Source organism: Pseudorhodoferax soli (assembly GCF_003337555.1).
Classification (GTDB): Bacteria; Pseudomonadota; Gammaproteobacteria; order Burkholderiales; family Burkholderiaceae_C; genus Pseudorhodoferax; species Pseudorhodoferax soli.
Map to the genome: position 1 here is coordinate 1 of NZ_QPJK01000010.1, position 54,059 is coordinate 54,059.

Genomic DNA, 54,059 nt, shown 5'->3' on the forward strand with positions numbered 1-54,059 from the left:
AGTGCAGTGCACTCGTTCCGAAGAACTTGGCAACTTGGCACCAAACGCCCACGCTTATCGGCTGTATATTTTTAAAGACCCAAACTCATCAACCTTCCGGTTGACTTGTCTTGCAACGCTGTGATCAGCGAAGCCTTTCATTATGACACGTTTTTTAAAGGCCGGTCAACTTTTTTCGCTTCTTTTTCAACCTGCCGGGCCGCTTGGCCTGACTGGTAGATCGCTGCGCTGGGCGCCGTGATCAGCGAAGCCCACGACTATACAACACTTCTGGCGACCGGATAGGGGCTGTAAAAGATTTCGCTGCCGATGCTTCGAAGGGCGGCAGCTGACAAAAGATGCAGCAGGTCACAGCCGCATCCGCAGGCGTATTGGTGGTGCGATGGAGCTCCTCTCGTTGCAACACCCCCCGGTCAATCAGGCGGCACATCTCTGCCCGGGCGCCAATCAAAGAGCGATACCGCAGTTGCAGGGCACAACCCCTCGCCTCGTTGTCCGAGCGCGCCCCCGGCCGGCGGGCTCTCCGGGATTTCCCTCGATCGGGGCACAGTGTCACTTTCTGCCAATGCCGGAGCGACATGCGGCCATTGGGCGTGGCCTTGACCTGCCCCAGACTGCCGGCTCCGGGGCGCCAGCCCTTTCGACCAGGAGACAAGAGCATGGGCCACGGTCCGCAGATTTCCCGCCGCCAGGTCCTCGGCGGCCTCACCGCCGCAGGCCTTGGCCTCGCCGCACCGCAGGCCTTTGCACAGGGGCCTGGCAACTACCCCCACCAGACCGTCCGCATCGTCGTTCCCTATCCTGCCGGCGGCGCCACCGATACCCTGGCGCGCATGATGGCCAGCCATCTGCAGACGGCCTGGAACCAGACCGTGATCGTGGAGAACAAACCAGGCGCATCCGGCGCGATCGGCAACGACATGGTGGCCAAGGCGGCACCGGACGGCTACACCGTGCTGATGGCGATCACCGCCATCGTGCAGATCCCGCCGCTGATGCCCAACCTGCCCTATGACGTGATGAAGGATCTGCAGCCGCTGGCGCAGGTGGCCAACACGAACTCGCTGCTGGCAGTGCCCAAGGCGGCGCCGTTCAAGGACCTCAAGGACTTCGTCACCCAGGTCAAGGCCAATCCACGCAAGTTCAACTACGGCAGCTACGGCGTGGGAACCTCTTCCCACATCCAGGGCTCGTTGCTGAACATGCAGGCAGGGCTGGACCTCGTGCACGTGCCCTACAAGGGCGCTGCACCGCTGCTGCAGGACCTGCGCGGCAACCAGCTGACCGCCGCCTTCATCGACATGGCCACGGCACGCCCGCACCTGGACGCGATGAAGGTGTTGGCCGTCACCGGCAGCAAGCGCAACCCCACCTTGCCGGAAGTGCCGACCTTCGCCGAGCTGGGCTACCAGTCGTTCGAGCCGATCGGCTGGTTCGGCCTGTTCATGCCGGCCAAAGTGCCGGCCGCCATCGCCACCAGGTTCGCCGAGGAAAGCAACCGCATCCTGCGCCTGCCCGAAGTGATTCAACGCATCGAGGCTCTGGGCATGATGCCGGGCGGCATGCCGACGGCAGAGTTCGCCAAGGTGGTGCGCGACGACGCGGCGGTCTACGCCAGGATCATCAAGGACGCGAACATCCGGTTGGAGTGATCCCTGCGCCTCAGCGCTCCACGCGCCGGACGCCTGTCGCCATCGGTGGCCGCCACGACGAAGGATGGCCCTTCAGGCCCGGCCCAGCTGCGCCTGCCGGTAGGCGCCTGGCGCCATGCCGGTCCAGTGCTTGAACGCGCGGTGGAAGGTGCTGGCTTCCGAGAAACCAAGCAGGCCGGCAATCTCGGGCAGCGCCATCTCGCTGCGCGCGAGGTACTCCACCGCCACGTCGCGGCGCAGGTCGTCCTTGATCGCGCGGAAACCGGTCTGGCCTTCCTCGCGCAGTCGCCGCCGCAAGGTCTGCGGCGTGAGTTCCAGCTGGCGCGCGACCTGGGCCAGCGAAGGCAACTCGGCGGCCAGTTGATGCCGCAGCAGGCGGCGGATGCGCTCGGTCACGCTCGCGTGGTCGCGGTACTTCACAAGCAGGCTGGACGGTGCCTGGCGCAGGAAGGCGCGCAGGCTCGATGCGTCCTGCACCACTGGCAACTCCAGGCAGCCGGCACCGAAGTACCAGGCCATGCACTGGCCGCCGTACTGGATCGGTGCCTGGAACACCAGCGCCGCCTCGCTGACGGGCCCCGGCGTGGTTGCCGGGTAGTTCACGGCCAAGAGCGGAATGCGCCGGCCCACCAGCCAGGAGGCCAGGCCATAGGCGAGAAAGCAGAACACGCGCTGCGCGTAGGCCAGCACGGGGTCGAAGGGCCGCCGCGGTGCCACGCTCACGCCGGCCAGATCGCCCAGGCGCTGCAGCCGCGGCGTGAAATCGTCGATCAGCAGCCGGTACTGGCGCAGGCCGATTTCCAGCGCCTCTCCCAGGGTGCGGCAGCCCACCAACAGCCGGCAGGTCTGCGCGAAGGCGCCGGGCGGCACGGGCCGGCGGCACAGGCCCCAGAGCTCGTCGCGCAGCCGGTGCCGCAGCAAGTGCGTGAGGTGCGCGTACTGCGCCTGCGTCACGCGCGAGAGCGGCGTGGCCAGCAGCGCGGGGGCAATGCCGGCGCTTTCGAGCAGGCGGTCCACCTCAAGGCCACGGCCGCGCGCACCGAGCAAGATGCGCTCGACCTGGGCGATGGCGATGGTGTGTCTGGCGCGGGGAGGGTTGGCGGTCACGAAACGGGGAACTCAGCAACCCGAAAGGGCCGCCTTTTTACCCCAGCGACTTGGCGCGCCTCCAGCGCTGCAGGCGCTCAGGCGACAGCGCCGCTCGCGCGCAGAGCCACCAGCTGCTCGGCCGAGTAGCCTGCCTCGGCCAGCAGTTCGTCGCTGTGCTCACCCGGCCGCGGTGCGGGCCGGCGCACCTCGAAGGCATGGCCGCTCATCTGCACGGGGCTGGCCAGCGCGGTACCGCCCGGTGCGTCCAGCACCATGCGGCGCGCGCGGAACTGCGGGTCCTTCAGCGCTTCGTCCAGGCGCAGCACGGGCGTCACGCAGCAGTCGTTGCCTGCGAAGACCTCCTGCCAGTGCGCCAGAGGCCTGGAGGCGATGAGCTCGGCCACGTCGGCGCGCACGGCCTCGGCTTCGGCCGCGCTGGCCGGCAGGTGGCGGGCTTTGAGGTCGGGCCGCGCAATGGTCTCGCAGAAGCCTTCCCAGAACTTGCGCTCCAGCGCGCCCACGGCCAGGTGGCGGCCATCGCGTGTCTGGTACAGGCCATAACAAGGCAGCGCGCCCGACAGCTTGTCGGCGCCGGCCGGCTTGGTGGCGCCATGGCCGTTGAGCGTGACCATGGCCACGAGGTTGTGGGCCAGCGCCGCATCGGCCATGGCGATGTCCACGTGCCGGCCGCGGCCCGTGCGGCCTGCGTCGAACAAAGCGGCCAGAACGCCCATGGCCGAGGTCAGCGCGCCACCCATGAGGTCGGCGATCGGCAGGTTGGACAGCGCGGGCTCGCCGGCGCGGCCGATCTGCTCGCTGACGCCTGCCAGCGCGCAGTAGTTGAGGTCGTGGCCTGGCGCGTCGCGCATCGGGCCGTTCTGGCCGTAGCCCGTGATGCTGCAGAACACCAGCTTGGGATTGATCTCGGCCAGCGCGGCATAGCCCACGCCCAGGCGGTCCATCACGCCGGGGCGAAAACCCTCGACCAACACGTCGGCCGTGCGCGCGAGCGCCTGGAGCGCCGCGACGCCGGCAGGCTGCTTCAGGTCCAGCCGCAGCGCGCGCTTGTTGCGGTGGACCAGCGCGCGCAGCGGCGGCGCGGCGTAGTCGCCAGCGCCGGTGTCTTCGATCTTGACCACGTCGGCGCCGAGGTCGGCCAGGTGCAGCGTGCAGACCGGGCCCGGCAGCAGCCGCGTGAGGTCGAGCACGCGGACGCCGGCCAGCGGCGCGCGGGAAGGTGCGGTGTCGTTCGTCATGACGGCGCAGTCTAGGCAGCGCCCGCGTGGCTGGCGATGGCCGTTTGCATGCTTTGGATTGGCCCGAACGATCAACGTGCAGCGCCGGCAGCCAGCAGGGCCTGGATGGCCGCTTCGTCGTAACCCATTTCGGCCAGGAGTTCATGCGTGTGCTGACCCCGGTGCGCTCCGGGGCCAGGCGGCTGCGGCGCACCATGGCCGAAGCGTGCCGCACCGGCCGGCAGGCGCACGCGGCCGGCGTCGCCGTTGGCCACGGCGCACAGGCTCGCGTTGTGCACGACCTGCGGATCGCGCAGCACCTCGGCACGGCTGTTCACGCGGCCCACGGGCACGCCGTGGGCCATGAGCCGGCGCACGGCTTCGTCGGTGGAGAGGTCGGCCAGCACCGGGCCGAGTTCGTCCCGTAGCGCCTGGCCATGCCGCTGCAACGCGGGCACGCTGGAGAACCTCGGATCGTCGGCCAGCTCTGGCCGGCCCAGGGCCGTGCACAGGCCCACCAGCTCGCTGCGCTGCGGCGTGTTGGTCGTCAGCGCGCCGTCGCGCGTCTTCCAGGGCCGGTGGCTGATGCCGAACTCGGGCGCAGGCGGCGGCGCATCGTCCAGGAAGACGTGGTTGTACATGGCGTCGGGCCACTGGAAGGCAACGGCGGCGTCGAGCATCGAGAGCTGCACGTGCTGTCCGCCGGCACCGCGCTCGCGCGCAACCAGCGCCGAAGAGATGGCCTGCGCCGCAGTCAGTGCGGTGAGCTTGTCGCACAGCGTGGTGGTGACGAGCAGCGGGTCGCCGCCGGCCGGCTGGGCGTGCACGGCACACATGCCGGACAGGGCCTGGATCACGGCGTCGTAGGCGCGGCCTTCGGCATACGGTCCGTCGGGGCCGAAGCCCGTGATGGAGGCATGCACCAGGCCGGGGTTGAGTTCTTGCAGCGCCGCGCGGCCGAAGCCCAGTCGCTCCAGCACCTGGGGCCGCATGTTCTCCACCAGCACATCGGCGCTGCGCAGCAGGGCACGCAGCACCTTGCGGCCGGCCTCGGCCTTCAGGTCCAGCGTGATGCAGCGCTTGCCGCGGTTGGCCGCGATGAACATGGCCGACAGGTCGCCCTTGGCCGGGCCGATGCGCCGGCTCGTGTCACCCTCGGGCGCCTCGACCTTGACCACATCGGCGCCCTGGTCGGCCAGCATGCTGACGGCCAGCGGCCCGGCCAGCATGGTCGAGAGGTCGACCACGCGGATGCCGCGCAGCGGCACCTTCGGGTCCGCCTTGTTGTTCGTCTCCATCACCATCCTCCTCGTTCCAGCCAGTGTTCGAGCATGGGCATGCGGTCCACGCCCCAGAAGACTTCGCCGTCGGCGACGAAAGTCGGCGCGCCCCAGACGCCTGCCGCCATGGCCGCCTCGGTGGCCTGGCGCAGCCGGTCCTTGCAGGCCTGGCCTTGCAGCAGCGTGGGCAAGTCCACCACGTCGGATCGCGTGGCAACCGCAATGGCCATCAGCGCCTGCTCGTCGCGCGGCGAATCGCCGAGCGCGTGGTGGCGGCGGAACACCTCGACGGCGAAGCGCTTGGCGGCCTCGGCGTCGACATCGTGGATGAGCCAGAAGGCGCGGTCGGCAGCCACGTTGGCGAAGGCCGCCGCGTCGCCGGGCGCATAGGGCACGTCGAGCCAGCGCGCGACGCGGCGAATGTCCTTGCGGATGTAGTCGCCCTTGAGCGGCAGCGCCGTGAGCGGTTGGACCAGCCCCAGCACGTCCTTCATGACGCTGCGCATGTGGAAGGCATGCCAGCGCACCTGGCGGCCATGGCGCGCGGCCAGCGCCTCGATGCGCGTGGAGCCGAAGTAGCCGTACGGCGAGAAGAAGTCGAAGTAGAAATCCAGCATGGGAGCCGGAGCATGCGCCGCGGGGGCACCGCGCTCAATGGCGGCTTCGCCCAGCGGCGATGGCCCGTTCGACCAACACGGGCGGCGATTGGCCGATGGCGCCATGCCCGCTGAGCGAAACGGCCATGGCCGCGCGGGCGTGCCGCTGCTCAGGCCCGTGCGATGTGCGCCTGCCGGTACTCGCCCGGCGCCACGCCGGTCCACTGCTTGAAGGCACGCTGGAAGGTGCTGGACTCGGAGAAGCCCAGCCGCTCGGCGATCTCGGGCAGCGTGAGCTCGGGCCGGGCGAGGTATTCGATCGCGGCATCGCGCCGCAGGCCCTCCTTGATGCCGCGGTAGCCCTGGCCCTCCTCGCGCAGGCGCCGGCGCAGGGTCTGCGGCGTCATCGCGAGTGCGCGGCCGATGTCTTCCAGCGAGGGCATCTCGCCCGCCAGGTGGCCACGCAAGATGCGGCGGATGCGCTCGGTGGTGCTGGACGATTCGCGGTAGCGCACCAGCAGGTTGGCCGGCGCGTGCTGCAGGAATTCGGCCAGCGATTCCTCGGTCTGCACCACCGGCAGTTCGAGCCAGCGCGCGTCCACATACCAGCCCGCACCGCCTGGCGTGCCGCGCACGGGGGCGCGCATCACCTCGCCGGCGTCGGGAAACTCGGCCGCCACCACGGCCGGATACTCCAGGCCCAGCAGCGGAAGCCGCCGCGCCACGAGCCAGGAGGCCAGCCCGTAGGTGAAGAAGATGAAGGTGCGTTGCGCGTAGGCCAGCGCCAGATCGACCGGCACGCGCGGCGCCACACTGAGGTGTGCCACGCCAGCCTGCACGGTCAGCCGCGGCACCAGGTCGCGCAGCAACAGCCGGTAGTGGCGCAGTCCCAGCCCCAGCGCACCGCCCAGTGTGCGGCCACCCAGCATCAGCCGGCAGCCCTGCGTGAAGCTGCCCACCGGCAGCGGCGTGGGGCACAGGCCCCAGAGTTCGTCGCGCAGCCGGTGGCGCAGGCCGGCCAGGAGGCGCGCGTATTGGTCGCGCGTCACGCGGGACAAGGGCGAGCCCAGCAACGCGGGCGAAATGCCGGCACGCGCCAGCAGGCCGTCCACGTCGACGGCACGGCGCCGCGCACCCAGCAGCACGCGGTGCACGTGCACGATGGAGATGGTGTGCTGGGTGAAGCCCGGCTGTGCGGCCATGCGGTTCAGTCGCCGGTGAACTGCGGCGCGCGCTTGGCTGCCCAGGCCGCACGGCCTTCCTGCAGATCTGCCGACTGCGCGGCGCGGGCGATGTCGTGCCGCAGTTCGGCGCGGTCGAGCGTGCCGCGGGCGATGCGGTTCAGGTGCTTCTTCATGCCCAGCATGGCGAGCGGCGCCATGGCCGCCAGGCGCTGCGTCAGCGCATCGGCTTCGGCGGCCAGGGCTTCGGGCGCAACCAGTTGGGTCAGGAAGCCGATGGCACGCATCTCGTCGGCACAGATGCGCTCGGCCGTCAGGAACAGGCGCTTGGCCTGGTCCAGGCCGAGCCGGCTCACATAACGGTCGAGCCCGCGCGGATAGAAGTGCAGGCCCAGCCGCGCGGCCGGCATGAACATGTCGATGCCCTGCGCGCCGAGCCGGAAGTCACAGGCCAGCGCGAGGTCGGTGGCTCCGCCGTAGACGCCGCCTTGCAGCAGCGCCAGCGTCACGGGGCGCGCATCTTCGAGCGCATTGGCGAGTTCCTCGAAGGCCTGGGGCTTCTTCTCGTCCATCTGGCCGATGTCGAAGCCGCTGCAGAAGTAGCGGCCCGTGGAGGCCAGGCGCAGCACCAGCACCTCGGGCCGCGCGTTGACGGTGGCGATGTGCGTGGCCAGCATGTCCAGATCCTGCGGCTCCAGCCGGTTGGCCTGCTCGGGGCGGCGCAGGGTGATGGTGGCGCTGGCGCCGGTGATCTCCAGAAGGGGCGTGTCCATGGGGCGGGGATGTTCGCACAGCAGATGGCACAGGGCTGCCCCGCGGACGCCTGTGCGACAGCCGCGGTTCGCCGCGTCGGCGCCCGAGGCTTCAGCCTCCCGCCCGGCCAGGCTGGCCAGCCCGGCCTTCGGTCCCCGTCGGCCTCATGCCCCCTCCGGCTTGATCTGCGCCCGCGCGATCACGGGCTTCCACCGCGCCTGCTCGGTCTTGATGAAGGCGCCGAACTCGGCCGCACTGCTGCCCACGGCCAGCGCGGTGTCGGCCGAGAGCTTGTCGCGCACGATGCTGCCCTTGGCCGCGCGGATGGCCTCGGCCTCCAGCTTGGCGATGTTGGCGCGCGGCCACTTGGCCGGCGCCAGCAGGCCGTACCACTGCGTCATCTCGAAGCCCGGGTAGCCCTGGGCGGCAACGGTGGGCACGTCGGGCAGCTGCGGCAGCCGCTCTGTGGTGCCGGTGGCGATGCAGCGCAGCCGGCCCGCCTTGATGAAGGGCAGCAGCGCCGGCGCGCCGACCGATGCCGCCTGCAGCCGGCCCGACATCAGGTCGGTCAGCATGGGCCCGGTGCCGCGGTAGGGCACGTGCACCACGAACATGCCGCTGGCCATCTTCAGGTACTCGAAGGCCAGGTGGCCGGCACTGCCGTTGCCGGCCGAGCCGTAGTTGAGCTGGCCCGGCTTGCTCTTGGCGTAGGCGACGAACTCCTTCAGGTCCTTGACGGGCAGGTCAGGGTGGACCACGTAGAGGCTGGGCACCTTGGACAGCAACGTCACGGGCACGAAGTCGCGCTCGGCGTCGTAGGGCAGCTTGCTGAAGATGTAGGGGTTCACGGCCAGCGTGCCGATGTGGCCCAGGATCAGTGTGTGGCCATCGTCGCTGGCGGCGACCTCCTGCATCGCGATGTTGCCGGCCGCGCCGGGCTTGTTGTCCACGAAGACGTTCTGGCCGATGGTCTTGGCCATCTCGCCGGCGACCGAGCGCGCGACGATCTCCGAGCTGCCGCCCGGCGCGAACGGCACGACCAGGCGCAGCGGTTTGCTGGGCCAAGCCGGCTGCGCCCGCGCGGCCCAGGGCAGGGTGGCGCCGAGCGCGAGCAGTTGGCGGCGGGAGGGATGGACGGCGTGGGGCATGGCGGGATCGCAAGAAAGAGTGGAGCGCCATGGTCGTGCGCCTGCCGGCCCGGCGCTTCGGGGTTTTCCTGGCTATGGCCGCTTTAGGCCAAATCGATTGGCGTTGAGAATCTCTCGCATTTACGATACGTGCATCGTCGCTTTGATTCCCAGGACTCCCCCATGGCCGCCTTTGCCCGCAACAACCTCCCGACCTTGAAGAAGACCGGCAGCTACTACGTGATGCACATCCTGGTGGCCGCCGCCGTGGCTTACGCCGTGACCGGCAACTTGCTGATGTCGCTCACGCTGAGCCTGCTGGAGCCGACCGTGCAGGCCTTCGCGTTCTTCTTCCACGAGAAGGCCTGGCAGCGCCTTGCGCTCAGGAAAGCTGCTCCCGCAGCATCCGCTTGAGCAGCTTGCCGCCGGCGTTGCGCGGCAGCGGGGTGTCGGACCAGGTGATGGTCTCGGGCACCTTGTAGTCGGTCAGGCGCGCGCGGCAGTGCGCGCGCACGGCCTCGTCGTCGCGCGCGAGATCGGGCGCGTACAGGAAGGCGTGCACGCGCTCGCCGAGCACAGGGCAGGGCCGGCCGACGATGGCGGCCTCGACGACGCCAGGCAGCGCCACCAGGCAGTGCTCCACCTCCACCGAATAGATCTTGAAGCCGCCGCGGTTGAGCATGTCCTTCTTGCGGTCGAACAGGCGCACGAAGCCTTCGGCATCCACGCTGCCCAGGTCGCCCGAATGCCAGTAGCCGGCCGTGAAGTTGGCGGCCGTGGCTTCGGGGTTGTCCCAGTAGCCCGGCACGACCATGGGGCCGCCGATCCACAGCTCGCCGCTCTCGCCGGGCGGCAGGTCGCGGCCCTCGTCGTCCACCACGCGCACATCGGCGCAGGGCAGCGCGATGCCCACGCTGTCGGCATGCGCACGCGTGAGGCCAGCCGGCATCATGGTGGTGGGCGAGGTGGTCTCGGTCGCGCCGTAGGCGTTGATCAGCGTGAGGCCGGGCAGGCGTTCGGCCATGGCGTCGATGGCCGACACGGGCATGGGCGCGCCGCCGTAGCCGCCGATGCGCCAGCTGGCCAGCCGAGCGCGGTCGAAGGCGGGCTGCAGCAGGCACAGCTGGTACATGGCCGGCACCATGAGCGTGTGGGTCACGCGCTCGTCCTCGAGCAGCTGCAGGAAGGCTGGCGCCTTGAACTCGGACAGCATCACCACCGCGCCGCCGATGTGCACCATGGCAGCGATGATGGCGATGAGGCCCGTGACATGGCTGGCCGGCACCGCCAGCGCCGAGCGGTCGCCCGGGCGCAGGCCCATGCACAGCTCGTAGTGGCGCACCGAGTGCGCGACGTTGAGGTGCGTGAGCATGGCGCCCTTGGGGCGGCCGGTGGTGCCCGAGGTGTAGAGGATCAGCGCGGTGTCTTCCTCGCGGACCGGGGCAGCGTCTTTGGCTTCTCCGCGCAGGTCGGCCAGTGGCAGCGCACCGGGCGCATGGCCCACCACCAGGCGCAGCCGCACGCCGGGAACCTCGTCGTGCGAGGGAATGCGCTCGGCGAGCGCTTCATCGAACACGATGGCGCAGGCGCCGCACTGCTGCAGCATGTAGGCCAGCCCGGGCCGCTGTTCGCGTTCGCCGATCGGCACAGCAATGGCGCCCAGGCGCTGCACCGCGAACAGCACCGCCATGAACTCGGGTCGGTTGCCCATGAACAGCACGACGCGTTCCCCGGCCTGCACGCCGTGCGCGGCCAGGCCGCCCGCGATGTGCGCGACCTCGGCATCGAGCTGGCGGTAGCTCCAGCGCTGGCCGTTGTGGACGACCGCATCCTGCTCGGGGTACCGCGCCACAGCGCGCTCCAGCAGCGCGTGCAGGCTGGGGGGCCGCTCGACAAAGCAGCGCACGACGCGGTCGCCATAGACCGCCTCCTCGCGCATGGCCGGCATCTCGGTGGTGTGCCAGCGTGTCATCCCGCAGCCTCCACCACCGCGTTGGCACCGCGCTCGATGACCACCTCCGCATCCACCAGCTTGCGCGAATGGTTGAGGTCGGACTGCGCGATCAGCACCGACAGCGCACCGCCGCGCAGGCCGGCGATCACGTCGGCGAGCCGCATCGACAAGGCCGGCGCCACGCCTTCGAAGGGCTCGTCGAGCAGCAGCAGCCGCGTGCCCACGCCCAGCGCGCGCGCCAGCGCCACCAGCTTCTGCTGGCCGCCCGACAGCAGCAGCGCACGGCGCGCACGCATCTCGGCCAGTTCGGGCAGCACGCCGTAGATGAAGTCGAGCCGCGCGCGCGTACTGCGCATGCCGGTGGCCCACAGCGGGACCAGGATGTTCTCTTCCACGCTGAGTTCGGGCACCAAGCCACGGTCTTCGGGCATGTAGCCGATGCCCAGCGCGGCGCGCGCATGGCGCGGCACGCTGGCCAGGTCCTGGCCCTCAAAGCTGATGCGGCCCTGCGAGGGCGTGAGGTGGCCCATGACCGTGCGCAGCAGCGTGGTCTTGCCCGCGCCGTTGCGGCCGATCAGGCCGACCATGGATTGCGCGGGCACGGCCAGGCTCAGGCCGCGCAGCACCTGCACCGAGCCGATGGCGACGTGGGCGGATTCGACATTGAGCATGCGGGCCTCCTAGTGCAGGGTGCCGGTGACGTAACGGCGCACGTCGTCGGCAGCGAGTGCCACGGCCGGCACATCGTCGGCAATGATGCGGCCGGCGTAGAACGCCACCACGCGGTCGGCGTAGCGCTCGACGATGTCCATGTCGTGCTCGACAAACAGCACGGTCATCGCCTCCTGGCCCAGCGCGGTCATGATGATGTCCATCATCGGGAACTTCTCCTCGGCGGCCACGCCGCTGGTGGGCTCGTCCAGCAGCAAGAGGCGCGGCTGGCCCGTCAGCGCCATGGCGATGTCGAGCAGCTTGCGCACGCCGCCCGGCAGCTCGGCCACGCGGCGTTCGCGGTGTTCGGCGAGCTGGAAGCGCTGCAGCAGCGCGTCGGCGCGGTCCACCGCATCGCCGCGTCGGGCCGGCTGCCAGAACGACAGCCGCTGGCCATGGCAGGCATTGGCCACCAGCATGTTCTCGAGCACCGTGAGTTCGGCGAACAGCTGCGGGATCTGGAACGAGCGCGCCACGCCCAGGTGCGTGATGGCGCGCGGCGCCAGCCGCGTGATGTCGCGCCCGCCCAGTTCGATGCTGCCGGTGTCGGGCTTGAGGTAGCCCGTCACCATGTTGACGAAGGTGGTCTTGCCGGCGCCATTGCTGCCGATCAGGCTCACGCGCTGGCCGGCGAGGATGTCGATGTTGAGGCTGCTCGCCGCGACCACGGCGCCGAAGCGCTTCTCGATGGCGCGGGCGCGCAGCAGGATGTTCTCGCTCATTTTTTCTTCATCCACAGGGAGCCGATGCCGCCCGGCAGGAAGCGGATCATCAGCAGCAGGAACAGGCCCAGCGAGAGCTGCCAGGTGTTGGGGAAGTACAGGCTGGAGAACGAGCGCACCACCTCCAGCAGCGTGGAGGCCACGAACACCGCCAGCACGCTCTGGGAGCCGGCCAGGATGGCGACGAACACGAATTCGCCGGAGGTCGTCCAGTAGCTGAAGTTGGGGTCGATGTGGCCCAGCGACATGACGGTCAGCGCGCCGCCGCAGCCACCCGCGAAAGCGGCCATGCCGAAGTTGAGCGCCACGGCCTGGCGCACCGAGCCGCCCAGGTATTCCACGCGCAGTTCGTTCTCGCGCACGGCCTGCGCGATCAGGCCGCGCGTGGAATCGAAGTACACGCGCGCCAGCAGTGCCAGCACGCCGGACACGGCAACGGTGACGCCGTACAGCACGTAGGCCACGCGCTCGTCCGACAGCGTCTGGCCCAGCAGCGTGGCCCGGCCCATGTTGAAGCCGTCGGAGCCGCCCAGGCTGTTGGTCTTGACCAGCACGCCGTAGCAGACCATCGAGAGCGCCAGCGTCAGCATGGCGAAGAAGATGCCGCGGTAGCGCGCCAGCAGCGGCGCGAAGGGCAGCGCCACCAGCACCGCGGCCAGGCCACCCGCCAGCGTCAGCAACAGCGCGTCGGTGATGCCCAGTTGGTTGAAGCACAGCGCGCCGGCATAGCCGCCGATGGCGAACACCAGGCCCTGGCCGAACGAGACGACGCCGCTGCGCATGAGCAGCACGATGCCCAGCGACACCAGGCCGTGCGATGCGGCCATCGTGAGCAGGAACACCAGCCAGCGCGGCAGGAAGGCGCCGATGGCGATGAGCGCCACCAGCAGGCCGAGGCCGCCCCAGAGCACGGTGCGGCCGCGCAGCCCGGTGGCCGGGCGTGCAGCGGCGGGGACGGGAGAGGAAAGAGCAGCGGTCTTCATCAGATCTTCCTCGCCTGGATGCGCTGGAACAGGCCTTCGGGCCGGAACACCAGCACCAGCGCCATGACCACGTAGATGGCGAACAGCTCGACCTGGGGCGCCAGATGGACGGCGCACGAACGCGCCAGACCGACGATCAGCGCACCGATGGCCGCGCCCTCGATGCTGCCCAGGCCGCCGATGATCACGACGGCGAACGAGACGATGATCACGCCCACCGAGATGCCGGGCTGCACCGAGATGAGCGGCGCCGTGAAGGCCCCGCCGATGCAGGCCAGGAAGATGCCCACCGCGAAGGCCAGCATGTACACGCGCGAGACGTTCACGCCCATGCTGGAGGCCACCTCCTCGCTGTGGATCACGGCCAGCACGATCTTGCCCTGGCGCGTGCGGTTCAGGCCCCACCAGACCGCCACGCCGACCACGATGGCCAGCAGCATCAGCATGAAGTCGTAGCCCACGTAGATCTGCTCGCCGATCTCGATGTTGCCGAACATGGCATAGGGCTCGGACACGTAGTACGGGTTGGCGCCCCAGATCAGCTTGGTGATGTCTTCCAGCATCAGGAACAGCGCGTAGGTGACGAGCACCAGCAGCACCTCGTCGCGGCCGTAGAAGAAGCGCAGCAGGCCGCGTTCGGTCAGCGGCGCGACCAGCGCGGCCACGGCCACGGCGGCCAGCAGCATGGCGACCAGCGACCATTCGGGCGCCAGCTTGAGCGTGGCGAACCAGCCGACGAAGCTGGCGGCCGCGTAGGCGCCCAGCGCGTAGAAGCTGCCGTGCGCGATGTTGAGGATCTTCAGCACGCCGAACACGAGCGTGAGCCCGAGCGCGACGATGAACAGCCAGGAGGCATAGCTCAGGCCGTCGACGAGGATGGTGATGGCGGTGGACATGGCCGGATCGGTGAAAGAGGGGCGGGCCCCGGCCGGCCGCGTGGTGCGGGCCGGCCGGGCGTGGCAGCGGCTCGCGCCGCCGGTCAATCACTCACACTTCGCGCCCTGCATGCCGCCCTTGATCCAGTCCTCGGACTTCATGCCGGCCGGCGGGTTCACGCACTCGGCCGGGAAGCGCTGGATGTCGTCCAGCAGCACCATCTTCTTCGCGGCGTCGTAGCGTGTCTTGCCGATGGCGGTGGGCTGCGTGGCCTGGTGGCCGTCGCCCAGCGTCATGCGGATGCGGCCGCCGGGGGCGTCCCACTCGCTGCCCTTGAGTGCGGCGGCAAGTTGCTCGTGCGTGGGCTTCTTGCCGCCGTTGGCGGCCATGGCTTTTTCGGCCGCAAGCTTGAGGCCCAGCAGCGCCTGCGCCATGCGGTACGGGGCCTGGGCCGGGTAGGTGTTGTAGCCGGTCTCGTAGAGCTTCCACCACCAGTCGTTGAGCGGGCTCTTGGGCGCCAGCAGGCCGTAGGCGCCACGCGCACCGAGGATGGTGCCGTCGGGCATCTTGTCGCCCAGCGGGGTCAGCACGTGGTCGGCCGCGGACAGCACCACCTGCGAACGCTTGAACAGGCCGCGCGGGCCGGACTGCAGCACGAAGGCCTGCAGGTCGCCGCCCCACAGGCTGGAGTGCGTGATGTCGGCGCGCTTGGAGGTGAGGGCGGAGATCTCGGTGCCGTACTGGCCGGCGCCGAACTTGGGCAGCAGGTCTTCGCCGACCTTGGCCTGCGGGTACAGCTGGGTCATCGCGGCCTTGAAGTCGGCGCGCGAATCGTGGCCCCAGGCGTAGTCCTGGTTGATGAGGTTGTAGCTCTCGGCCTTGATGTTGCGCGCCTTGAGGTAGCGCGCCAGCGCCACGTTGTCCATGGTGCCGTGCGAGGCGGTGCGGAACACGTAGTTGTACTTCGCGTCCTCGAACACGCGCGGCGTGCCGCAGTCGTACAGGATCAGGAACTTCTTGAGCTCCTCGGCCACGGGCGCCACGGCCAGGCAATCGCCCGAACTCACGTAGCCGACCACGGCGTCGACCTTCTCGCGGTCGTAGAGGTTGCGCAGCTCCTGCACCTGCTTGGTGGCGCCGCCGTTCTCGTCGACGTAGATGGCCTCGATCTTCATGCCGCCGATGCCGGCCTTGTTGTAGGGCGCCGGGCCCTCGCCCTTGTTGAAGGCCTCGACCAGCACCTTGGCGCCGTTGACGGCCGGGATGCCGAAGCTCTCGGCCGCCTGGCCCGAGAGGAAGCTGACGATGCCAATCTTGAACGTCTCCTGGGCCTGCGCGGCAGCGGCCAGGGCCGTCAGGACAAAGGCGCCGGCGAGGCGGGCGGTGCGTGATGCCATCTTCTGTCTTTGCATTGCTTGTCTCCTGCTTGTGGTGATGGAACGGGAACGACGGGAACCGGCTAGGGCGGCGGTGCGATGGGGGCGGCCATGTCCAGGCCGGTCATCTCGAAGCCCTTCTTGAAATCGACCATGTGCTTGCGCGTCCATTCGGCGGCGGCGGCGCCGTCGCGGCGCTGCAGCGCATCCAGGATGCCGCGGTGCGCGGCCAGGTTGCGCGCCTTGGACTGCGGCAGCCGCTGGTGGATCTGCAGCAGCGTGGGGTTGTAGAGCAGGCTGATGGGCTCGCGCGCCAGCATCAGCGGGCGGTTGCGGCTGGCGCGGCCGACGAGGGCGTGGAATTCGACGTCGAGCTCGACCAAGCGCTGGTCCTGCGCCAGCGTATTCGTGCCTTCGGCCTGCAGCGCGGCCGTCAGCTCGGTGTTGCGCGCCAGTTCTTCGAGATCGGCCGGTTCGGCATGTTCGGCCGCCAGTTGAGAGGCCAGCGGCTCCAGCGTCACGGCCACCTGCCAGAGTTCGGCGAAGGTGGTCTGCTGCAACATGAGCAGGCGCGCCGTGCGCGGCGCCAGGTCGTACAGCCCAGGCAGCGCGACGAACAGCCGGCGGCCCTCGCGGCGTTGCACCAGGCCCTCTTGCTCGACCTGGCGGATCGCCTCGCGCACCGTGGAGCGGTGCACGCCGAAGCGCTCGGCCAGGCTTTGCTCGGTGGGCAGCGGCATGCCGGGGCGCAGCTGGCCCGACAGGATGGAGCGCTCGATCTCGGCGGACACCTGCTTGTAGGCCGGCGCGAGTTGCAGGCGGCTGAACATGGAGGCGTCGTCGCGCGGCCGGGTCGGCGCGCTGGCCCTTCTGTCGGACGCTGCTTCGGCCTCGCGGCGGGGCGCACGGGTGCTGCCAGTCAAGCCGGGTCTCCTCGTTCCGCCGGAGCGGATCTTGTTTGTCGGACAATCGGATTGTTGGCATTCGCGCCGGCGTCAACCACGGGGTTTTCCCCTGCCACCTAGCGCCCGATTCGCATCCGAAAAGTCACAACTGCGTGACCTTTGCATGCCATTCATGGGCCTTTTTGCGAGGTCTACAATCGCGCTCCCCTTGAACACGTCAGGCGGGTTTTGCCGGGGCGAACGAGATCCTGCAAGCTCGCCGCCAGAGGAGACGCCAGCATGGCCAGCCCTTCGAATCCGGTGAGCACCGAAGACAAACGCGCCGAGCTGCGCCGCGCAGCGCTCGAGTACCACGAGTTCCCGACGCCGGGCAAGATCTCGGTCACGCCGACCAAGCAGCTGACCAACCAGCGCGACCTGGCACTCGCCTACTCGCCCGGCGTTGCCGCGCCCTGCGAGGAGATCGTCAAGGACCCGAACGCCGCCTTCAAGTACACCGCCCGCGGCAACCTCGTGGCCGTGATCTCCAACGGCACGGCCGTGCTGGGCCTGGGCGACATCGGCCCGCTGGCCTCCAAGCCGGTGATGGAGGGCAAGGGCGTGCTGTTCAAGAAGTTCGCCGGCGTCGACGTGTTCGACATCGAGATCGACGAGAAGGACCCGCAAAAGCTGGTCGACGTGATCGCCGCGCTGGAGCCGACCTTCGGCGCCATCAACCTGGAAGACATCAAGGCCCCCGACTGCTTCTTCGTCGAGCGCGAGCTGCGCAAGCGCATGAAGATCCCGGTGTTCCACGACGACCAGCACGGCACGGCCATCACGGTGGCGGCCGCCATGCTCAACGGCTTGAAGGTGGTGGGCAAGAACATCGCCGAGGTCAAGCTCGTGACCTCGGGCGCCGGCGCCGCGGCGCTGGCCTGCCTGACGCTGCTGCTCAAGGTCGGCCTCAAGCGCGAGAACGTCTGGGTGACCGACCTGGCCGGCGTGGTCTACAAGGGCCGCACCGAGCTCATGGACGACGACAAGGCCCAGTTCGCGCAGCCGACCGAGCTGCGCACGCTGAACGAGGTGATGGACGGCGCCGACGTGTTCCTGGGGCTGTCCGCAGGCGGCGTGCTCAAGCCCGCCATGGTGGCCAAGATGGCGGCCAAGCCCGTGATCTTCGCGCTGGCCAACCCGAATCCCGAGATCTCGCCGGAAGACGCACGCTCGGTGCGCGACGACGTGGTCATGGCCACCGGCCGCACCGATTACCCGAACCAGGTCAACAACGTCCTGTGCTTCCCGTACATCTTCCGCGGCGCGCTGGACTGCGGCGCCACGACGATCACGGACGAGATGGAGATCGCCGCGGTACGCGCCATCGCCGACCTGGCCCAGGCTGAGCAGAGCGAGGTGGTGGCGGCGGCCTATGCGGGCGAGAAGCTGACCTTCGGCCCCGAATACCTGATCCCCAAGCCGTTCGATCCGCGCCTGATGATGAAGATCGCGCCGGCCGTGGCCCAGGCCGCTGCCGACTGCGGCGTGGCGCTGCGCCCGATCCAGGACATGGACGCCTACCGCGACCGGCTGCAGAGCTTCGTCTACGCTTCGGGCACGACCATGAAGCCGATCTTCATGGCGGCCAAGAACGCTGCCAAAAAGCGGGTGGCCTACTCGGAAGGCGAGGAAGAGCGCGTGCTGCGCGCGGCGCAGATCGTGGTGGACGAAGGCGTTGCGCGGCCCACGCTGATCGGCCGCCCGGCCATCATCGCCCAGCGCATCCAGAAGTTCGGCCTGCGCCTGCGCGAGGAGCTGGACTACGACATCGTCAACGTCGAGCAGGACCACCGCTACCGCGACTTCTGGCAGACCTACCACCGCATGACGGAGCGCCAGGGCGTGACGCAGCAGGTCGCCAAGATCGAGATGCGCCGACGCCTGACGCTGATCGGCGCCATGCTGCTGCACAAGGGAGAGGTCGACGGCCTCATCTGCGGCACCTGGGGCACCACGCACAACCACCTGCACTACATCGACCAGGTGATCGGCAAGCGCCCGGGCGGCTGCGACAGCACGCCGCAGGACGTGCCGATCTACGCCTGCATGAACGGACTGATGCTGCCGGGCCGCCAGGTGTTCCTGGTCGACACCCACGTGAACTACGACCCGACCGCCGAGGAACTGGCCGAGATCACGACCATGGCAGCCGAGGAAATGATGCGCTTCGGCTTGAAGCCGAAGGCCGCGCTGCTGTCGCATTCGAACTTCGGCACCAGCCAGCACCCGAGCGCCGTCAAGATGCGCCGCACGCTGGAGCTGCTGCGCACCCAGGCCCCCTGGCTCGAGGTCGACGGCGAGATGCACGGCGACGTGGCCCTGGACGGCAAGCAGCGCGCGGGCATCATGCCGCACTCCACGCTGGCCGGTGACGCTAACCTGTTGGTGCTTCCCAACATCGACGCGGCCAACATTTCCTACAACCTGCTCAAGACAGCAGCCGGCGGCAACATCGCCATCGGCCCGGTGCTGCTCGGTGCGGCCAAGCCGGTGCACATCCTCACCGCCAGCGCCACCGTGCGCCGTATCGTCAACATGACGGCCCTGACCGTCGCCGACGCGAACGCGCTGCGCTGACCCTCGCCGGCCAAGCAAGCACTAACTTGGTGCGGCGCGAAGCCCTTGCGGCCCATGCCTGTTTTTTGGGCATGGGACTTGCGTTTCCCGGGGCCTTGGGGCACACTAGCGCGCTTCGATCCGGGGGTTAACCCGGAGCCCGCGCACGGATCCGTGCGGTCTGTGCGCCTTTCCTGTTTCCCATGTTGTCCACGATTTGCCACACCTTCAGCCGTCCGCATTGGCGCGGTTTGCTGGCGGCGGCGCTGACGGTTTGCACCCTTTCGGTGCAGGCGCGGACCTCGGCCGATGGCGCCTCGGTGGCGCTGGACGCCCTGCCCAGGGAAGGTCAGACCACTTACCAACGGATCCTGCAAGGCGGGCCCTTCCCTTACGAGAAGGACGGCACCGTGTTCTTCAACCGCGAGCGCCTGCTGCCAGAGCACAAGCGGGGCTACTACCGCGAGTACACGGTGGCCAGGATGGGGGCGCGCAGCCGAGGTGCGCGCCGCATCGTCTGCGGGGGCCTGCGCCCGACGACACCGGATGGTTGCTACTACACCAGCGACCACTATGCGAGTTTTCGCAAGATCGCGCCGTGAAGGGCGGGCGATCCTTGTTTTTGTGAGACCGAGGTATTTTGATGACCAACGTTAAAGCGGAGCTGGACCAGCCTCTGCGTACCGTGCGAACCAACATCGTCCAATCGATCCGGGCGTTTCGCGTAGCCGACCTGCAAGAGGCCGCCCAGTCGATGGGCCACCACTTCCTGTATGCCAACCTGGCGAATGCCCAGAGCAAGCAGGACGTGCTGGACCTGATCGCCCAGCAGTTCACCTTCCCGACGCACTTCGGCAAGAACTTCGACGCGCTGTACGACTGCATGACGGACCCGTTGCACAAGTCGGGCCCGCAGCCCGGCTTCATCGTGGTGCTGGAGCAGATTCCCGCGAACGCCAAGTTCGACAAGGAAGCGCGCGAGCAGCTGCTGGACATCTTCCGGGACGCTGCGGACTACTGGGGCGATCGCAAGATCCCGTTCCGGTGCTTCTATTCTTTTCTGTAGCCCGTTCCGCACACACCAGCCAAGCGGAACGGGCGAACGAGGCCCAGGGCGATGCCGTGTCCGGTATCGCACTCACGACGACCCCGGTGGCGGCAACGCCCACCCTGACGGAGTCGGGCGAGAAGATGCCGACCGACAAACTGGTCGATGTCTCGCCATTGGCGCTGCGCATGAGCAGCCCCTTCAACGCGGGTTACTGGTTGGCAGCGGCCTGAGGCGGCCACCACCGGTTTCGCAAGACGCCCGTCACCGACGGGCGTTTTTCATGGTGCCGCCTGGGCCAGCGCGACGTACTCGGCCACCGGCACTTCCTCGGCCCGGCGCTGCAGGTCGAAGCTGCCGGCAAACTGGCGCGCCTCGAGCCAGCGGCCCAGGCTGTGGCGCAGCAGCTTGCGGCGCTGGCTGAACGCCACCTGCACGAGTTCGCTGAGCAGATGCACATCCAGCTGCGGCGGCTGCGCCAACGGCTCCATGCGCACCACGGCGCTGTCCACCTTGGGCGGGGGGTCGAAGCTCTCGGGCGGCACGAACAGCACGTCCTCCATCGCATAGCGCCACTGCAGCATGACGCTGAGCCGGCCGTAGGCAGCCGTCGAGGGCGCAGCCACCATCCGGTCGATGACTTCCTTCTGCAGCATGAAGTGCTGGTCCTGCACCTGGTCCACGTGGTCCAGCAGGTGGAACAGGATGGGCGTGGAGATGTTGTACGGCAGGTTGCCGACCACGCGCAGCTTGCGCCCCGCGGCCGCCGCCAGTGCCGCGAAATCGACCCGCAGCACATCCGACTCGACCACCACGAGCTGCGGATGGCGGCGCAGCCGCTCGGCCAGGTCGCGGTCGAGTTCGATGACGGTGAGCCGGCCCAGCCGCTCGACCAGCGGCTGTGTCAGCGCCGCCAGGCCGGGGCCGATCTCGACCATGGGATCGCCCGGCTGCGGCGCGATGGCCCGCACGATAGCGTCGATGACGCCGGCATCCGACAGGAAATGCTGGCCGAAGCGCTTGCGCGCGATGTGTTTCACTGGGGCGCCTGGCGCAGCTCGACGTAGGCGCGGCCGCGCAACTCCTGCAGCCAGCTGCGGTAGGCCTCGTCCATCTTGCGCTCACGCACCATGTTGCGGGCCACCTCGCGCTGCTCGCGCGGGTTGAGCTGGTACTGGCGCCGCTCCAGCAGCTGGATCAGGTGCACGCCAAAGCGCGAGACGATGGGCTCGGAGATTTCGCCCGGGCGCAGCGCATCGAGCACTTCCTCGAACTCGGGCACGAACTGGCCCGGGTTGGACCAGCCGAGGTCGCCGCCCTGTGCGGCGCTGCCGTCCTGCGAGCTGGCCTGGGCCAGCGCGGCGAAGTCGGCCTGGCCGGCTTCGATGCGTCGGCGCATGGTGGCCAGGCGCTCGCGCGCATTGGCCTCGGTCTGCTGGGCATCCAGGCGCAGCAGGATGTGGCGGGCGTGCTGCTGCGTGATGCTTTGCAGCACGCCGCCCTGGCGCTTGTCGATCACCTTGAGGATGTGGAAGCCGGCGCCGGAACGCACCGGCGCCGTGATGCCACCGGCGGCCAGCTGCGCCGTGGCCTGCAGGAACAACTCGGGATACCGGTCGGGGCTGCGCAGGCCCATCTCGCCGCCGGCCGCGGCGTCCGTTCCATCGGAGAAGCTGCGCGCGAGGGCGGCGAAGTCCTCGCCCGCGCGGGCGCGCTTTTCCACATCCTGCGCACGCGCCAGACGTTCGGCGACCTGCTGCGGCGTGGCGTTCTCGGGCACGGCCACCAGCACCTGGGCCAGGTTGATCTCGGTGGGCGCGGCGGGCGCAACGTCGGTCTGCTCGCGCAGGTACTGCTCGACCTCGGCATCGCTCACGCGCACGCGCGAATCGAGCTCGCGGTCGCGCAGGCGCGACATCAGGATCTGGTCGCGCAGGTCGTTGCGGAACTGCGTGCTGGTCATGCCGTCCAGCGCGATGCGGCGGCGCAGCTCGGCCACGTCGATCTGGTTCTGCCGCGCGACGTTCTGCTCGGCCAGGTTGATGGCGGCTTCGTCGACCTTCAGGCCCATCTCGCGCGCCTGCTGCAGCTGGGCGCGCTCGATCACCAGGCTTTCCAGCACCTGCCGCGAGAGTTCGGCCTGGGTCGGCATGCGGCCCCCCTGCTGGCGCAGCTGCTGCGCCACGCGGACGGTGCGGCGCTGCACTTCCAGATTGGTGATGGGCTCGGAATTGACCACCGCCACGATGAAGTCGGACGCGCGCGCCCCGCCCTGCGCCAGGGCCGGCACGGCGGTCCAGCAGGCCGCAGCCAAGGCCAAGGCGGTCAGGAAGGAAGCGGGCGCCGTACGGCGCTTGGACTGTTGCATCACTCGTAGGAGCCGAACCGGCTCGATGTGGTCACCTGCTCGCGCAGGAACTGGTAGCGGGGAATGTTGTCGCGCAAGGTCTTGAGCGGGCTGGAGCCCAGGCGCGCCAGACCGACGAACTCGATCTGGAACATGATCTTGTTGTTGGCCGCGGCGTTGGAGCGCTGGATGCGCTCGACCACGATGCGGCCGATCCAGCAGTCGCCGTCGTACTCCAGGCCCATGATGGAGTCCACGAACTGGCGGTCCTGCAGGCTGTAGGCCAGCCGGCCCACGCTGTACCAGCGGCCCGAACCCAGGCCACGGCCCGGCCCCAGGTCCTGGCCGCGGTCGCCCCAGAGGTCGTTGAGCGGCCATTGCCAGCCGACGTCTACCTGCTCGCTCTCCGGCAGGCCGCTGGTGGCGCGCTGCATGCGGTAGGCGGTGCTCACCACGCGGTAGTTGCCGGGGCTGTACTTCCCGGAGACCGTGAAGCGCTCCGAGCGCCGCGTGTCGGGGTTGTATTGCACCGTGGCGTCGGTCGACCACAGCGGATCCCAGTTCACCGAAGCCCCGGCCAGGAAGTCGCTCACACGGTCGTCGACAACGGCGCCGCCCGGCAGGAACACGCGCTGGTCCTTGAACCGCAGCCGCTGCGCCACGCCGAAGCGCGCCACCTGGGCGCCCGTGTCAGGCTGCAGCAAGCGGGTGTCCACGCCCAGCGTGAGCACGTTGCTGTCGGAGATGCGGTCGTTGCCGGTGAAGGTGTTTTCGCTGTAGATCGTGGCGAAGTTGAAGTCGGTGGCGCTGGTGTCGTAGATCGGCAGGCTGTTCTGCTCGCGGTACGGCGTGTTCACGTAGAACGCCCGCGGCTCCAGGGTCTGGCGCCAGGCCTTGCCGAAGAAATTCGCGTCGCGCTCGAACACCAGGCCGCTGTCGATGCTGAAGGTCGGCACGGTGCGGGTGGCGCTCGTGGCGCCGCTGGCCAGCGGCGCATCGAACTCGTACTTGGCGGCGTGCAGCTGCAGCTTGGGCGTGAAGAACCAGCCCGGCCGCACCCAGGGCCGGCTGATCTGGCCAAGCACGAAGCTGCGCTTGGCGTTGGGCTGCAGGGTGTAGCTGCGGTCGGCCGAGAACTGGGTGTAGTCGGCATCGACCGAGAAGTCGAAACCGCCGACGTCGTAGCGGCCGTAGCGGCCGGTGATCTGCGGCAGGCGGTCGTAGGGCGGCACGATGGGCGCACTGACGTCCTGCAGCGTCTGGTACTTGAGCGCGCGCAGCCCGGCGGAGAAGTCGCCCTGCGACCAGCGCAGGTTGGCGTCGGTGGTGCGCAGGCGCTCGGTCAGAGAGGTCGTGGTGCTCGGGAAATCGCGCCAGTAGTCGTTGTCGCTGACGCGGTTGGCATCCAGCGAGAAAGCCAGGTTGCCGATGCCCTTCACGCCGGTCTGGATCACGCCGGAATGCTTGGCCTCGTAAGACCAGCGCTCGCGGTCGCGCAGCTTGTCGGTGGGCATGTAGTCCAGCCGCAGCTGCCCGGCGTAGGTGGGCTCCATGTAGCGGAATTCGCCGCCCATCATCACGCCGCGCTTGCTCATGACCGAGGGGTAGAACGTGGCATCGCGGTTGGGCGCGATGTTCCAGTAGTAGGGCACCAGCAGCTCGACGCCGTTCAGGTTGTCCAGTGCCACCGTGGGCGGCAGGAAGCCCGACTTGCGCGCGTCGCTCAGCGGGAAGGTGAAGGTCGGCAACGCCAGCACCGGCACATCCATGAAGCGCAGCACGCCGCCCTTGGCCTCGCCCACATCCTGCTCGGTGTCCAGGTTCATGGTGGTGGCCGTCAGCACCCAATCGGGCAGCCAGCTGGGGCCCGGCTGGCGCTTGCAGGTGGTGTAGGTGGCGTCGTGCAGCACCGAGCGCTTGTCGTCCAGAAAATCGGCGCGGCTGGCCTGCCCATGGGCGCCGGCACGCAGCAGCTGGTAGCGCGGGCTCTGGAAGAAGCCCTCGAAGGCGTCGACCTTGAGTTCCAGCGCCGGGCCTTCGTAGACATCGCCAGCCCGGTTGATGCGCACCTGGCCCTGCGCCTTGGCCTGGTCCGAGGCCTGGTCGTATTCGAGCCGGTCGGCCTGGATCATGGTGTCGCCGCGCCGCATCATGGCGTCGCCTTCGATCACGGTCTCCAGGTTCGGCCGGCCCGAGGTGCGCTGGCCGAAGAAGAAGGTCGGCAGCTGCTCGCGCACATCGGCCGGCACCTGCTCGGCCAGCCGCTCGCTCGGCTTGAGCTGCAGGGGCGCGGTGTCCGCCGCCCCCTGGGCACGTGCGCCGTCGGCAGCCAGCAGCAGCACCAGCGCCGCGACCGCACCTGCCGCATGGCACAGGGCGAAACCGCCGACAGGAGAACGCGCGGGCAGGATGGAAGGGACGGGTGGCATCGAAGAGATCTGGGACGGTCCGGGCATCCGGGGCAGTCTAGCGTTGGACGAAGGGGCGGGCCTGAAGCCGCCACCAGCCCCGGGGCTTGCCGGCGAGCCGGTTTGTAGAATCGATTATCCATGAGCCAGAAGACCGAACCAACCGGCGTGCCCGGCCCGCAGACGCCGCCAGCCGTGCCCTGGTCCGACCCGCAGCGCGAAGCTGCGTTCCACGGCTGGCTTGCCGCCATCGCGCCCCGCCACGACCTCGTCCCCGCCACGCTGCAACCGGCCTCGGCCGACGCGAGCTTTCGCCGCTATCTGCGCATCGCGACCGCCGGCGGCGCCAGCCGCATCGTCATGGATGCGCCACCCGACAAGGAGAACAGCGAGCCCTTCGTGCGCATTGCCGCGCTGATGCGCGAGGCTGGCCTCACGGTGCCCGAGGTGCTGGAATGGGACCAGGTCGCTGGCTTCCTGTTGCTGTCCGACCTGGGCACCCAGACCATGATGCAGGGCATGGACCGCGACAACGCCGCCGCCAACGCGGGCCGCTACCGCCAGGCCGTCGACGCATTGATCGCCTGGCAGTTGGCCTCGGGCCCCGGCGTGCTGCCGGCCTACGACGAAGCCGTGCTGCGCCGCGAACTCGCGCTGTTCCCCGACTGGTACCTGGCCCGGCACCGCGGCGTGGTGCTGGACACCGCCCAGCGCGCCACGCTGGACCAGGCCTTCGACGCGATCGTGGCCGAGAACCTGGCCGCCCCCAGTGTCTACGTGCACCGCGACTTCATGCCGCGCAACCTGATGCTGCTGCCCGGCGATGCCACGCGCCTGGGGGTGCTGGACTTCCAGGATGCGCTGTACGGCCCCATCACCTACGACATCGCCTGCCTGATGCGCGATGCCTTCCTGAGCTGGGACGAGGATTTCGTGCTCGACGTCACCGTGCGCTACTGGCAGGAAGCGAAGAAGGCCGGCCTGCTGGGCGAAGGCAGTGCCTCCGGCTGGGGCGACGACTTCGGCGCCTTCTACCGCGCCGTGGAATGGATGGGCCTGCAGCGCCACCTCAAGGTGGCCGGCATCTTCGCGCGGCTCACGCTACGCGACGGCAAGCCGCAGTACCTGGCGGACACGCCGCGCTTCATGGCCTACATCCGCGCGACGGCCAGTCGCTACCGCGAGCTCACGCCGCTGCTGCGCCTCATCGACCAGATCGAAGGCACTGCGCCCGTCACGGGCTTCGCCTACGGGCGGATGTAGACAGCCACCGATGCCGCGCATCCACTGTGCTTGTGCGCTGGCCACCGGCCTGGCGCTGGCCCTGCCCGCTGGCGCCGCACGCCACGTGCAGGTGCTGCGCCTGCAGCCCGGCGACGCGCTGACGCTGTTCAACGGCGAAGGCGGCGAGTTCGAGGCCACCGTCACGCAGATGGGCCGCAGCGACGTGCAGGTCAGCGTGGGGGCGCACCGCGCCATCGAGCGCGAGACGGCACAGGCCGTGCACCTGGCCGTCGTGATGCCGGCCAACGACCGCATGGACTGGCTGGTCGAGAAGGCCGCCGAACTCGGCGCCGCCAGCGTGCAGCCCCTGGTGTCGGCCCGCAGCGTGCTGCGCCTGCAAGGCGAGCGGGCTGCCAAGAAGGCGGCCCACTGGCAGGCCGTGGCGGTGGCCGCCTGTGAGCAGTGCGGGCGCAACCGCGTGCCGCTCGTGCATCCTGTGGCCGACCTGGTGTCCTGGCTGGGCCGTCCGCCAGCGGCCGGTGCGGGCCTGCGGTTGCTGCTGTCGCTGCGCGAAGGCGCGCGCACGCTGCGCCAGCTGGCACCGGCCGGAGCCGTCACCCTGCTCAACGGCCCGGAAGGCGGGCTCACGGCCGAAGAGGAAGAGCTGGCCATCGCCGCCGGCTTCGCCCCGCTGACGCTGGGCCCGCGCGTGCTGCGCGCCGAAACCGCACCCCTGGCCGCCCTCGCTGCGCTGCAGGACTGACGGCACCGGCCATGAACCGCAACCTCTGGCTGCTCGCGCTGTGCCAGGCCCTGTTCCTGGTGAACAACGTGACCTTCATCGCCATCAACGGCCTGGTCGGCTGGTCGCTGGCACCGCTGGGCTGGATGGCGACGCTGCCGGTGATGGGCTACGTGGTGGGCGGTGCCCTGAGCACCGGGCTGGTGGCGCGCACACAGCGGCGCTGGGGCCGCAAGCGCTCCTTCCTGCTCGGTTTGGCGGTGGCCTGCGGTTCGGCGCTGCTGTGCCTGTACGCCGTGCTGGCGCGCGACTTCTGGCTGCTGTGCGGCGCCACCGTCGTGGCCGGCTACTACAACGCCAACGCCAGCCTGTACCGCTTCGCCGCGGCCGAACTGGCCGCCGCGCCACAACGCGAGAAGGCCGTGTCGCTGGTCATGGCAGGCGGCCTGTTGGGCGGCATCATCGGCCCCAACCTCGCCAATGCCACACGCGAATGGTTCGCCGTGCCCTTCGCCGGCGCCTATGTGGCGCTGGCCGTGGCGGCCCTGCTGTCGGCCACGCTGCTGGCCTTCATCCGGTTTCCGCCTGCCCCGCCGGCACGGCAGGGCGACGGCGGCCGGCCACTGGGCGTGATCGTGCGCCAGCCCGTTTTCATCGTCGCGGCGCTGGCCGGCTCGCTGGGCTTCGGCGTGATGAACCTGCTGATGGCGGCCACGCCGATCGCCATGCAGCAGTGCGGACTGCCGTTCTCCGCGGCGGCGCTGGTGCTGGAGTGGCACGTGATCGGCATGTTCGCGCCGGGCTTCTTCACGGGCCACCTGATCAAGCGCTTCGGCGCCCTGCCCGTGATGACCGTGGGCCTGGCCCTGAACCTGGCCTGCATCGCCGTGGCGCTGTCGGGGGTGGAACTGCACCACTTCCTGGTGGCGTTGTTCGTGCTCGGCGTGGGCTGGAACTTCCTGTTCACGGGCGCCACCACGCTGTCGCTGCGGGCCTACACCCCCGAGGAGAAGGACAAGGCGCAGGCGGTGCTGAACTTCTGCATGTTCGCCACCTTGGCGCTGACCTCGTTCGCCTCGGGCCTGCTGGTCACCACCAGCGGCTGGACGCTGCTCAACTACGGCTCGCTGGTGCCGGTGGCGCTCACCGCGGCAGGCCTGCTCTGGCTGGCCGCGCGTCAACGCAGGGTGGCCGTGAAATAGTTGCACATGTATACACGGCAGCGCCGCACAATGCCCACCCCTTGACCACTACCTGCGAGGCAACCATGGGCCTTCTCGATTCCGTACTCGGTTCCGTCCTGAACGGCAGCCAGTCTTCTCAACAGCCCGGCGCCAATGCCGAAGGTGGCCTGGGCGGCCTGCTCGGCGCGCTCGCCAGCAATCCCCAGCTGCTGCAGGTCATCATGGGCCTGGTCATGGGCGGCCAGGGCCGCTCGGCCCAGGCGCAGGGCGGCCCGCTGGGCGGCATGGTCGAGCAGTTCAACCAGGCCGGCCTGGGCGATGTGCTCGGCTCATGGATCGGCACCGGCCAGAACCGCGCCGTCTCGCCCGACCAGTTGGGCCAGGTGTTCGGCCAGGACCGGTTGTCTGAACTCGGCGCGCAGCTGGGCATGGGCGGCGGCGACCTGGCGAGCCAGCTGTCCCAGATCCTGCCCGGCCTCGTGGACCAGATGACGCCGCAGGGCCAGCTGCCGCAGCCCGGCGAGGGCGGCGGCAACGAAGGCCTGTTCGGCATGCTCGAAGCCTTCAACCAGCGCCGCTGAAGAGAGCCCCACGCGTCCCCCCTGCGCGAGATCTGACGCCCCCTTCCGAGGGGGCGTTGTTCATTCCGGGGGCGGCCGTGCGATGCAAAAACCCTAAGCGGCCGGGAAGGCCGCGATCACCTGCGCCACGGCGGCGGTCAGCCGCTTGGCGTACGGCACATGCAGGAATTCGTTGGGCCCGTGGGCGTTGCTCTTGGGACCCAGCACACCGCAGACCATCATCTGCGCCTGCGGAAACCCCTGAGACAGCATGTTCATGAGCGGGATCGTGCCGCCCTGGCCGATGTAGCCGCAGGGCGCGCCGAAGTGCGCCTGCGAGGCCGCATGGAGCGCGTTCTCGAACCAGGGCGCCGTGGCCGGGGCGTTCCAACCCGTGGCGCCACCCTCGCCCTGGAACGTCACGCGGGCCTGGTAGGGCGCGTTGTCTTCCAGCAGGGCCTTGAGTTCCTGCACGGCCTGCCCGGCCTCGACCAGCGGCGGCAGCCGCAGCGAGAGCTTGAACGCGGTGTAGGGCCGCAGCACGTTGCCGGCGTTGCGCAGCTCGGGAAAGCCTTCGGCGCCCGTCACCGACAGCGTGGGCAGCCAAGTGCGGTTGAGCAGCGCCTGCACCGGGTCGGTGGTGGTGGGCAGCGCGGTCTGCACGGCACCGCCGCAGTCGTAGTGTGCCCAGGGGAAGCGCTTGTAGATCTCGTCGCCCAGGATGGCGGCCGTGGCCTTCGCCTGGGCCAGGCGCTCGGCCGGCACCTCGCAGTGGAAGCTGGCGGGCAGCAGGCGGCCGGTGGCGCTGTCTTCCAGGCGGTCCAGCACCTGGCGCATGATGCGAAAGCTCGAGGGCACCAGGCCCGAGGCGTCGCCCGAGTGCACGCCCTCGGTCAGGATCTCGACCTTCAGCACGCCGCTGGCCATGCCCCGCAGGCTGGTCGTGAGCCACAGCTGGTCGTAGTTGCCGGCGCCCGAATCCAGGCACACCACGAGCGCCACATCGCCCAGGCGCGGGCGCAGCGCGTCCACATAGGGCAGGAGGTCGTATGAGCCGCTTTCCTCGCAGGTCTCGATGACGCCGACGATGCGCGGGTGCGGCGCGTTCTGCGCCTTGAGCGCCTGCACGGCCGCGATGCTGGCGTAGACCGCGTAGCCGTCGTCTGCGCCACCGCGGCCGTAGAGCTTGCCGTCCTCGTACTTGGGCGTCCAGGGGCCGAGGCCCGAGCGCCAGCCGTTGAACTCGGGCTGCTTGTCCAGGTGGCCGTACATGAGCACCGTCTGCGTCGCGGTCGTTCCGCTGGCCGGGATCTCGAAGAACAGCACCGGCGTGCGGCCTGCCAGGCGCACGATCTCCAGTTTCAGCCCGGGCACCTTCTGCGCCTCGACCCAGGCTGCGGCATTGCGCATCACCGTCTCCAGGTGACCGTGCGCCGCCCAGTCGGGGTCGAACGACGGCGACTTGGCCGGGATCGCGATGTAGTCGGTCAGCTGGCGGACGATGTCATCGTCCCAGGCGCGCGTGGCATGGGTCAGCGCGGCGTTGGCATCGAGCACGTTGGCGGGGACACGGGCGTTCATGGCGGGCACTCCAAGGGCGCAAAGAGGGCATTGCACCACAAGGCAGGCGCGGCGTCAGGGGTGGCTTGCTACGTCCGCGCCAGCCATGCGGCGATGGCCTGGGCACTGCGGAATTCGTCGGCCGCGCGTGCCGGCACACCGGGGTGGCGCTGGTTCCACAGCCGTGCCAGCGCCTGGCCGGCACCGATCTCCAGCACGCGGTCGACCCCACGCGCGTGCAGGTTGTCCATGCATTCGTCCCAGCGCACGGTGGTGGCGATCTGCGCAGCCAGCGCCTGGCCGGCCTGCGCGGCGCTGGCGACGCGGTCGGCCGCATTGCTGAACAGCGGCGTGTGCGGGCGCGCCAGCGGCAGGCCGGCCAGGCGCTCGGCAAAGGCCGCGGCCGCAGGCTGCATGGCGGGCGTGTGCGAAGCCACGGCGACGCGCAAGGGCGTGGCGTGCGCGCCAGCGGCCCGGGCCGCCGCCTCGGCCCGCGCCAGCGCGGCGGGCGGGCCGCCCAGCACCACGCTGTCGATGCCGTTGCGGATGGCGATAGCCAGGCTCCCGTCGGCCAGCAGCCGCTCCAGCACGGCGGGCGTGCACTGGCTCAGGCCGAGCAGGCCGCCCGGCGCCTGGGCGGCGCAGCGGTCCATGGCGACGGCACGCGCCTGGGCCAGGTCCAGCGCCGTGGCGGCATCGAACACGCCCGCCGCGCTGAAGGCCGCCAGCTCGCCCACGCTGTAGCCCGCGATGGCCGCAGGCGGCGGCACCAGCGGCGCGAGCTGCGCCCAGGCCGCCAGCGCCAGCCCGGTCAGGAGGCACTGGGCGTGGGCGTTGCGCGCGCCCCAATCTGCATCGGCGAGGCTGGCGCGCCAATCGGCCACACCCAGCCGCGCACCGACGCTGCGCGTGAGGGCGTCTTCGGCCAGCCAGGGCAGCATGCCGGGATGCTGGCCGCCCTGGCCCGAGAACACGAGGGCCCACGCCATTCAGAGCGCGTCCAGGCGTTGCAGCCAGCAGGCGGCGGCCAGCGTGTCGGCTGCGCCACCCGGCGACAGGCGGCGGGCCACGAAGTCGCGGCCGATGGCGGCGGCCTGCGCCAGTGCATCGGGCTGCGCCGCACCGCCTGCAGCGAGGAAGTTGCGCGCCGCGGCCTGGGCGTGGCGCAAGCCGGCCAGGCCGCCGCGCAGGGCAAGGTTGCTGTCGTCGAGCACGGCGATCACATGGAACAGCGCATCGAGCCGGGCCAGCGGCGGCGCCAGGCCGCGCGCCTGCGCCGCCGCGAGCGCCGGCAGCGCCGTGGAGAAGAGCACCGGAAAGCCCGCTGCCGCCTCGTGCGCGGCGCCGCGCAGGCCCAGGCGCCGCGCCACCCGGCCGCCGGGCAGCATGGGCGCACGCTGGGCGCGCAAGGCCAGGGCCGCGCCCCAGTGCGCAAGCAGCGCCGCGCGCACGGCGGCGGGCCGCAGCGGCGCGCCTGACTGCGCCACCGCGCCGGCCGCGGCGCACAGCAGGCCGAGCTGGAACACCGCGCCGCGGTGGGTGTTGATGCCGCCCGTGGCGGCCAGCATGCGCGCCTCGGCCGCGATGCCGCACCGCTCCAGCGCCGCAAAGCCGGCCCCGGCCTGGCCCAGCGCGGCGATGCGGGGAAAGTAGCCGCGCAGCGCGAACAGGCTGCGCACGAAGGTGCCGGCGTCCATGTCGGCGTGGCTGCCGTTGTCCACCAGGGTCACGAGACCGGGTTTGGGACTCAGGGCGAGCTCGTCGTACAGCGCGAGCGTGGCCGCGCGGCCGATGGCCTGCGGCGTGGCACCGGCCTGCGCGGCGCGCCGGTGTGCGGGCACCGTCATGCGGCCTCCTCGGCCTGCCAGAACGGCGCATCGGCCAGGGCCACGCCGTCCAGCCGCTTGACCAGCACCTGGGCCGTGCGGCCGGCGCGCCAGGCCAGCCATTCGCGCCAGGCCACGGCGCGGTCGCCCGCGAACAGCAGTTCGCCGTCCAGCCGCAGCCCGTCCGACCAGGACTGCAGCAGCACGGCCACGGCATCGGCCTGCGCGGGGCCGTCGACGGCAATGCACAGGTCGATGTCGGAGCCCGGGCGCAGGTGGTCCAGCCCGGTCAGCAGCTGCCAGCCGTGGCTGCCGTAGACGCGCGCCGCCACACCGCAGGCAGACAGGCCGCCGCACAGCGCGCGCCAGGGCCGGCGCTGGGCGGCGCTCAGCAGCGGAGCCAATGCGCTGGCGGGCGGAAAGGCTGTGCGCTGTGCGATGTCGGGCTGCGGCACGGCCAGCGCGATGCGCCGGCGCGCCCAACGGCCCGGCGCCGGCAGGCCCAGGCAAACCGCGCCCTCGGCCTGCGGGCGCTGCCGCGTGACGACCAGCGGCAAGCCGTGCTGCGCCCAATGCGCGAGGCAGGCCCGCGCCTGGGCATCCCATGCACCGGCCAGCACGCGCAGCCAACCGGCGTCGGTCAGGCGCACGAGCTGGTGGCGGTGCAGGGCCGTCATGCCGCTTCCAGCACCCTTTGCGCCACGGCGGCCGCGAGCTTGCGGCCGCCGCGCGCGGCGCCGTCCTGCGCACGCACGTCCTCCACCGGCGTCTGCACGAGCGCCTCGCGCAACGCGGCCTGCAGGTCGCCCTGCCACAGCGCACGCACGCCGCCCATGGCCACGTAGTTGTCCACGCCGGGCGCGAACACGGGGTTGGCCTTGGACAGCTCGGTCAGCATGGACTCGGGCAGCTTGGTCACGCGCGCCATGGCCGGGATGCGCATGACGCGGATCTCGGCATCGGGCAGCGCATAGCAGGCATCGGCGATCAACCCCGAGGTGATGAAGCCGCCCGACAGCGCCTGGTCGTACACCAGGCCCAGCACGCGGTGGCCGCTGCGCCGCGCCAGGTCGATGGCCATGCCCAGGTGGGCCATCGCGCGGTTGATGCCCAGCAGCTCGTCGCGCCGGCGCAGCTGCTGGCCCTGGGTGTCGATCAGCAGCACGATGGGCCGGCCCGGGTGCTGGGCGATGGTATCCAGCACCACGCGGGCCTGGGCCAGCGCGAGCGCCACGCCGATGGGCGCGTGGCCGGTGGTGCCGACCACCGCGATCGCCGCGCCGTCGAGCTGCGCCGTGCCGTGCAGGAAGTCGCCCTCGGCTTGGATGCCGTGGTCGGGGCCGAACAGTTGGGTGGCAAGAAGGTTCCAGTCGAGCGGCATGGCGGGGTTCCCGGAAAAAGGTGTCAATCGAGCTTGATGTTGGCGGCCTTGACGACGCCGGCCCAGCGCGTGATCTCGGCCTGCACGTAGTCGCCGAACTGCGCCGGCGTCAGCGCGCCGAACTGCGCGCCGTTGCTGGCCCACACGGCGCGGATCTCTTCGGCGGCGCCGGCCTTGCGGACCTCCTCGACCACGCGCGCCTGTGCCTCGGCCGGCGTGCCCTTGGGCGCCCACAGCCCATACCAGGTCGTGACCTTGTAGTCGGGCAGGCCCAGCTCGGCCGCGCAGGGCACATCGGGCAGCGAGGGGTTGCGCTGGGCACCCGCCACCATCAAGGCCTTGATGCGGCCGCCCTTGATGTGCGCGGCCGAGGAGCCCAGTCCGTCGAACATCATGTCGACGTTGCCCGAGATCAGGTCCTGCAGCGCCGGCCCCGCGCCGCGGTAGGGGATGTGGGTGATGAAGGTGCCCGTCTGCAGCTTGAACAGCTCGCCCGCCAGGTGGTGCGAGGTGCCGCCACCGGCCGAGGCGTAGTTGAGCTTGCCGGGGCTTTTCTTGAGTTCCGCCAGGAAGGTCTTGAAGTCTGTCGCCGTCACGCGCTTGGGGTTGACCACCAGCACCTGCGGCACCTCGGCCAGCAGCGCCAGCGGCACGAAGTCGCGCTGCAGGTCGTAGTCCAGCTTGGGATAGACCGAGGGCGCGATGGCGTGGTGGATGGCACCCATGAACAACGTGTAGCCGTCGGGCTGGGCGCGCGCAGCGATGGTCGCACCCAGCGTGCCGCCGGCGCCGCCGCGGTTGTCCACGATGAGCTGCTTGCCGGTCTGCTTGGCGAACTGGGCCGACAGCGGGCGCGCGAACGCATCCGTGCCGCCGCCGGCCGGGAACGGCACGACCAGGTTGACGGGCTTGGTGGGCCAGCCGGACTGGGCGCGCACGCCCAGTGCCGTCAGGGCCATGCCGGCGGCGCCGGCGCGCAGCAAGGTGCGGCGGGGGAACGAGGTGGCGTGGTGCATGGTGGTGTGTCTCCGTTGTGGTTCAGGGCAGCGCGGCAAAGCCGGGCTGGGCGATCTGCGACTGCGCACGGTTGCGGTAGGCCGTGGCATCGTCGGCGCCGTACAGGCCGTTCAGCATCAGGCCGCGCGCCACCAGGTCGTCCACCGACTGGCCGACCGCGGCCACGTAGCCCGCCTTGCTGCCGTACAGGGCCTGCACACTGCGGCGCGGGTCGCCGCCCTGGCGCAGCGCATCGGTCACGGCGAAGGCCAGCTGCGAGCCGTTCAGCCCGTACTGGTCGCCCGCGACGAAGCCACTCTTGCGCAGGCTGTAGCCCGTGAACGTGGCCAATGGCACGGACGAATCGGGCATCTTCACACCCGCCACGTCGTTGCCCTGCGCATCCACCGTGGGCAGCTGCACCACGTAGAACTTGCTGGAGACGGCCGAGGGGATCACGCTCTCGTCGTTCAGGCTCAGCGTGTTGTACACGCCGTTGAAGGCCAGGCCCGGCGTGCCGGCCACGCCCGTGAAGGCCACGCCCGACAGGTCGGGCCCGCCCAGGCTGGCGGCCGCGCCGGTCGGCACCGCCAGCGTGCCTGCCCGGGCCGACGGCCAGGCGCTGGCCAGCGGCTGCGCCGTGCCCTTCACCCAGCCCTCCAGGTTCAGGTACAGCGCGCGCACCAGTGCCGTGCTGGCGTTGTTGACGGTGGCCGCGTAGGTGGGCGAGGTGGCGGCCACGCTGCGCGTGACCGTCATGTCGGGCTGGGTCCGCGCATTGGCGGCCAGCTGCGAGGGGCTGTGCTGGGTGCCGGTGGCATAGAACAGGCGCACGTTGTCGGGCACGGCCACGTCGTTGCCCTGGCCGTCGGTGGCCACCAGGGATGCGCGCGCGCCACCGAACTCGATCGGGCTGTCGTACTGGATCACCTTGGGGCAGGTGCCGTCTTCGCTGCACTTCTTGAGCAGGCCATCGGTGCGGCCGCTGACGGGGTCGGTCAGGGTGGCGTAGCCGAACGGGAACTGGTCGCCGGGCGTGTAGTGGGTCTCGTGCTGGCGCGCGTAGTCGCCGGGCTTGGACCAGCGGTAGTTGGTGTAGGTCTTGCGCGAGCCACCCACCAGCGGCAGCATGCCGTCGAACACCCGGCGCTGTTGCGCGTCGGCGTTGAACCCCTGCCACAGGTAGTCGCGCACATAGCGGCCCGACTGCGAGATGCCACCGAACAAGGTGGTCTGCACGCGGCCCGCCAGCGGGTTGCGGTTGCCCGCCGCGTCGGTTGTGCCGTGCCGCAGGAAGCTGACGAGGTCGCGCGTGGCCAGGAAGCCCAGTCCCATGACCTTGGGCTCCACCGCGGTGTAGTTGAACTGGTAGATCGATCCGTTGTCCAGCCCGGCGTCGAGCGCGGCGGCGTAGGCCGCGTCCGCGCGCACGGCGGCGCGGTCGATGGTGACGAAGCCGTAGCCGGTCGCGCCGGTGGAGCCCGCCGGTGCCGTGCCGCTGCCGGCGGTGTAGGCCCATGCGGACGAGGCCACCGTGATGGGTGCCGAGGTGGGCGTCCTGCGCACCGTCAGCGTGGCCGATGCCAGCGCGCCAGGCGCCATCTTGTAGTAGGTGCCGAGCAGGTTGGACGTGGCGTTGTCGGCGATGAACTCGTCCTGCACGCCGCCGGTGATGGGCGCGTTGCCGTTGGCCACGTCCACGGCGATGGGCAGCGTCATGCCCGGCGCGTACCAGCGCTGCGTGCCCGTGATCGCGGCCGTGGCGCCGGTCAGCGTCTGCGGCTGGTCGCCCTGCCAGCCGGCCCAGACGATGCTGGCGCCCTGGTTCAGCAGGAAGCCGTTGCCAGCGCCCACGCCGGCCACGTCGCCGGAGCCGGTGGCAGACACCTGCGGCTGCACGTTGCCGAACAGGTCGTTGCTGGAGCCCTCGTTGAGCGCAGGCACCAGCAGCGACCGGGTGCGGTTGGAGACTTCGTAGAACAGCGTGCCGTTGCCGCGCGCCGCATCCGTCGGTGCCAGCAGCACCACGTCGAACCGGTAGCGCACGAAGCCGTCGGCGTCGGGCACGGTGTTCTTGAGGTCGACGATGGTGGCGGCGCAATCGTCCTTGGGCGACACCGTGGCCGTGGCCGCGGCCAGCGTGTAGGTGTAGGTGCCCACGCTGCCAAAGCTGGCGCCTTCGAACGCCAGGCCCGTGCCCTTGACGTCGAGGCGCTCGATGGCCGAGCGCTTGATCGGGCAGGGGCGCGTGTACTCGGGTGGCACCAGCGCGCTGCGCGCGGCCGGCAGCTGCGGCGCACCGCCGTCGCCGCCGCCGCAGGAAGCCAGCAGCACCGCCGCAATGGCCGCACTGCCACGCGTGGCGTGGCTGGCCAGGGCACCAGGGATGTGTGTCATGTCGTTGTCTCCTTCGTTGTTGAACCGGATTCGTCGTCTTTGCGACTTGTCGTGCGTCGGCGGCGCCTTCAGGCGCCGCGTGCGGGAACCAGTGCCTGCAGGGCCGCAACGTCGAGCGCGGGCACCTGCGCCGCATCGGCAACGCCCAGCCGCTGCCACAGGCGCACGGCATCGTCGTGCACGCCGTCGTTCCAGCCAGCCTCGGGCACCGCGGCCAGGCGGGCTGCCAGCAGTGCATGCTCGGCCTCCAGCGCCTGCAGGCTCACAGGCCGGGACTGGCGCAGCGCCGCGATGGCGGCCGCGCGGAAGGCCTGCACGTCGTCCTCCACCAGCGCATCGCAGTCGCCGGTCAGCCAGCGGTGCTTGCCGCCGCTGGTGCGCCAGACCAGCGCGCGGTCGCGCGCGTCGTACTCGTCCACGCCGTGCGAGGCCTCGATGACCTCCGGGCCGGACATGGCCAGCCGGCCCACGTCGCTCATGACGATGTGGTCGGCGCAGCGCGCCACGATGCCCATGCCGCCGAAGCAGCCGTTGGCGCCGCCGATCAAGACCACCACCGGGATGCCGGCCGCGCGCACGTCGAGCACGGCGCGCATGACTTCGGACACCGCGATCAGGCCGGCGTTGGCCTCGTGCAGCCGCACACCACCCGATTCGGCCAGCAACAGCACCGCGGCCGGTCGGTCGCGCAGCGCGCGCTGGAGCAGGCCCACGAGCTTGGCACCGTGCACCTCGCCGACACCGCCACCCATGAACGCACCTTCCTGCGCGGCGACGAACACGGCCTGCCCGTCCAGCAGCGCGCGGCCGATGGCCACGCCGTCGTCGAAGGCCGAGGGCACGCCCAGCTGCGCCAGGTGCGGGCTGGTCAGCCGCTCGGCCGGCGGCAGCCATTCGTGGAAGCTGCCGGCGTCCAGCAGCAGCGCCAGGCGCTCACGCGCCGAGCATTCGGCGTAGCTGATCATGGCCGCACCCCCTTGGGCAGTTCGGCCACGGCCTGGTCCAGCCGCAGGCTGACCACGGCGGGCGTGGCGCCCATGTCGTTGACGGACACGCGCAGGCCGGCCAGGCCATGGCGGGCGTGGAAGTCGTCCATCACGGCCTGCCAGATCGGTGCGAAGCCGCGCGCCGAGGTTTCCACGCGCACGCTGCAGTCGTCGTTGGGGGTGGCCTCCAGCATCACTTCGAGGTTGCCGGAGCCGACCACGCCGACCAGCACGGGCGCGAACCTGCCAGCAGCACGGCCGCCAGCGTAGGAAAAGTCCAGGGTTTCGAGCCCTGCGGGGATGTCGCTCATGGGATGCCTTTCCTTACCAATTGCGGAATCGCTTGGGCGGTTGGTACAGCCCGCCCGACGCGCGCACCAGGTCGCGCATGCTGCGTGCGGCCAGCAGGTTGCGCGTGGCATCGCGCGGGTCGATGCCCAGGTCCACCGGCCGCTGAATGATCTTGCGGTCGCGCAGGTTCTCCACCATGCGCTTGTCGCGTGCCAGGCCCACGGCCGTGTAGCCCGCCACGCCGCGGATCGCCTGCTCGCGCTCTTCATCGCTCCTGCACAGCAGCAGGTTGGCGATGCCTTCTTCGGTCAGCACGTGGGTCACGTCGTCGCCGTAGACCATGATCGGCGGCAGCGCCATGCCGGCCTGCTCCTGCAGCGTCCAGGCGTCGAGCCGCTCGACGAAGGCCGGCTGCATGTGCTCGCGGAAGGTCTCCACCATCTGCACCACGAGCTTTTGCCCGCGCGGCGTGCCGGCCGCGCCGCGCCGGCCCGCGCGCGCCTCGGCCCCGGCCTTCAGCCAGGCCGGGCTGGCATGGCGCCGGCCGCGTGCGTCAGCGCCCATGTTGGGCGCGCCGCCGAAGCCGGCGATGCGGCCCAGCGTGGCGGTGGAGCTGTTGCCGTCCAGGTCCATCTGCAGCGTGGAGCCGATGAACAGGTCGCAGGCGTAATGGCCGGCCGCCTGGCAGAACGCGCGGTTGCTGCGCAGGCTGCCGTCGGGCCCGGTGAAGAACACGTCGGAGCGCGCGCGGATGTAGTCCTCCATGCCCAGCTCGGAGCCGAAGGAATGCACCGATTCGACCCAGCCCGCCTCGATGGCCGGGATCAACGCCGGGTGCGGGTTCAGCGCCCAGTGCCTGGCGATCTTGCCCTTCAGGCCCAGCTGCTCGCCGTAGGTGGGCAGCAGCAGCTCGATGGCGGCGGTGTCGAAGCCGATGCCGTGGTTCAGCCGCTGCACGCCATAGGCACCGTAGATGCCCTTGATGGCCATCATGGCCATCAACACCTGGATCTCGCTGATCTGCGCCGGGTCGCGCGTGAACAGCGGCTCGATGAAGTTGGGCGTGGGCGCCTTCACCACGAAGCTGACCCAGTCGGCCGGGATGTCGATGCGCGGCAGCTTCGTCGTCGCGCCGTCCACCAGCTCGTTGACCTGCGCGATGACGATGCCGCCCGAGAACGCCGTGGCCTCGACGATGGCCGGCGTGTCCTCGGTGTTCGGGCCGGTGTAGAGGTTGCCCTCGGCATCGGCCGCATGCGCCGCCACCAGCGCCACCTGCGGCGTGAGGTCGATGAAGTAGCGCGCGAACAGTTCCAGGTAGGTGTGGATGGCGCCGATCTCGATGCCGCCCGCCGAGACCAGCTTGGCCAGCCGCGCGCCCTGCGGACCGGAGAAGCTGAAGTCCAGCTTCGCGGCGATGCCGTTCTCGAAAAGGTCCAGGTGCTCGGGCAGCGCCAGCACCGACTGCACCATGTGCAGGCCGTGCACGCGCGCCGGGTCCACCTGCACCAGCGCCTTGGCCAGGAAGTCGGCCTGCTTCTGGTTGTTGCCTTCCAGGCAGACGCGGTCGAAGGGTTCGAGCACGGCCTCCAGCAGCGCGCCGATGGCGCCGGCCGCGACGTGCTTGCCGGCCAACTGCGGGCCGAGCGCCTGCGCGGCGCGCGCCAGCCGCGCCTGGCGCCGGGTGGTCTTGGTGTTCCAGTTCATGCGGTCCATGGTCGGTTCATCCCAGCAGGGCCTTGGTGGCGAAGAACAGGACCGAGGGGCCCATCAGGCAACCCAGTCCGGTGTAGAAGGTCGAGGTCATCGCGCCATAGGGCACCAGCCTGGGGTCGATCGCGGCCAGCGCGCCGCAGACGCCGCTGGTCGTCCCCATCATTCCGCCGAACACCATGGCCGTGCGCGGGTTGTCCAGGCCGATGCTGCGGGCGAACAAGGGTGCGCCCACCATCACCAGCACCGACTTGACCAGGCCCGCGGCGATGCTCAGCGCGATCAGTTCGGAGCTGGCGCCGATGGCGGCGCCGGTCACAGGCCCCACGATGTAGGTGACCGCACCAGCGCCGATGGTGGCCACACTGACCGCATCGGTGTAGCCGAAGGCCAGCGCAACGCCGGCGCCAACGACAAAGGACAACACCACCCCGAGCAGCAGCGAGACGACGCCGCTGACGCCGCACTTGCGCATGTCGGACAGCGTGGCGCCGTAGGCGGTGGACACGATGGCGAAGTCGCGCAGCATGGCCCCGCCCAGCAGGCCGACACCGCCGAGCAGCTTGACATCGACGACACCGTTCTTGCCACCGGTGGAAACGCCCGCCACATAAGCGGCGAGGAGGCCCAGCATGATGGCCAGCGCCGAGCCGTGCAGCCGTCCGCGCGTCAGCTTCGCCGACAACTGGTAGGACAGCCACATGGTGGCACCGACCAGCGCGAACGCCGTGAGCAGCCCGTTCTTGACGAGCAGATTGAGCAGCAGGTCGAGGACCGGGCTCATGCTGCACCGTCGCCAGTCGGGTGGTCCAGCGCCGCGCGTGCCAGCGTTCGCCGCGCCAGCCCGATCCGGTCGATCACCGGGATCAGGGCGAAGCACACGACGGTGGCCAAGACCCCCGCGAGAATGGCCATCGGCCCTCCCTTGACGGCGCCGAGCACGTTCTGCTGGGCCGCCATGGCCACCACCACCGGGATGTACATCGCGGTCCAGAACACGATGCCCTGCTCGGACTGCGGCACGAAGCGCCCGCTGCGCTTGAGCTTCTCCGTCAGCAACAGCAACAGCAGCATCGCAAAGCCGACGCCGCCCACATTGGCCTTCACGCCGATGGCCAGCCCCAGCACATCGCCGACCAGCGCACCGAAGAGTGTGCAGATGGCGAGGAGCCCTACCCCGTAAATGATCATTGCGATGTCTCCTGCCCGCCGCGATGCGGCTTTTTGGTAGGGAACGATGACCGGCTGCGACAGGTTGCGGAGCCGGTGCCTTCCCTGGAGACGAACCTTATCGGGCAGGCCCGGCCTGATCAATTAACACGCCGCATGAACATTTGCACGGGACGAAATGATCGAGGGATAACCCGCAGTGCCGGGGCCGCCGGCCGTGTGGCCGCTGCTGCGGCCTCTCAGAACCGACCGCGTGAGGCGCGGCACACCGCCAACAGCGCCAGCAGGTTGGGGTCGCGCTCGCGCGAGCGCAGGAAACTCAGCGCGATGGTCTGGCGCACGCGGTAGCGTGCAAGCAATGGCACCAGCCGCACGTTGGGCGGCAACACGGTGCGCATGCGGCCGGGCAGCAGCGTGCAGCCGACGCTGCCGTCCACCAGGTTCATGAGCGAGAAGATGTCCCCGGTGTGCATGGCGATCTGCGGCGCAAAGCCGGCGATGCGAAACGCCTCGACAAAGCTGTCGTAGGTGGCGAAGCCTTCGGTCAGGCTGACGAATCGCTCGTCGACGCACGCGCTCAGGTCCACCTCGGGCATCGCTGCGTAGGCCGACTGCGCGGGCGCTGCGAAGAAGGCCTCGTCCTCGAACATCGGTTCGTACTCGATGTCGGTGGCGGCCACCGGCACGGCCATCAGTGCGGCGTCGATCGCGCCGTCGCGCAGCTTGGCCAGCAGGTCGGCGTTGGAACCCAGCAGCAGCTCGGTCTGCACGGTGGGGCGGCGCTGCTTCATGCCCAGCACCAGCGCCGGCACGGCGCGGCTGGTCAGCGAGTACATCGAGCCGATCCGGACACGGTCGGCCGCGTAGCCGGCGATCTCGCGCGTGGCGCGCACGCCGTCGCCGAGCAGGCGGCGCATCTCGCGTGCCGTCTCGGCCAGGCGCTGCGCCGCCGGCGTGGGCACCAGGTTGCGCCCTTCCTGGCGGAACAGCACGCAGCGCATCGCCTCCTCCAGCGCGTGCAGCGCGCGGTGCACGCTGACCACGCTGGTCTGCAGGCGCTCGGCTGCGCGCGCGAGGTTGCCGGTCTCCATGAAGGCCAGCAGCACCTGCAGCTGGCGCAGCGTGATGTCGTCGTCGGCGGCGGGGGCGGACATGGGTGGGTGGCGAGGCCGGCGATGGCCGCGGCGCTATTCCACCACCACCGCCGTGCCGCTGGCCGAGACCATCAGCATGCCGTTGTCGCGGCCCAGCACCTCGTAGTCCAGGTCCACGCCGACGACGGCGTTGGCACCTGCCTCCTGTGCCCGCTCCTGCAGCTCGCGCATCGCGATGTCGCGCGCGCGCTGCAGTTCGCGCTCGTAGGTGGCCGAGCGGCCGCCGACCAGGTCGCGGATGCCGGCGAACATGTCCTTGAACACATTGGCGCCGAGGATGGCCTCGCCCGCGACCACGCCGCAGTAGCGGGTGATGCGCTTGCCCTCGATGGAGGGGGTGGTGGTGATCAGCATGCGGTGCTCCGGTTCACAGGCCGTAGGCCTGGCGCGCCGTGGTGTCGAACACAGCGGCCTGGTCTGGCGGCGCAACCCACTGCCGCGCCGCGGCCAGCCACGCATCGTAGCGGCCCGCCAGGTCCAGCACCGGCCAGTCGCTGCCCCACAGGCAGCGCTGCGGGCCAAAGGCCGCGAGCAGCCAGTGCGCGTGGCGCGCCAGCGCATCCACCGGCGCGCCCGTGGCGGCCTCGGTCCACAGGCCGGAGAGCTTGCAGAAGGCCGCCGTCTCGTCCGCGAGCGCCTGCAGGCCATCGGTCCACGCGGCCCAGCCTGCGGCGTCGCCCGGGATGGCAGGCTTGGCGCCGTGGTCTATCACGATGCGCAGGTCCGGATGGCGTTCGGCCAGGCGCAGGATGCGCGGCAGGTGCCGGGGCTGCACCAGTGCGTCGAACACCAGGCCGCAGCGCGCCATGGCGGCCAGCGCCGGCCGCAGCGCGCGGTCGAGGATCCAGTCCGGATCGGCGATGTCCTGCAGCATGGGCCGCAGGCCCTTGAGCTTGGGCTGGCGCGCCAGCGTCTCGATGCGCGCGGGTGCGTCCGGGGCCAGCAGGTCGACCCAGCCGACGACGCCCAGCACCGCGGGCGACCCGGCGGCCTCTTGCAACAGGAACGCGGTCTCGGCCTCGGTCGGCGCGGCCTGCACGAGCACGCCGCCCTGCACGCCGCAGGGTGCGCTCACGGCACGCCAGTCGGCAATCCGCACGTCGCGGTGGATGGGGCCGAGCGCGGGCGTGAGCCAGCCGTAGTCGCCGCGGTCCAGCTGCCAGATGTGGAAGTGGGCGTCGATCATGGCGTGGGGGCGGTGTCGGGCAACAGGCCCTGGGTGCGCAGCGCCTGCCAGAACGCGGCCGGGATGGGCTGGGCGAGCATGGCCACGCTGTCCTGCCACTGGGCCACGTCCTGCGCGCCGGCCACCACGATGTCCACCGCCGGGTGGGCCAGCGGAAATTGCAGCGCCGCCGCGCGCAGCGGCACGCCATGCGCGGCGCAGACCCGCTCGACGGCGGCCGTGCGGTCGACCCAGGCCTGCGGCGCGCGCCCGTAGTCGAAGCGCGGCTCGGTGCCGCCGCCCACGCCCGTGGCCAGGATGCCGGAATTGAACACGCCCCCGAGCGCGATGCGCACGCCACGCGCCACGCACTGCGGCAGCAGCGCGGGCAGCGCACTGTGGTCGATCAGGCTGTAGCGGCCCGCCAGCAACAGGCAGTCCAGGTCGGCGCCGGCCAGCACGTCCAGGCAGACCTGCACGTCGTTGACGCCCAGGCCGACCGCGCCGACCAGGCCTTCGCGCTGCAGTGCGCGCAGCGTGGGCAGGGTCTCGCCCAGCACCTGGGCCAGGACCAGCGGGTAGGCATCGCCATGCGTGGCGGCGTCGCAGTCGTGCACATAGGCCACGTCGAGCCGGGCCATGCCCAGGCGCTGCAGGCTGTCTTCCACGCTGCGGCGCGTGCCGGCGGCCGAGTAATCCCAATGCTGCGTGAACGGCAGCACGTCCACATAGCCGTTCTGCGCGCGTGCGGCCCGGGCATCGGGGCGCAGCACGCGGCCGGCCTTGCTCGACAGCACGAAGCGCGTGCGCGGCAGCCCACGCAGCGTCTGGCCGAAGCGCTGCTCGGACAGCCCGTTGCCATAGTGCGGCGCGGTGTCGAAGCTGCGGCAGCCGTCCGCCAGCGCGGTGGCCAGCACGGCCTGGGCTTCGGCATCGGGCACGGCCCGGAACAGATTGCCCAGCGGCGCGCCGCCCAGGCCCAGGCGCAGGCCGTCGGTACAGCCCGGAAAGCGCGTCGCGTGCGCAGTCGGCATCGAAAGTCCCTCACAAGAAAAATGTCGCCGACCCTATGACTAACATGTCAGTCCGTCAACAGGGCATGTGCCGATGGGAGAAGGCCTGCAGGCTGGGCACGATGCGCGGCCCATGCTCAAGAACCTCTCGCCCCTGCTCTCGCCCGACCTGTTGCACGCGCTGGCGTCCATGGGCCATGGCGACGAGATCGTGCTGGCCGATGCCTTCTTTCCGGCCGCCACGCACGCCCAGCGCCTGATCCGCCTGCCCGGCATTTCCGCCGATGCCGTGCTGGACGCCGTGTTGTCGCTGTTGCCGCTGGACGATTTCGTGCCGCAGCCGGCCTGCACCATGCAGGTGGTGGGCCGGAGCGACGAGGTGCCGCCGGCCGTCGCGCAGTTCACCGAGGTGCTGGCCCGGCACGGCGGGGCGGCACCGGGCACGCTGGACCGCTATGCCTTCTACGAGCGCGCGGCCAAGGCCTTCGCCATCGTCGCCACGGGCGACACGCGCACCTACGCCAACATCCTGTTGAAGAAGGGCGTGCTCAAGTGAGCAAGATCACGAGGCCCCCACGCTCGGTACTGCGTGTCCTTCGCTGCCACCCGGGGAGGCGCTTCATGCCTTGGGGCGGCCCGGCGGCATGAACGCCGCTTCGCGTCGCCGCCTGGCCGTGGTTCCCCCCGAGCCGACCAGCCAGCGCGCGCGCGCCTACCAGGGCTTCACGCAGCAGATCCTGGCCGGCGGCATCAAGCCCGGGCAGTTCGTCTCGCAGCGCGAGCTCATGACGCTGCTCGACATGCCGCTGGGAGCGGTGCGCGAGATGATCCCGCGCCTGGAAGCCGCCGGCCTGGTCAAGACCGTGCCGCAGCGCGGCCTGCAGATCGCGCATGTGGACTTGAAGCTCGTGCGCAACGCCTTCCAGCTGCGCGCCATGATCGAGCGCGAAGCGGTGCGCCACTTCGCCGCCGTGGTCACCGCCCCGGAGCTGGCGGCGATCACGGCCGCGCACCAAGACATCATCGACCGCGCCAGCGCTGGCCATGCGGACGCCGCGCTGCTGGACGACGCGCAGGCGGTGGACTGGGGCCTGCACGACCGCATGGTCGACGCGCTGGGCAACGAGATCCTGTCGGAGATCTACCGCGTGAACAGCCTGCGCATCCGGCTGATCCGGCTGGAGCAGGCCGTCATCACGCCGGCCCGGCTGATCCCTGCGATGCAGGAGCACCTGCAGTTCGTCGCGGCGCTGGAACGCCGCGATGCCGCGGCCGCCGTGCGCCTGCTCGACGCCCACATGGACAGCGCGCTCAACCACGCGCTGACCGGCCCCACGGCAATGCCGCTGCCGGCCTTCGTTCCCCCCAACAACACCCCGAGGAGACGCACGCGATGACGCATGCCATCACCGGCCTGTGGCCTGCCCTGGCCACAGCCTTCACGGCCAGCGGCGCCGTCGACACCGCCCGCACGCTGGCACAGGCGCGCCGCATGCTGGCCGCCGGCAGCGAGGGCATCACCCCGTTCGGCACCACGGGCGAAGGCCCGGCGCTCACCGTGGCCGAACGCCAGGCCCTGCTGGAGGCCTTGCTGGCCGACGGTGTGCGGCCGGACCAGCTCATCGTCTGCACCACGGCCTGCGCGATGGGCGACGCCATCACGCTGGGCCGCCACGCCATCGCGCTGGGCTGCACGCGCCAGCTGTACATGCCGGCCTTCTACTTCAACCACCCGCGCGACGCAGGCGTGGTGGACGCGGTGAGCCAGATGGTGCGCGGCATCGGCAGCGACGCGCTGCGCGTGCTGCTCTACCAGTTCCCCTCGCTGAGCAACGTGGGCTTCAGCCATGCGGCCATCGCCACGCTGGCCGACGCGCACCCGGGCGTGGTGGTCGGCATCAAGGACAGCACGGGCGACCGCGCGCACTCGCTCGCGCTGGTCAAGGCCTTCCCGCAGCTCGGCACGCTGGTCGGCGCCGAGCTCGACGTGGCCCCGGTGATGCTGCAAGGCGGCGCCGGTTCGGTGAACGGACTGGCCAACCTGGCCCCGCACCTGATGCGCCGCGTGGTGTCGCGCCCGGCCGAGGTCTCGGCCGCCGACCAGACCTTGATGCAAGGCCTGCTGGCCCTGCTCGGCGTGCGCCCCAACATGCCCTTCGTCAGCGCCTACAAGACCGCGCTGGCCGAGCAGCTGGGAGACGACGGCTGGCTGCATGTGCGGGCGCCGCTCTCGCCCCTGGAAAGCACCGAGGCACAGGCCGTGCGCGCGGCCTACCGTGCGCTGGGCCAGGATGTCGCCACCCTGTGATCCCCCGACCTGACACCAACGGAGACAAGCCATGAACCATTCCGCCTTCAAGCGCCGTGAACTGCTGCAGGCAGCGGCCGGCGCCACCGCCCTCGGTACCCTGCCCCAGGTGTTCGCACAGGGCAACTTCGACTGGAAGCGCTATGCCGGCCAGAGCCTCGAGGTGCACCTGATCAAGAGCCCGCGCGGCGAGCTGCTGCAGCGCCACCAGAAGGAGTTCGAGGACCTGACCGGCATCAAGGTCGGCGCCGAGCAGATGCCCGAGCAGCAGTCGCGCCAGAAGACCGTGATCGAGTTCAACTCGGGCCGCACCAGCTTCGACGTGGTGCACCTCTCCTACCACGTGCAAAAGCGCCAGTTCGCCAAGGGCAAGTGGATGGAAGACCTGCGGCCCATGTTCGCCAATGCGGCGCCGCCGGACTTCGACCAGAAGGACTACTCCGCCGGCGGCATGTTCTACGCCACGCAGAGCGACGGCCGCATCGACAGCCTGCCGCTGAACCTGGACCCGTGGATCCTCTACTACAACAAGGAGTTGTTCGCGGCCAAGGGCGTGGCCTACCCCAAGAGCTACGCCGAGATCCTGGAAGCCGCCAAGAAGCTGCACGACCCGGCCAACGGCGTCGCGGGCTTCGTCGGCCGCGGCCTCAAGAACGCCAACGTGCCGCTGTGGACGGGCTTCTTCCTGGGCTGGGGCGGCCAGTTCTTCGACGCCGCCGGCAAGCTGGCGACTGAGACGCCCGAGGCCATCGCCTCGGCCACGCTGTACCGCGACCTGCTCAAGACCACCGGCCCGGCCGGCATTGCGGGCTACAACTGGAACGAATCGCAGAGCCTGTTCCTGCAGGGCAAGGCCGCGATGTGGATCGACGGCTCGGGCTTCGCGCCGCCTCTGGAAGACGCCACCAAGTCCAAGGTCGTCGGCAAGGTCGGCTACGGCGTGATGCCGCCCGGCCCCAAGGCGCAGGTCTCGGCCACCTTCGGCGACGGCATCGGCGTCTCCTCGTTCTCCAAGAAGAAGGAGGCGGCGTTCCTGTACATCGTCTGGGCCACCAACAAGGCCATGCAGGCGCGCATGCTGGCCACCGGCTCGGGGGCGCCGGTGCGGCTCTCGGCCTACGGCGACAAGGAGGCCATCGCCAACCTCAAGGTGCCGGCCGCCTGGCTCACGGCCGTGGCCGAATCGCTCCGCATCGCCAAGCCCGGCCTGCCCATCATCGAGCCCGTGACCGAGTTCCGCGACGTCTACGGCATCGCGCTCAACAACATGCTGACGGGCGGGGACGTGGCGGCCGAACTCAAGAAGGCCACGGCCGAGTTCGCGCCCGTGGTGGCCAAGTCGGAAAGCTGACCAGCCCCATGCGCAAGCGCGGCGTCTCGCCCTTCCTGTGGTTCATCCTGCCGGCCGTGCTGGTGGTGGTGGCCGTGATCGTCTTCCCGTGGATGTTCACGCTGTGGATGAGCCTGTTCGACTGGAAGATCGGTTCGGCGTCGAAGTTCGTCGGCCTGGCCAACTATGCCGAGTTGGCCACGAACACGCGCTTCCTGATGGCCATCCTGCACACGCTGGTGTTCACGGCGCTGGCCGTCATCGCGCCGCTGGTGCTGGGCACGGCCGCCGCGCTGGTCTTCAACCAGAAGTTCGCGGGCCGGGGCTTCTGGCGCGGCGCCTTCGTGCTGCCCATGATGGCCACGCCCGTGGCCATCGCGCTGGTGTGGGTCATGATGTTCCACCCGCAGCAGGGCGTGCTGAACTACCTGCTGTCCCTCGTCGGCATTCCGCCGAGCGAATGGGTCTACTCGCCGATGCTGGCGATTCCGTGCCTGGTGCTGGTCGACATCTGGCAGTGGACGCCGCTGGTCATGCTGATCGTGCTGGGCGGCCTGGCCTCGCTGCCGACCGACCCGTTCGAGGCCGCGCACATGGAAGGCGCCACGCGCTGGCAGACGCTGCGCTACGTGACGCTGCCACTGCTCATGCCCTTCATCATGGTGGCCGCCGTGGTGCGCCTCATCGACGCGCTGAAGACCTTCGACACCATCTACGTGATCACGCAGGGCGGGCCCGGCACCTCGTCCGAGACCATCAACCTGTACCTGTACCTGCAGGCGTTTTCGTTCTACCAGATCGGCAAGGCGTCCAGCGTGGTGGTGGTGTTCTTCGTGCTCGTGGTGGGCCTGAGCCTGCTGCTGTTCTGGCTGAAGGAACGGTCCCGCTATGACGCGTAAGCTCATCGACAAGGCGCTGCTCGCGCTGTGCGTGTTCCTGCTGGTTTCGCCGGCCATCGGCTTCTTTTTGTGGATGCTGTCGCTGGCCTTCAAGAACGAGGTCGACAACCTGGCCTACCCGCCGGTGTTCATCCCGAGCCCGCCCACGCTGGACAACTTCCGCAAGGTGTTCGACAGCGGCCCGTTCTTCCAGTACTTCCTGAACAGCATCACGGTGTCGGGCCTGGCGACGCTGGTGGCGCTCTTGATCGGCGTGCCGGCCGGCTACGGCATCGCGCGGCTCAAGGCCAAGAAGCTGCTGCTGACCATCCTCATCGCGCGCATGACGCCGGCCATCAGCTTCCTGATCCCGCTGTTCTCGCTGTTCCAGGCGCTGGGGCTCACGGGCACGCTGGCGCCGGTGGTGATCACGCACCTGGTGATCACCGTGCCCATCATGGTCTACATCGTGGCGGGCTACTTCGAGACGCTGCCGATGGAACTGGACGAGGCCGGCCTCATGGACGGCTGCTCGCCCTGGCAGCGCTTCCGGCACATCGCGCTGCCGCTGGCGCGGCCCGGCATCACGGTGGCGGCGATCCTCGCCTTCATCTTCTCGTGGAACAACTTCATCTTCGGCGCCGTGCTGGCCGGGCGCGAGACGCGCACGCTGCCCGTCGCCATCTACAACGTGCTGACCTTCGAGCAGATCGCCTGGGGGCCGCTGGCCGCCGCGGCCATCCTGGTCACGCTGCCGGTGCTGGTGCTCACGCTGGTGATTCAGAAAGAAATCGTCGGCGGCCTCACGGCCGGCGGCGTCAAGGGCGGATAAAAACATGGCTTCAGTCACGCTCTCGGGCATCACCAAATCCTTCGCCGAGACGCAGGTCATCAAGGGCGTGGACATCGCGATTGGCGACGGCGAGTTCGCGGTCTTCGTCGGCCCCAGCGGCTGCGGCAAGTCCACGCTGCTGCGCATGATCGCCGGGCTGGACGCGCCCACCACAGGCGAGATCCGCATCGCCAACACCGTGGTCAACGACCTGCCGCCCAAGCAGCGCGAGGTCTCCATGGTGTTCCAGACCTATGCGCTGTACCCGCACATGACGGTGCGCGAGAACATGGGCTTCGGCCTCATGATCGCGGGCACCGCGGCCCAGGCCATCGCGAGCAAGGTGGCCGGCGCCGCGCGCATGCTGGGTCTGGACGCACTGCTGGACCGGCTGCCCAAGCAGCTGTCGGGTGGCCAGCGCCAGCGCGTGGCGATGGGCCGGGCGATGGTGCGCGACCCCAAGGTCTTCCTGTTCGACGAGCCGCTGTCCAACCTCGACGCCAAGCTGCGCGTGCAGATGCGCACGGAGATCCGCGCGCTGCACCAGCGGCTCAAGACGACCTCGATCTACGTCACGCACGACCAGGTCGAGGCCATGACCATGGCCGACCGCATCGTGGTGCTGCGCGATGGCAAGGTCGAGCAGATCGGCACGCCGGTGGAGCTGTACGACCGGCCCGGCAATGCCTTCGTTGCGACCTTCATCGGCTCGCCGTCGATGAACCTGCTGCCCGCGACCGTGCAGGGCGGCAGCGCCGGAACGCCGGGCGGCGCCGTGCCGCTGCCGGCGCCGGCGCAAGCGCTGGAAGGCCGCAAGGTGCTGCTGGGCCTGCGGCCCGAGCACCTCAGGGTGCAGCCGGCCGGCACGCCGGGCATCGGGTGCGAGGTCAAGGTCGTGGAGTTCAGCGGCGCCGACACGCTGCTGGCCTGTGAGTCGCACGGCCAGAGCGTGCAGGCCCTCGTGCACGACCGGCTGATGGTCAAGCCCGGCGACATGATCAGCCTCGCCATCGCGCCGGAGCACGTGCACCTGTTCGATGCCGGCACGCAGCAGCGGCTTTGATCAGCTGCGCACGGTCCAGCCGACCAGGCGCAGGACCACGGGCCGCACCAGCATCACGCTGGCGAAGGCCGCCGGCATGGCCAGCGCATAGGACGCCAGCACGCGGTCGAGGAAGCGCGCGTCGGCGCCGCCGTTGGCGGCGACGATCACCATGCTCATGAGGAAGGCCATGATGCAGGCCATGTAGAACGCGAAGGCCACGGGGGCCATGCGCTTGGGGAGTTTCCAGGTGCGGGGAGAAGCGGTCTGCGAAAGCATGGGTGTTTGTGCCCATGGTGTTCTGTGCTGCACCCTCCTACCTCGCGCGGCGCGGACGGCCCACCACGCCCGAAGCACTGGCGCAGCACGACTGCCTGCTCTACCGCATGGAGGTCGACGGCAAGGTCATGCCATGGCCTTACCTGCGCGAGGGCACGCGCGTGGTGCCGGAGCTGCGAGCCGCCGCGGTGGCCAACGACATCGACACGCTCGCCATGCTGGCCGTGCACGGCGCCGGCATCACGCGGCTGGGCTGGTTCATCGCCAGGCCGCTGGTGGCGCAGGGCCTGCTCGAGCCCTTGTTCCTGCAGAGTCCGCGCAGCAGGAAGGCGCCGCGCATCGCGCCGGAACCGCTGGAATTCTTCCTGTGCTACCGCGACCGCCAGCATGTGCCGGCCAAGGTCCGCGTGTTCGCCGAGTACCTGGCCGAGGCACTGCGCGACCATCCCGACCTGCGCGCGCCCGCATGACCCGGCGGCCACGTGGGCGCACCGGGCCGCAGGCACCGCACGGGTCAGCGCCCGCTGCCGCCCTGGCGGCTGCGCACCTGGTTGGCCGAGCCGATCTGCGACTCGCGGTCGTTGCGGCTGGCTGGCGAGCGCTGCGACTGGTGGATCTGCGTGGCACCGCCCGGCGTGGCGCTGTTGCGGTCGTTGGCGACCTTGCCGTGGGCCTGGGCCTGCGGATCGCCGTCCATGTCGCTGCGGGTGGACGAGGGCTTCTTGGACATCAGGACTCCCGTGTGTCGTTGAACATGGGCTCCATGCTCGGCCCTCGTGCGACCCGGGCGGTGTAGGCGCATGCCGATTCGTGCGCCGGGCACAGGCCCGTCAAGGCCAAGCGCTGCGCAGAAGCGGGCCAAACCTCGCCCCTTGACTACACGGGGCGCCACGCCTTGCCGCCATACTAGGACGCACTCCGGGCGCACCGCGCCCCATCCCATGATCCAACGCAAGACCCTCAAGACGCTGACGCGGCTCTTCACCAACAGCCTCAAGCCGCTGCTGCAGGCCGCATCGCCGCCGCGCAAGCGCCAGCGCGCGGCGCCCAAACCAGCGGCCCGCGCCAAGCCGGCGCTGTTCGCGGCACCGCTTGCACGCCCGAAGGCGCCGGCGCGCGCCAAGCCGATGCCAAACCGCCCTGCCGCCAGCGCCGCCGCCGGCCGCTGGATCAGCGGCCGCGCCGTTACGGCGGGCGGCTCGCGACGCTACCGCCTGTTCATTCCGGCCAGCCGCGCCTTTGGCCAGCAGGTGCCGTTGATGGTGATGCTGCACGGCTGCGAGCAGAACGCCGAAATCTTCGTCGCCAGCACGCGCATGCACCAGCTCGCGGCGCGCGCAGGCTTTGCGGTGCTCTACCCCGACCAGGACCGCATGGCCAACGTCAACGGCTGCTGGAACTGGTTCGACACGCGCAATGGCCGCGGCCATGTGGAGGCGGCGCTGATCATGCGGGCCATCGACCAGGCCTGCCTGTACGGCGCCGACCGCACGCGCGTGGCGATCGCCGGACTGTCGGCCGGCGCCAGCATGGCGGCGCTGGTCGTCACGCGCTACCCCGACCGCTTCCGGGCCGTGGCCATGCACTCGGGCGTGCCGCCCGGTACGGCACGCACCGGCCTGGGTGCCCTGTCGGCGATGTACGGGCATGGCAACACGAAGCCGCTGGACGCCGATGCCGAGGCCATGGCGGCGCACTGGCCGGCACTGCTGGTGGTGCACGGCGGCGCCGACACGGTGGTCAAGGCCAGCAACGGCCTGGCGGCCGTGCAGGCCTGGGCCGAAGCGGCCGGCGCCAAGGCCACAGCGCCGCGTTCGGTGCAGCGCGGCAAGCGGCTGGCGATGCAGGTCACCGACTACCGCGCACGCCGCCGGCTGGTGGCGAGCCTGGTCGAGATCCCGCAGCTGGGCCATGCCTGGAGTGGCGGACCGGCCGCACAGCCCTACAGCGATCCGCAGGGCCCCGATGCCTCGCGGCTGATCTGGGCGTTCGCGCAGCGGCAGTTCACGCGGGCGGCGTAGTCAGGCAAGGGCCAGGCAGCCCATGCGACGGGATGTGCGGTGCACAACGGCGCGCGGGAGCGCCCCCCTTCAGCTTTCGCAGAACTCCAGGAAGGCGTCGAGCTCGGTGGACTTGTCGAAGACGGCATCGGCGCCCAGTGCCAGGCACTGCGCGCGGATGTCGACATCGGCGTAGTTGGTCAGCACCACGGCACGCTGGCGTGGATCGCGCGCACGGCAGGCCTGCAGCACGCCCAGGCCGGAGCCATCGCGCAGGAACAGGTCGATGACGGCCAGCTGCCAGCCGTCGGGATGCTCGCGCAGCCATTCGGCGGCGGACTCCTCGGATTCGGCCCAGGCCACCACGCGCATGTCCACGAGTTCCTCCAGGGCCACGATCAGGTTGTCGCGGATCAGGGCGTTGTCTTCGACGAGGAAAACCACAAGCGGTGAAGCGGGACGGTTCATCCCCGTATGGTGCGTGCCCGCGTCAGGCCAGGCAGCCGCGTTCGGGCGCGGATGCGCGTAGGACGCCGCCGGGCAGCGCTGCGCGCACTTCAGCGGTCCGCCAGCGCGTCGGCGATGGCCAGGGCCAGCCCGGCCTGGTCGAAGGGCTTGCCCAGGCGCACGGTGCGCGGCGGCAGGCCGGCTGGCAGCTCCGCATAGCCTGTGGCCAGCACCACCGGCAGTTGCGGGCGCTCCTGCCGGACCTTGGCGATCAGCTGGGCGCCCGTCATGTGCGGCATCACGTGGTCGCTGACGAGCAGCGCGATGGTGGCGTCGGCACGCAGCAGGCGCAGGGCTTCCTCGGCCGTGGCGGTCTGCAGCACGCTGTGGCCCAGCTCCTCGAGCAGGGCCACGGTGTTGGTGAGGACCAGAGGGTCGTCGTCCACGGCCAGCACGCGCATGGCCGCGACAGCGGGGGACGCCACGGCCGCGCGCGCCGGCGCAGCTGCGGGCGTGTCGTCATCCGCCACTGGCAGCCAAAGCGTGGCCGTGGTGCCCTGGCCGGCCTGGCTCTGCAACGTGAAGCCACCGCCGGACTGGCCGGCCAGGCCATGCACCATGGCCAGGCCCAGTCCCGTGCCCTTGCCTGCCCCCTTGGTCGTGAAGAAGGGCTCGGTCGCGCGCGCCAGCGTGGCCGCGTCCATGCCGCTGCCGGTGTCGGTCACGGCCAGCCGCACATAGTG

General features: G+C 70.2%; 56 protein-coding genes (1 of these 56 running past the window's edge). 19 read left to right on the plus strand and 37 right to left on the minus strand.

Going from position 1 to position 54,059, the window contains the following annotated elements; translation table 11 throughout:
• Positions 1-659 precede the first annotated feature (659 nt).
• Entirely contained in the window at positions 660-1,652 is a 993-nt protein-coding gene (locus DES41_RS29270) for a Bug family tripartite tricarboxylate transporter substrate binding protein (RefSeq protein ID WP_114471164.1), read from the plus strand.
• A gap of 72 nt (positions 1,653-1,724) precedes the next feature.
• On the opposite strand, the gene DES41_RS29275 is transcribed toward DES41_RS29270, so the two are convergent.
• The 7 genes from DES41_RS29275 to DES41_RS29305 form a co-directional block, all read right to left on the minus strand.
• A complete protein-coding gene (locus DES41_RS29275; protein WP_114471165.1) occupies positions 1,725-2,759 on the minus strand; it encodes an AraC family transcriptional regulator in 1,035 nt (344 codons plus the stop codon).
• Between the two features lie 77 nt (positions 2,760-2,836).
• Positions 2,837-3,997, minus strand: a complete 1,161-nt coding sequence (locus DES41_RS29280) for a CaiB/BaiF CoA transferase family protein (RefSeq protein ID WP_114471166.1) — start codon at positions 3,995-3,997, stop codon at positions 2,837-2,839.
• A 71-nt stretch (positions 3,998-4,068) separates the two neighbouring features.
• Positions 4,069-5,274 carry a CaiB/BaiF CoA transferase family protein gene (locus DES41_RS29285; protein ID WP_170168318.1) on the minus strand — a complete coding sequence of 402 codons (1,206 nt, stop codon included), beginning with the start codon at positions 5,272-5,274 and terminating at the stop codon, positions 4,069-4,071.
• On the minus strand, positions 5,274-5,873 hold the full coding sequence (locus tag DES41_RS29290) for a 2-hydroxychromene-2-carboxylate isomerase (RefSeq protein ID WP_170168319.1): 600 nt from the start codon (positions 5,871-5,873) through the stop codon (positions 5,274-5,276). Before DES41_RS29290 ends, DES41_RS29285 begins: the two co-directional genes overlap by 1 nt.
• A gap of 149 nt (positions 5,874-6,022) precedes the next feature.
• On the minus strand, positions 6,023-7,054 hold the full coding sequence (locus DES41_RS29295) for a helix-turn-helix transcriptional regulator (protein ID WP_114471169.1): 1,032 nt from the start codon (positions 7,052-7,054) through the stop codon (positions 6,023-6,025).
• 5 nt (positions 7,055-7,059) lie between these two features.
• On the minus strand, positions 7,060-7,806 hold the full coding sequence (locus DES41_RS29300; RefSeq protein WP_114471170.1) for an enoyl-CoA hydratase/isomerase family protein: 747 nt from the start codon (positions 7,804-7,806) through the stop codon (positions 7,060-7,062).
• Positions 7,807-7,950: 144 nt separating this feature from the next.
• A complete protein-coding gene (locus tag DES41_RS29305; protein WP_114471171.1) occupies positions 7,951-8,934 on the minus strand; it encodes a Bug family tripartite tricarboxylate transporter substrate binding protein in 984 nt (327 codons plus the stop codon).
• Between the two features lie 162 nt (positions 8,935-9,096).
• Here DES41_RS29305 and DES41_RS29310 point away from each other — a divergent pair, with 162 nt between their 5' ends.
• The gene (locus DES41_RS29310; protein WP_114471172.1) at positions 9,097-9,327 is read left to right on the plus strand and encodes a DUF2061 domain-containing protein; all 231 of its coding nucleotides are present in this window, start codon (positions 9,097-9,099) and stop codon (positions 9,325-9,327) included.
• On the opposite strand, the gene DES41_RS29315 is transcribed toward DES41_RS29310, so the two are convergent.
• The 7 genes from DES41_RS29315 to DES41_RS29345 all read right to left on the minus strand — a co-directional run bounded on the left by DES41_RS29315 (position 9,296) and on the right by DES41_RS29345 (position 16,458).
• Positions 9,296-10,885, minus strand: coding sequence for a class I adenylate-forming enzyme family protein (locus DES41_RS29315; RefSeq protein ID WP_114471173.1), 1,590 nt, complete (start codon positions 10,883-10,885; stop codon positions 9,296-9,298). The two genes, DES41_RS29310 and DES41_RS29315, sit on opposite strands and share 32 nt — an antisense overlap.
• Entirely contained in the window at positions 10,882-11,538 is a 657-nt protein-coding gene (locus tag DES41_RS29320) for an ABC transporter ATP-binding protein (RefSeq protein WP_114471174.1), read from the minus strand. The genes DES41_RS29315 and DES41_RS29320 overlap by 4 nt, the downstream gene beginning before the upstream one ends.
• Before the next feature lie 9 nt (positions 11,539-11,547).
• On the minus strand, positions 11,548-12,300 hold the full coding sequence (locus DES41_RS29325; RefSeq protein WP_114471175.1) for an ABC transporter ATP-binding protein: 753 nt from the start codon (positions 12,298-12,300) through the stop codon (positions 11,548-11,550).
• Entirely contained in the window at positions 12,297-13,283 is a 987-nt protein-coding gene (locus DES41_RS29330) for a branched-chain amino acid ABC transporter permease (RefSeq protein ID WP_114471176.1), read from the minus strand. Before DES41_RS29330 ends, DES41_RS29325 begins: the two co-directional genes overlap by 4 nt.
• Complete coding sequence (locus DES41_RS29335; protein WP_114471402.1) at positions 13,283-14,179, minus strand: branched-chain amino acid ABC transporter permease; 897 nt, start codon at positions 14,177-14,179, stop codon at positions 13,283-13,285. The genes DES41_RS29330 and DES41_RS29335 overlap by 1 nt, the downstream gene beginning before the upstream one ends.
• A gap of 87 nt (positions 14,180-14,266) precedes the next feature.
• On the minus strand, positions 14,267-15,571 hold the full coding sequence (locus tag DES41_RS29340; protein WP_114471177.1) for an ABC transporter substrate-binding protein: 1,305 nt from the start codon (positions 15,569-15,571) through the stop codon (positions 14,267-14,269).
• Between the two features lie 47 nt (positions 15,572-15,618).
• Positions 15,619-16,458 carry a FadR/GntR family transcriptional regulator gene (locus DES41_RS29345; protein WP_114471178.1) on the minus strand — a complete coding sequence of 280 codons (840 nt, stop codon included), beginning with the start codon at positions 16,456-16,458 and terminating at the stop codon, positions 15,619-15,621.
• A 261-nt stretch (positions 16,459-16,719) separates the two neighbouring features.
• On the opposite strand from DES41_RS29345, the gene DES41_RS29350 reads away from it, so the two are divergent.
• The 4 genes from DES41_RS29350 to DES41_RS38525 all read left to right on the plus strand — a co-directional run bounded on the left by DES41_RS29350 (position 16,720) and on the right by DES41_RS38525 (position 20,316).
• On the plus strand, positions 16,720-19,056 hold the full coding sequence (locus DES41_RS29350) for an NADP-dependent malic enzyme (RefSeq protein WP_114471179.1): 2,337 nt from the start codon (positions 16,720-16,722) through the stop codon (positions 19,054-19,056).
• A gap of 182 nt (positions 19,057-19,238) precedes the next feature.
• Positions 19,239-19,637: a guanyl-specific ribonuclease gene (locus DES41_RS29355; RefSeq protein WP_114471180.1), complete on the plus strand. Its 399-nt coding sequence runs from the start codon at positions 19,239-19,241 to the stop codon at positions 19,635-19,637.
• Positions 19,638-19,678: 41 nt separating this feature from the next.
• Positions 19,679-20,101 carry a barstar family protein gene (locus tag DES41_RS29360; protein WP_369802150.1) on the plus strand — a complete coding sequence of 141 codons (423 nt, stop codon included), beginning with the start codon at positions 19,679-19,681 and terminating at the stop codon, positions 20,099-20,101.
• A gap of 56 nt (positions 20,102-20,157) precedes the next feature.
• Positions 20,158-20,316 carry a hypothetical protein gene (locus DES41_RS38525; protein WP_170168317.1) on the plus strand — a complete coding sequence of 53 codons (159 nt, stop codon included), beginning with the start codon at positions 20,158-20,160 and terminating at the stop codon, positions 20,314-20,316.
• A 48-nt stretch (positions 20,317-20,364) separates the two neighbouring features.
• Here DES41_RS38525 and rsmA read toward each other — a convergent pair whose 3' ends face one another.
• The 3 genes from rsmA to DES41_RS29375 are packed head-to-tail and all read right to left on the minus strand — an operon-like array spanning position 20,365 to position 24,859.
• Positions 20,365-21,123 carry a 16S rRNA (adenine(1518)-N(6)/adenine(1519)-N(6))-dimethyltransferase RsmA gene (rsmA, locus tag DES41_RS29365; RefSeq protein ID WP_114471181.1) on the minus strand — a complete coding sequence of 253 codons (759 nt, stop codon included), beginning with the start codon at positions 21,121-21,123 and terminating at the stop codon, positions 20,365-20,367.
• The gene (locus DES41_RS29370) at positions 21,120-22,451 is read right to left on the minus strand and encodes a peptidylprolyl isomerase (protein WP_114471182.1); all 1,332 of its coding nucleotides are present in this window, start codon (positions 22,449-22,451) and stop codon (positions 21,120-21,122) included. The genes rsmA and DES41_RS29370 overlap by 4 nt, the downstream gene beginning before the upstream one ends.
• Positions 22,451-24,859, minus strand: a complete 2,409-nt coding sequence (locus DES41_RS29375; RefSeq protein WP_114471183.1) for an LPS-assembly protein LptD — start codon at positions 24,857-24,859, stop codon at positions 22,451-22,453. The genes DES41_RS29370 and DES41_RS29375 overlap by 1 nt, the downstream gene beginning before the upstream one ends.
• A gap of 120 nt (positions 24,860-24,979) precedes the next feature.
• Here DES41_RS29375 and DES41_RS29380 point away from each other — a divergent pair, with 120 nt between their 5' ends.
• The 4 genes from DES41_RS29380 to DES41_RS29395 all read left to right on the plus strand — a co-directional run bounded on the left by DES41_RS29380 (position 24,980) and on the right by DES41_RS29395 (position 28,569).
• On the plus strand, positions 24,980-26,101 hold the full coding sequence (locus tag DES41_RS29380) for an aminoglycoside phosphotransferase family protein (protein WP_114471184.1): 1,122 nt from the start codon (positions 24,980-24,982) through the stop codon (positions 26,099-26,101).
• A gap of 10 nt (positions 26,102-26,111) precedes the next feature.
• Complete coding sequence (locus DES41_RS29385; RefSeq protein WP_114471185.1) at positions 26,112-26,825, plus strand: 16S rRNA (uracil(1498)-N(3))-methyltransferase; 714 nt, start codon at positions 26,112-26,114, stop codon at positions 26,823-26,825.
• 11 nt (positions 26,826-26,836) lie between these two features.
• Complete coding sequence (locus DES41_RS29390; RefSeq protein ID WP_114471186.1) at positions 26,837-28,006, plus strand: MFS transporter; 1,170 nt, start codon at positions 26,837-26,839, stop codon at positions 28,004-28,006.
• A gap of 65 nt (positions 28,007-28,071) precedes the next feature.
• Positions 28,072-28,569: a YidB family protein gene (locus DES41_RS29395; RefSeq protein WP_114471187.1), complete on the plus strand. Its 498-nt coding sequence runs from the start codon at positions 28,072-28,074 to the stop codon at positions 28,567-28,569.
• A gap of 93 nt (positions 28,570-28,662) precedes the next feature.
• On the opposite strand, the gene DES41_RS29400 is transcribed toward DES41_RS29395, so the two are convergent.
• The 16 genes from DES41_RS29400 to DES41_RS29475 form a co-directional block, all read right to left on the minus strand.
• Entirely contained in the window at positions 28,663-30,129 is a 1,467-nt protein-coding gene (locus tag DES41_RS29400; protein ID WP_114471188.1) for a M20 family metallopeptidase, read from the minus strand.
• Between the two features lie 68 nt (positions 30,130-30,197).
• Positions 30,198-31,097 carry an ACP S-malonyltransferase gene (locus DES41_RS29405; protein ID WP_114471189.1) on the minus strand — a complete coding sequence of 300 codons (900 nt, stop codon included), beginning with the start codon at positions 31,095-31,097 and terminating at the stop codon, positions 30,198-30,200.
• Positions 31,098-31,955, minus strand: a complete 858-nt coding sequence (locus DES41_RS29410; protein ID WP_114471190.1) for a triphosphoribosyl-dephospho-CoA synthase — start codon at positions 31,953-31,955, stop codon at positions 31,098-31,100.
• The gene (mdcG, locus tag DES41_RS29415) at positions 31,952-32,611 is read right to left on the minus strand and encodes a malonate decarboxylase holo-[acyl-carrier-protein] synthase (RefSeq protein WP_114471191.1); all 660 of its coding nucleotides are present in this window, start codon (positions 32,609-32,611) and stop codon (positions 31,952-31,954) included. The genes DES41_RS29410 and mdcG overlap by 4 nt, the downstream gene beginning before the upstream one ends.
• Positions 32,608-33,315, minus strand: a complete 708-nt coding sequence (locus tag DES41_RS29420) for a biotin-independent malonate decarboxylase subunit gamma (protein WP_114471192.1) — start codon at positions 33,313-33,315, stop codon at positions 32,608-32,610. The genes mdcG and DES41_RS29420 overlap by 4 nt, the downstream gene beginning before the upstream one ends.
• 23 nt (positions 33,316-33,338) lie before the next feature.
• Positions 33,339-34,331 carry a Bug family tripartite tricarboxylate transporter substrate binding protein gene (locus DES41_RS29425; protein WP_114471193.1) on the minus strand — a complete coding sequence of 331 codons (993 nt, stop codon included), beginning with the start codon at positions 34,329-34,331 and terminating at the stop codon, positions 33,339-33,341.
• Between the two features lie 22 nt (positions 34,332-34,353).
• Positions 34,354-36,708 (minus strand): alpha/beta hydrolase domain-containing protein, encoded by a 2,355-nt coding sequence (locus DES41_RS29430; RefSeq protein ID WP_114471194.1) that lies wholly within the window; start codon positions 36,706-36,708, stop codon positions 34,354-34,356.
• 68 nt (positions 36,709-36,776) lie between these two features.
• Positions 36,777-37,673 carry a biotin-independent malonate decarboxylase subunit beta gene (locus tag DES41_RS29435; protein ID WP_114471195.1) on the minus strand — a complete coding sequence of 299 codons (897 nt, stop codon included), beginning with the start codon at positions 37,671-37,673 and terminating at the stop codon, positions 36,777-36,779.
• On the minus strand, positions 37,670-38,005 hold the full coding sequence (gene mdcC, locus DES41_RS29440) for a malonate decarboxylase acyl carrier protein (protein ID WP_114471196.1): 336 nt from the start codon (positions 38,003-38,005) through the stop codon (positions 37,670-37,672). Before mdcC ends, DES41_RS29435 begins: the two co-directional genes overlap by 4 nt.
• A 13-nt stretch (positions 38,006-38,018) precedes the next feature.
• Positions 38,019-39,701 (minus strand): malonate decarboxylase subunit alpha, encoded by a 1,683-nt coding sequence (gene mdcA / locus DES41_RS29445; RefSeq protein ID WP_114471197.1) that lies wholly within the window; start codon positions 39,699-39,701, stop codon positions 38,019-38,021.
• Between the two features lie 7 nt (positions 39,702-39,708).
• Positions 39,709-40,482 carry a malonate transporter subunit MadM gene (gene madM / locus DES41_RS29450; RefSeq protein ID WP_114471198.1) on the minus strand — a complete coding sequence of 258 codons (774 nt, stop codon included), beginning with the start codon at positions 40,480-40,482 and terminating at the stop codon, positions 39,709-39,711.
• Positions 40,479-40,889 (minus strand): malonate transporter subunit MadL, encoded by a 411-nt coding sequence (gene madL, locus DES41_RS29455; RefSeq protein ID WP_114471199.1) that lies wholly within the window; start codon positions 40,887-40,889, stop codon positions 40,479-40,481. The genes madM and madL overlap by 4 nt, the downstream gene beginning before the upstream one ends.
• A 218-nt stretch (positions 40,890-41,107) precedes the next feature.
• Positions 41,108-42,022, minus strand: coding sequence for a LysR family transcriptional regulator (locus tag DES41_RS29460; protein ID WP_114471200.1), 915 nt, complete (start codon positions 42,020-42,022; stop codon positions 41,108-41,110).
• A 33-nt stretch (positions 42,023-42,055) separates the two neighbouring features.
• Complete coding sequence (locus tag DES41_RS29465; protein WP_056665011.1) at positions 42,056-42,376, minus strand: heavy metal-binding domain-containing protein; 321 nt, start codon at positions 42,374-42,376, stop codon at positions 42,056-42,058.
• 13 nt (positions 42,377-42,389) lie between these two features.
• Positions 42,390-43,208, minus strand: coding sequence for an amidohydrolase family protein (locus DES41_RS29470; protein WP_114471201.1), 819 nt, complete (start codon positions 43,206-43,208; stop codon positions 42,390-42,392).
• Complete coding sequence (locus DES41_RS29475; protein ID WP_114471202.1) at positions 43,205-44,221, minus strand: aldo/keto reductase; 1,017 nt, start codon at positions 44,219-44,221, stop codon at positions 43,205-43,207. The genes DES41_RS29470 and DES41_RS29475 overlap by 4 nt, the downstream gene beginning before the upstream one ends.
• 112 nt (positions 44,222-44,333) lie before the next feature.
• On the opposite strand from DES41_RS29475, the gene DES41_RS29480 reads away from it, so the two are divergent.
• The 7 genes from DES41_RS29480 to DES41_RS29510 all read left to right on the plus strand — a co-directional run bounded on the left by DES41_RS29480 (position 44,334) and on the right by DES41_RS29510 (position 50,611).
• Complete coding sequence (locus tag DES41_RS29480; RefSeq protein ID WP_114471403.1) at positions 44,334-44,756, plus strand: RbsD/FucU family protein; 423 nt, start codon at positions 44,334-44,336, stop codon at positions 44,754-44,756.
• Positions 44,757-44,844: 88 nt separating this feature from the next.
• Complete coding sequence (locus DES41_RS29485) at positions 44,845-45,597, plus strand: GntR family transcriptional regulator (protein WP_114471203.1); 753 nt, start codon at positions 44,845-44,847, stop codon at positions 45,595-45,597.
• On the plus strand, positions 45,594-46,508 hold the full coding sequence (locus tag DES41_RS29490; RefSeq protein ID WP_114471204.1) for a dihydrodipicolinate synthase family protein: 915 nt from the start codon (positions 45,594-45,596) through the stop codon (positions 46,506-46,508). The genes DES41_RS29485 and DES41_RS29490 overlap by 4 nt, the downstream gene beginning before the upstream one ends.
• Positions 46,509-46,539: 31 nt before the next feature.
• Entirely contained in the window at positions 46,540-47,859 is a 1,320-nt protein-coding gene (locus DES41_RS29495) for an ABC transporter substrate-binding protein (RefSeq protein ID WP_114471205.1), read from the plus strand.
• An 8-nt stretch (positions 47,860-47,867) separates the two neighbouring features.
• Positions 47,868-48,737, plus strand: a complete 870-nt coding sequence (locus tag DES41_RS29500; protein WP_114471206.1) for a carbohydrate ABC transporter permease — start codon at positions 47,868-47,870, stop codon at positions 48,735-48,737.
• On the plus strand, positions 48,727-49,548 hold the full coding sequence (locus tag DES41_RS29505) for a carbohydrate ABC transporter permease (protein WP_114471207.1): 822 nt from the start codon (positions 48,727-48,729) through the stop codon (positions 49,546-49,548). Before DES41_RS29500 ends, DES41_RS29505 begins: the two co-directional genes overlap by 11 nt.
• Before the next feature lie 4 nt (positions 49,549-49,552).
• Positions 49,553-50,611: an ABC transporter ATP-binding protein gene (locus tag DES41_RS29510; protein ID WP_114471208.1), complete on the plus strand. Its 1,059-nt coding sequence runs from the start codon at positions 49,553-49,555 to the stop codon at positions 50,609-50,611.
• Here DES41_RS29510 and DES41_RS29515 read toward each other — a convergent pair whose 3' ends face one another.
• Complete coding sequence (locus tag DES41_RS29515; RefSeq protein ID WP_114471209.1) at positions 50,612-50,869, minus strand: DUF2798 domain-containing protein; 258 nt, start codon at positions 50,867-50,869, stop codon at positions 50,612-50,614.
• Between the two features lie 2 nt (positions 50,870-50,871).
• Between DES41_RS29515 and DES41_RS29520 the strand changes: the two genes are divergently transcribed.
• Positions 50,872-51,339 (plus strand): LysR substrate-binding domain-containing protein, encoded by a 468-nt coding sequence (locus DES41_RS29520; protein ID WP_245965922.1) that lies wholly within the window; start codon positions 50,872-50,874, stop codon positions 51,337-51,339.
• A 44-nt stretch (positions 51,340-51,383) separates the two neighbouring features.
• Here DES41_RS29520 and DES41_RS29525 read toward each other — a convergent pair whose 3' ends face one another.
• Entirely contained in the window at positions 51,384-51,599 is a 216-nt protein-coding gene (locus tag DES41_RS29525; protein WP_114471210.1) for a hypothetical protein, read from the minus strand.
• A 211-nt stretch (positions 51,600-51,810) separates the two neighbouring features.
• Here DES41_RS29525 and DES41_RS29530 point away from each other — a divergent pair, with 211 nt between their 5' ends.
• Positions 51,811-52,890 (plus strand): extracellular catalytic domain type 1 short-chain-length polyhydroxyalkanoate depolymerase, encoded by a 1,080-nt coding sequence (locus tag DES41_RS29530; RefSeq protein WP_114471211.1) that lies wholly within the window; start codon positions 51,811-51,813, stop codon positions 52,888-52,890.
• Between the two features lie 69 nt (positions 52,891-52,959).
• On the opposite strand, the gene DES41_RS29535 is transcribed toward DES41_RS29530, so the two are convergent.
• Both DES41_RS29535 and DES41_RS29540 read right to left on the minus strand, forming a co-directional pair.
• Positions 52,960-53,337, minus strand: coding sequence for a response regulator (locus tag DES41_RS29535; RefSeq protein WP_114471212.1), 378 nt, complete (start codon positions 53,335-53,337; stop codon positions 52,960-52,962).
• Positions 53,338-53,426: 89 nt separating this feature from the next.
• A protein-coding gene (locus tag DES41_RS29540) for a hybrid sensor histidine kinase/response regulator (RefSeq protein WP_114471213.1) crosses the window boundary here: on the minus strand, positions 53,427-54,059 show its 3' end. 1,305 nt of this gene lie beyond the right edge of the window; only the last 633 of its 1,938 coding nucleotides appear in the window; the start codon falls outside the window, past its right edge; it ends in the stop codon at positions 53,427-53,429.

Coding starts and splice junctions, on each gene's coding strand:
- DES41_RS29270 (WP_114471164.1), top strand. CDS start 660: ATGGGCCACGGTCCGCAGATTTCCCGCCGCCAGGTCCTCGGCGGCCTC.
- DES41_RS29280 (WP_114471166.1), bottom strand. CDS start 3,997: ATGACGAACGACACCGCACCTTCCCGCGCGCCGCTGGCCGGCGTCCGC.
- DES41_RS29285 (WP_170168318.1), bottom strand. CDS start 5,274: ATGGAGACGAACAACAAGGCGGACCCGAAGGTGCCGCTGCGCGGCATC.
- DES41_RS29290 (WP_170168319.1), bottom strand. CDS start 5,873: ATGCTGGATTTCTACTTCGACTTCTTCTCGCCGTACGGCTACTTCGGC.
- DES41_RS29295 (WP_114471169.1), bottom strand. CDS start 7,054: ATGGCCGCACAGCCGGGCTTCACCCAGCACACCATCTCCATCGTGCAC.
- DES41_RS29300 (WP_114471170.1), bottom strand. CDS start 7,806: ATGGACACGCCCCTTCTGGAGATCACCGGCGCCAGCGCCACCATCACC.
- DES41_RS29305 (WP_114471171.1), bottom strand. CDS start 8,934: ATGCCCCACGCCGTCCATCCCTCCCGCCGCCAACTGCTCGCGCTCGGC.
- DES41_RS29310 (WP_114471172.1), top strand. CDS start 9,097: ATGGCCGCCTTTGCCCGCAACAACCTCCCGACCTTGAAGAAGACCGGC.
- DES41_RS29315 (WP_114471173.1), bottom strand. CDS start 10,885: ATGACACGCTGGCACACCACCGAGATGCCGGCCATGCGCGAGGAGGCG.
- DES41_RS29320 (WP_114471174.1), bottom strand. CDS start 11,538: ATGCTCAATGTCGAATCCGCCCACGTCGCCATCGGCTCGGTGCAGGTG.
- DES41_RS29325 (WP_114471175.1), bottom strand. CDS start 12,300: ATGAGCGAGAACATCCTGCTGCGCGCCCGCGCCATCGAGAAGCGCTTC.
- DES41_RS29330 (WP_114471176.1), bottom strand. CDS start 13,283: ATGAAGACCGCTGCTCTTTCCTCTCCCGTCCCCGCCGCTGCACGCCCG.
- DES41_RS29335 (WP_114471402.1), bottom strand. CDS start 14,179: ATGTCCACCGCCATCACCATCCTCGTCGACGGCCTGAGCTATGCCTCC.
- DES41_RS29340 (WP_114471177.1), bottom strand. CDS start 15,571: ATGCAAAGACAGAAGATGGCATCACGCACCGCCCGCCTCGCCGGCGCC.
- DES41_RS29350 (WP_114471179.1), top strand. CDS start 16,720: ATGGCCAGCCCTTCGAATCCGGTGAGCACCGAAGACAAACGCGCCGAG.
- DES41_RS29355 (WP_114471180.1), top strand. CDS start 19,239: ATGTTGTCCACGATTTGCCACACCTTCAGCCGTCCGCATTGGCGCGGT.
- DES41_RS29360 (WP_369802150.1), top strand. CDS start 19,679: ATGACCAACGTTAAAGCGGAGCTGGACCAGCCTCTGCGTACCGTGCGA.
- DES41_RS29370 (WP_114471182.1), bottom strand. CDS start 22,451: ATGCAACAGTCCAAGCGCCGTACGGCGCCCGCTTCCTTCCTGACCGCC.
- DES41_RS29375 (WP_114471183.1), bottom strand. CDS start 24,859: ATGCCACCCGTCCCTTCCATCCTGCCCGCGCGTTCTCCTGTCGGCGGT.
- DES41_RS29380 (WP_114471184.1), top strand. CDS start 24,980: ATGAGCCAGAAGACCGAACCAACCGGCGTGCCCGGCCCGCAGACGCCG.
- DES41_RS29385 (WP_114471185.1), top strand. CDS start 26,112: ATGCCGCGCATCCACTGTGCTTGTGCGCTGGCCACCGGCCTGGCGCTG.
- DES41_RS29390 (WP_114471186.1), top strand. CDS start 26,837: ATGAACCGCAACCTCTGGCTGCTCGCGCTGTGCCAGGCCCTGTTCCTG.
- DES41_RS29395 (WP_114471187.1), top strand. CDS start 28,072: ATGGGCCTTCTCGATTCCGTACTCGGTTCCGTCCTGAACGGCAGCCAG.
- DES41_RS29400 (WP_114471188.1), bottom strand. CDS start 30,129: ATGAACGCCCGTGTCCCCGCCAACGTGCTCGATGCCAACGCCGCGCTG.
- DES41_RS29405 (WP_114471189.1), bottom strand. CDS start 31,097: ATGGCGTGGGCCCTCGTGTTCTCGGGCCAGGGCGGCCAGCATCCCGGC.
- DES41_RS29410 (WP_114471190.1), bottom strand. CDS start 31,955: ATGACGGTGCCCGCACACCGGCGCGCCGCGCAGGCCGGTGCCACGCCG.
- mdcG (WP_114471191.1), bottom strand. CDS start 32,611: ATGACGGCCCTGCACCGCCACCAGCTCGTGCGCCTGACCGACGCCGGT.
- DES41_RS29420 (WP_114471192.1), bottom strand. CDS start 33,315: ATGCCGCTCGACTGGAACCTTCTTGCCACCCAACTGTTCGGCCCCGAC.
- DES41_RS29425 (WP_114471193.1), bottom strand. CDS start 34,331: ATGCACCACGCCACCTCGTTCCCCCGCCGCACCTTGCTGCGCGCCGGC.
- DES41_RS29430 (WP_114471194.1), bottom strand. CDS start 36,708: ATGACACACATCCCTGGTGCCCTGGCCAGCCACGCCACGCGTGGCAGT.
- DES41_RS29435 (WP_114471195.1), bottom strand. CDS start 37,673: ATGATCAGCTACGCCGAATGCTCGGCGCGTGAGCGCCTGGCGCTGCTG.
- mdcC (WP_114471196.1), bottom strand. CDS start 38,005: ATGAGCGACATCCCCGCAGGGCTCGAAACCCTGGACTTTTCCTACGCT.
- mdcA (WP_114471197.1), bottom strand. CDS start 39,701: ATGGACCGCATGAACTGGAACACCAAGACCACCCGGCGCCAGGCGCGG.
- madM (WP_114471198.1), bottom strand. CDS start 40,482: ATGAGCCCGGTCCTCGACCTGCTGCTCAATCTGCTCGTCAAGAACGGG.
- madL (WP_114471199.1), bottom strand. CDS start 40,889: ATGATCATTTACGGGGTAGGGCTCCTCGCCATCTGCACACTCTTCGGT.
- DES41_RS29460 (WP_114471200.1), bottom strand. CDS start 42,022: ATGTCCGCCCCCGCCGCCGACGACGACATCACGCTGCGCCAGCTGCAG.
- DES41_RS29465 (WP_056665011.1), bottom strand. CDS start 42,376: ATGCTGATCACCACCACCCCCTCCATCGAGGGCAAGCGCATCACCCGC.
- DES41_RS29470 (WP_114471201.1), bottom strand. CDS start 43,208: ATGATCGACGCCCACTTCCACATCTGGCAGCTGGACCGCGGCGACTAC.
- DES41_RS29475 (WP_114471202.1), bottom strand. CDS start 44,221: ATGCCGACTGCGCACGCGACGCGCTTTCCGGGCTGTACCGACGGCCTG.
- DES41_RS29480 (WP_114471403.1), top strand. CDS start 44,334: ATGCTCAAGAACCTCTCGCCCCTGCTCTCGCCCGACCTGTTGCACGCG.
- DES41_RS29485 (WP_114471203.1), top strand. CDS start 44,845: ATGAACGCCGCTTCGCGTCGCCGCCTGGCCGTGGTTCCCCCCGAGCCG.
- DES41_RS29490 (WP_114471204.1), top strand. CDS start 45,594: ATGACGCATGCCATCACCGGCCTGTGGCCTGCCCTGGCCACAGCCTTC.
- DES41_RS29495 (WP_114471205.1), top strand. CDS start 46,540: ATGAACCATTCCGCCTTCAAGCGCCGTGAACTGCTGCAGGCAGCGGCC.
- DES41_RS29500 (WP_114471206.1), top strand. CDS start 47,868: ATGCGCAAGCGCGGCGTCTCGCCCTTCCTGTGGTTCATCCTGCCGGCC.
- DES41_RS29505 (WP_114471207.1), top strand. CDS start 48,727: ATGACGCGTAAGCTCATCGACAAGGCGCTGCTCGCGCTGTGCGTGTTC.
- DES41_RS29510 (WP_114471208.1), top strand. CDS start 49,553: ATGGCTTCAGTCACGCTCTCGGGCATCACCAAATCCTTCGCCGAGACG.
- DES41_RS29515 (WP_114471209.1), bottom strand. CDS start 50,869: ATGCTTTCGCAGACCGCTTCTCCCCGCACCTGGAAACTCCCCAAGCGC.
- DES41_RS29525 (WP_114471210.1), bottom strand. CDS start 51,599: ATGTCCAAGAAGCCCTCGTCCACCCGCAGCGACATGGACGGCGATCCG.
- DES41_RS29530 (WP_114471211.1), top strand. CDS start 51,811: ATGATCCAACGCAAGACCCTCAAGACGCTGACGCGGCTCTTCACCAAC.
- DES41_RS29535 (WP_114471212.1), bottom strand. CDS start 53,337: ATGAACCGTCCCGCTTCACCGCTTGTGGTTTTCCTCGTCGAAGACAAC.